This is a genomic window from Campylobacter concisus (genome assembly GCF_902460625.1).
GTDB classification, from domain to species: domain Bacteria; phylum Campylobacterota; class Campylobacteria; order Campylobacterales; family Campylobacteraceae; genus Campylobacter_A; species Campylobacter_A concisus_AD.
In genome coordinates, this window is sequence record NZ_CABPUT010000002.1 from 271,967 (window position 1) to 329,637 (window position 57,671).

The following is a 57,671-nucleotide window of genomic DNA, read 5'->3' on the forward strand; positions in this document are numbered from 1 at the left end:
ATTCATCTTTATATAAATATGTAAGATATCAATCGCAGCTGGCGTAATACCTGAAATTTCACTCGCAGCAAAGAGCGTCGGCGGAGCAAATTTCTCAAGCTTTTCGACCACTTCATTACTAAGGCCACTAACACTTCTAAAGTCAAAATTTTCAGGAATTTTTACATCCATCATATCTTTCATTTTTTCTATCTGATTTTTTTGCTCATTTATGTAGTGCTGATATTTACACTCGGTTAAAATTTGATCCACACTCGCATCATCTAAATTTGCAAATTTCTCATCAAGCTTTCTTAGTTTCTCAGCCGTAAAGCTCTTACGTGCGACAATCTTTTGAAGGCTCACATTTTGGCTTATTGGCTCTTCATCAAAACTAGCTAAAAGCTCTAAATTTTGCTTACTTGGCGTAATTTGCGTATTGTTAAGGTAAGCAAGTCCATCTTTTAAATTTTGCCTGATAGCCTCAATTTCATTAAAAGTCTCATCATCAATAAGTCCAAGCTCATGTCCATATCTGCCAAGCCTTAAAATGGCATTTTCCTCACGCAAAAGCAAGCGATACTCCGCCCTACTCGTAAACATCCTATATGGCTCTTTTGTCCCTTTTGTCACAAGATCGTCGATCAAAACACCAATATACGCCTCATCACGGCGCAAGATAAGCGGCTCTTTATTATCCAGTGAAAGAGCTGCATTTATGCCTGCCATTAGCCCTTGAGCACCGGCCTCCTCGTATCCAGTCGTGCCGTTTATCTGCCCAGCCAGATAAAGCCCTTTTACTTTTTTAGTCTCCAAACTATGTTTTAGCTGTGTTGGCTCGACGTAGTCATATTCGATAGCGTATCCATGCCTTACGATTTTTGCATTTTCAAAGCCCTTTACAGAGCGGAGCATCTGCACTTGCACTTCATAAGGCAAGCTAGTCGAAAAGCCGTTTATGTAGTACTCTGTCGCTTCAAGTGTCTGAGGCTCAATGAAAAGATGGTGTCTGTCGCGGTCGCCAAAGCGGTTTATCTTATCCTCGATACTTGGGCAATACCTTGGTCCTATACCCTCGATCTGTCCTGTAAAAAGTGGCGCTTTGTCGAAATTTGAGCGGATTATCTCATGCGTGGTTTCGTTTGTATAGGCGATGTAGCATGGCAGCTGTGTTGGTGAGAAATTTTTAGTTCTAAAGCTAAACGCAACCGGCTTTGCGTCGCCATCTTGCTTTTCTAAAATTTCAAAATTTATCGTTTTTGCGTCGATCCTTGGGCATGTCCCAGTCTTTAGCCTGCCTAAATTTAGCCCAAGCTCTCTTAGACTGCCGCTAAGATCTTTTGCACTTAGCTCGCCCACGCGGCCAGCTTCTAGCTTGTTAAATCCAACGTGGATTAGCCCGTTTAAAAATGTGCCAGTTGTAATTATTACCTTTTTTGCGTTATAAATGTTATTTAGGTGGGTTTTAACGCCGGTTACTTCGCCATTTTGGCTTAAAATTTCAGTGGCGATCTCTTGAGAAATTTCTAAATTTGGCGTATTTAAAAGCAAATTTCTCATATAAACTCTATATCTATCCATATCTATCTGAGCACGGCTACCACGCACAGCTGGGCCTTTGCTCTCATTTAGCACGCGAAACTGGATACCAACAGCATCAGTCGTAAGTCCCATCTGACCGCCAAGTGCGTCGATCTCTTTTACAAGATGTCCCTTTGCAAGGCCTCCAATGGCCGGATTACAGCTTGCAGCGCCTATTTGCTCGGCTAAGATCGTGATAAGTAAAGTTTGCTTGCCCATTCTGGCTGCTGCAAGACTTGCCTCAATGCCTGCATGCCCGCCGCCAACAACGATTATTTCATAATTCATGATAAATTTTTCCTAATTTTTTGATTGCGTGATTTTATCCAAAAGCATATAAAATTTAAATTTTTTAAAAATTTTTATTACCAAATTTAATGTAGAGTTTTTTATTAATAATATTTTAAATATTTTGCTGTTAGATTTACAAAATTTTTAAAATCACAAAGGTGTTTCTATGATGAGTTTATTAAAAGTTGCTGGCTTTTTACCCTACCTCGCGATCGCATTTTTAAATGCAAGCGTCGATCTAGCGCACAAAATCACCATACAAAATGTTCTTTTAAAAACATATGATGGCGACATACTTTTTATCTTAACAGCCGTCATAAACGCAATGATCTTGCTGCCATTTATATTTTTATTTTCGCCCTCAAGCTTTATAAATGATAAATTCTCAAAGACAAAAGTCATAAGAATTTGTGCTATTTTTGGCCTTGTCATTAGTGTCGCGGTACTTTTTAGCTATCTTGCAGGTGCTTTTGGCGTAGCTTTTGCACTCACACTCATACTAGCCGCTCAAAGTGCGATCTACTCGCCAGCAAAATACGGCATCATCAAAGCTCTAGTCGGTCCTGAGCGCCTTGGCACAGCAAATGGCATCATCCAAGCGCTCACCATCGTTGCGATACTTTTTAGCTCATTTTTATTTTCATTTATATTTGAAAATTTATACATCCAAGGCGAAAATTCAGAAGAAATTTTAAAAAGCGTCTATCCTATTGGCATCTTTTTAGTCGTATTTAGCGCACTTGAAGCGTACTTTGCTTATAAGTTACCTTGCATCGATGAAAAAGATGAAACAAGCGAAAATTTTGATATTAAAAAATATATTCGCCTTAGCTATTTAAGAGAAAATTTAAAAGAAGTAAGGTCAGATAAAAATATCTGGCTAAGCATCGCTGGGCTTAGTATATTTTGGGGAATTTCTCAGATCATCATCGCAGCTTTTCCAGCTCATTACAAAGCCGTTTTTAATGACGACAGCTCACTAGCAGTGCAAGCAATTCTAGCAGCAAGCGCCATAGGCATCGCATTTGGCTCATACGTGGCTGGCTCTATGTCAAAGCTTCACATCGAGCTTGGTATCGTGCCGATGGGTGCTATTGGTATATTTTTCTCGCTTTTATTTTTCGCATTTGGCTCAAGCATCGGCGTAGTGAGCCTTAGCTCATTTGCGTTTGGCTTTTTTGGAGGCATATTTATAGTGCCGCTAAATGCGATGATCCAGTACTTTGCCCCGCAAAAGACCACCGGCAAGATAATGGCGGCAAACAACTTCTTACAAAACGTCTCAATGCTGCTATTTTTAGCTATTGGCATAGGTTTAGTATATTTTAAAATTTCAACCACTGGGCTCTTTGTCTTTACAGCGCTTGTTTGCTTGATCGGTAGTTTTTACGCCATTTTGCAGCTTCCACATCTTTTTACAAGGCTACTTTTGTTGCCATTTTTAAAGACAAAGTACCGCTTTTTTGTAGAAGGACTTCAAAATTTACCACAAAGTGGTGGCGCTCTACTTCTTGGCAATCACATCAGTTGGATCGACTGGCTCGTGCTTCAAGCTGCAAGCCCAAGGGGCATAAGATTTGTCATGTATAGAACGATCTATAACAAATGGTATCTAAAGCAAATTTTTAAATTTTTTAAAGTGATCCCAATAGGCGCAGGGGCCAGCAAAGAGTCGATCGAGTTAGTTAGAGAGTGCCTAAAAAATGGCGAAGTGGTCGCACTTTTCCCAGAGGGTCACATCAGCTACAACGGCCAGATAAATGAATTTCAAAAGGGCTTTGAGCTTATCATCAGAGATCTAGAAGAAATTTGCATCGTGCCATTTTACCTTCGTGGCCTTTGGGGCTCGAGCTTTTCAAGAGCTAGTAAATTTTACAAAGACCTCACTTCTAAAAACGGCAGACGCGACATCATCGTCGCCTTTGGCAAGCCAATAACCACATTTATAAACGCTGCAAAGATGAAGCAAAAGGTGCTTGAGCTTAGCTTTTCATCGTGGGAGAGCTTTATCTCAAGGCAAAAACCACTAACAAGCGAATGGCTAAATAACGCAAAAGAGGATAAATTTAAAGAGTGCGTAAGCGACAGCACAGGGCTAAATTTAAGCAACTTGAAATTTATAACAGCTGTTTTAGTCTTTATCAAAATTTTCAAACGCGAGCTAAAAGATGAGAAAAATATAGGCATCTTGCTGCCTAGCTCAAGCATCGCAGCTATCGTAAATATGGCGCTTCTTGCCATGGGCAAAGTGAGCGTAAATTTAAACTACACGCTTAATGTTACCTCGCTGAATCACGCTCTAAGAAAGGCAGATATAAACACAGTCATCACCTCTAGCAAATTTCTTGAAAAACTAGCGCTTAAAGGCTTTGATCTAAAAGATGCGATGAGTGGCAAGGCTAAATTTGCAGAAGATCTCTCAGCCAGCGTCTCAAAAAAAGAGAAATTTTTAGCGCTTTTAACTGCATTTTTTGCCCCAGTTTGGCTCATCAAGCTTTGCTATTTTAAGCGTGTAAGCTTAGAGGATACGGCTACCATTTTATTTAGTAGTGGCAGCGAGGGCGAGCCAAAAGGTATCGAGCTAAGCCACAAAAATTTACTTGCAAATATTAAGCAAATAAGCGAACTTCTAAATTTCAAAAAAGATGACGTGATCTTAAACTCACTCCCTGTTTTTCACTCATTTGGGCTAACAGTCACCACACTCATGCCACTTTGCGAGGGCGTAAAAATGGTAAGCGTGCCTGACCCAACAGATGGAGCGACTATCGGCAAAATGGCCGCAAGACACAGCGCTAGCATCATCTTTGGCACCTCGACCTTCTTTAGGCTCTACACCAGAAACAAAAAGCTTCATCCACTGATGTTTCAAAGTGCCAGAATGGTCGTAGCTGGGGCTGAAAAGCTAAAACCTGAGATAAAAGACGAGTTTAGGCTCAAATTTGGCATAGAAATTTATGAAGGCTATGGCGCGACCGAAACGGCGCCAGTAGCTGCTGTAAATATGCCAAATATCCTAGAAAAAGAGAGTCTAAAAGAGCTTACATTTAATAGACCTGGCAGCGTTGGTATGCCACTACCTGGCACTATCATAAAAATAATCGACCCAGAGACGCTTGAAGAGCTAGAAACTGGCACAGACGGCCTCATCGTGATCGGCGGATCGCAGGTGATGAAGGGCTACCTAAACGACGAAGCTAAAACAAGCGAGGTCATCACGCATATAGACGGCGTAAGATACTATAAAACTGGTGATAAAGGCCACATAGATGAAAACGGCTTTGTATTTATCGTAGATAGGTATTCGAGATTTGCTAAGATTGGTGGCGAGATGATAAGCCTTGGAAGCGTCGAAGAAGAGCTTACAAAGGTGCTTGGAAACGACGTCGTCTTTAGCAGCGCAAACGTACCAGATAGCAAAAAAGGCGAAGCGATCGCACTTTTAGTAAAAAGTGGCACAGAGCCTGAGAATATCGAGCAAATTTTAAAAGAGAGCAACCTAGCTCCGATAATGATGCCAAGCTATATCTTCATCGTTGATGATATCCCAATGCTTGCAAGCGGCAAGGTTGATTTTAAGGGCGTAAAAGCTCTAGCAGTCTCACTTTTAGCGGAGTGAGGCACCGCCTCTTTTTTTGTAATAAAATAGCGCTAAAATACTACCCAGGTCGCAGTTGCGACTGACATTTGCATAAATCTTAAAAATTTTTTGCAAAGAGTTTTGTATAAAAATTTCTATTGCTTTTTAAATTTGGTGCAATTCGTGCGATTGTTTGCTAAATTCTGCCTTTACAAAATTTTACTGGCAGATCATAAAAGATGATGCTATACAAATAGTGAACAAATGGGCTATAACGTAGAAAAAGGTAACAAAGTGCTGCTAATTAAGATAAATTTTGCCCTAAATGAGCTTAGCAAGGAAGGAGCTTTAAGCGAAATTTCGCTTAAATACTTCGGTAAAGATATTTTAAATAAGGAGAATTAATGAATTTTAAGCCCATTTTTGGCTTGATCGCAGGTGCTTTTTTAGCTTTAAATTTAAATGCTTCAACTATCAAAAAAGGCGAACTTACCGTCGCAACTGAAGGTACTTACTCGCCTTACTCATTTTACGATGAAAAGGGCGAGCTAGTAGGATATGACGTAGATATTGCAAGAGCAGTAGCGCAAAAGCTAAATTTAAAAGTCGAGTTTCTAACAGCTCCTTGGGATGCGATGCTCGCGGCTTTTGATGCTGGTAAAGCCGATGTTGTATTTAATCAAGTTAGCATAAACGAAGATAGAAAGAAAAAGTATGGTATGAGCGTGCCTTACACTATGCCATATCCGGTAATTGTCGTGCATAAAGACAATAACGATATCAAAAGTTTTGCTGATCTAAAAGGCAAAAAGAGTGTGCACTCTGCGACTAGCAACTGGGCGGCGATAGCCGAGAAAAACGGTGCAACAGTGGTTGTGGCTGATGGCTTTAGCAAAGGCGTGGAGCTTATCATCTCAAAAAGAGCTGATGATACGATAAACGATAACGTTACATTTTTTGACTACATCAAACAACGCCCAAATGCGCCACTAAAAATCGCATACACAAGCAACGAGCCGATGCCAACAGCTGCAATCGTTAAAAAAGGCAACACTGAGCTACTAGAAGCGATAAACAAAGCGCTTGATGAACTAAAAGCCGAGGGCAAGATAAGCGAAATTTCGATGAAATATTTTGGAAAAGATATTTCAAAATAAAGGATCAAAATGAAATTTACAAATTTATTAAAAGTAGTAGCTGTGCTTGCAATGGCTTTAAATTTACAAGCAAAAACTATAAAAGATGGCGTGCTAACAGTAGCAACTGAAGGCACTTACGCGCCTTTTACATTTTATAATGACAAAAATGAGCTAGTAGGATACGACGTAGATATCGCAAAAGCAGTAGCACAAAAGCTAAATTTAAAAGTTGAGTTTCTAACAGCTCCTTGGGATGCGATGCTAGCAGCATTTGATGCTGGTAAGGCCGATGTTGTATTTAATCAAGTAAGCATAACTGATGAGAGAAAGAAAAAATATGCTTTTTCGGTGCCTTATACTGTAACATTTGGTGCCATCATCACTAGAAAAGATAATAACGATATAAAAAGCTTTGCTGATCTAAAAGGCAAAAGAAATGCCGACTCAGCTACGAGCAACTGGGCGAAAGTCGCCGTAAAATACGGTGCCGAGCACGTCGTAACAGATAGTTTTGCTAAAAGTATGGAGCTTCTTATATCAAGACGTGTAGATGCTGTTGTAAGAGATAACATCGTATTTTACGACTTCATAAAAGAGCGTCCAAACGCACCTGTAAAGATAGCCGCCTCGCTTGATAAGAAAGACTACACAGCAGCAGCTGTTAAAAAAGATAACGCCGAGCTTGCAGAGCAAATTTCAAATGCTTTAACTGAGCTTTCAAAAGAAGGCAAACTAGAAGCTATCTCAAAAAGCTACTTTGGCAAAGACGTCTCAAAATAAATTTATAAACCAACAAGGCAAAAATGGAAAATTTAGATAGAGTGATCGAGCTTGTTTCAAGCTCGACGCTACCGATGATCATCGCACTTTTAAAAGTGACGATCCCGCTTACATTGCTCTCGTTTTCGCTAGGGCTTGTCATCGCCATTATCACAGCAGTAGCAAGGCTTTCAAATATAAAAATTTTAAAATTTATATTTGCCACCTATGTTTGGATATTTCGCGGTACGCCACTTCTCGTGCAGCTTTTTATAGTATTTTATGGGCTTCCTAGCATTGGCGTCACGCTTGATACTTGGAGTGCTGCTACCATAGCATTTAGCCTAAACGTGGGTGCTTATGCCTCTGAGTCTGTAAGGGCTGCCATACTTTCTGTGCCAAAAGGTCAGTGGGAGGCTGCGATATCGCTTGGTATGACGCACTATCAAATTTTAAAGCGTATCATCGCGCCTCAAGCAGTAAGGATCTCGTTGCCACCGCTTTCTAACACATTTATAGGCCTTGTTAAAGACACTTCACTAGCAGCTTCTATAACGATGGTTGATATGTTTATGGTCGCTCAAAGGATCGCAGCAAGGACTTTTGAGCCACTCATCCTCTACATCCTAGCAGCGCTCATCTATCTAGTGGTTTGCACACTCTTAACCTATCTTCAATCAAGGCTTGAAAAAGCTGTTTCAAGGTATGTCTAATGGCTATAAATTTTAAAAATATAAGCAAATCTTATGGCGATCATTTGGTGCTAGAAAACATAAATACAAGCTTCAAAGAGGGGCAAACGACCGTGATAGTTGGCTCATCAGGTTGTGGCAAATCAACACTTCTTAGATGTATAAATTTACTTGAGATCCCACAAAGTGGTGTTTTAGAGATAGATGACAAGAGCGTAAATTTTAAAGAGAAGCTTAGCTCAAAAGAGCTTTTAGAAATTCGTAAAAAAACAGGCATGGTCTTTCAAAGCTTTAACCTTTTCCCACATCTAACAGCGCTTCAAAATGTCACCGAAGCTCCGATCTACGTTCAAAAAAAGGATAAAAACGAAGCAATAAAAGAGGCAAAAGAGCTTTTAGCCAAAGTGGGGCTTAGTCACAAAGAAGATACCTATCCAAACAGGCTCTCAGGCGGACAAGCACAGCGTGTGGCCATCGCTAGAGCCCTAGCTGTAAATCCATACTTTTTACTACTTGACGAGCCTACAAGCGCGCTTGATCCAGAGCTTGAGGCTGAAGTTTTAAAAGTCATCTTATCTCTTGCAAAAGAGAAAAAGTCTATGATCATTGTCACTCATAATATGAATTTTGCTAGAAAGATAGCTGATAGAATTTTGTTTTTAGATAAAGGCGTGATCGCGTTTGATGGCTTGGTAGATGAGTTTTTCAATAGCCAAAACGAAAGAATAAAAAGCTTTATCTCGGCTATGGATATATGAAAATTTTAGCTAGAAAATCTAGCTAAAATTACATTAAGCAAAGTAAGGTTTTATCTGCTCGATCCAAGCTGAAATTCTACCCTCAGTTTTGTCACTTTGGTTATCAGCATCAAGTGCTAGACCTACAAATTTTCCATTTCTAACAGCATCAGAGCCATCAAATGTATAGCCATCAGTGCTAACCTCACCAACTACCTTTGCGCCAGCTTTTACGACCTCATCATAAAGCTTTGCCATGCCGTTACAGTACTCATCAGAGTAGCTCTCGCTATCACCCATACCAAAAACAGCGACTGTTTTTCCGCTTAGATTTAATGCTTTAAAGTCAAACGCATCCCAGTCATCTTGAAGATCGCCACTACCCCAGGTTGATGTACCAAGGATGAGCTTATCAAAGCTATTTAGTTTCGCTGCGTCTACATCAGCAACGTTTAAAAGCTCATTTTCAAGGCCTAGACCCTCACTTATAAGTTTTGCTGCATCTTCAGTATTTCCCATGCTACTTCCATAAACTATACCTATCATTTTTATCCTTTTTAAAAAATTTTACTAATAATCGTATAAGGCACAAGCTTGATCAAACCTCTCGCACAACAGTGCCTAACCTCAACGTGTCGCCTAAATTCCTCATTTCTAGGAAAAACGATATAAACCATCTCGCACTCGTGATCAAGCACACCGACGGCTCTATCTATATCGTCGTTTAAATTTCTCATATCATCAAAGCTCACTTTTTTAAAGCTTGGCATGACGCTGAGCAAATTTTTACCATCTTTTTTGACCGAAATGACACCGCCATTTAGCACGACCTCTTTATCTTGATGGCGGAGGCGTATTTTATCATAAACAAATTGACAAAACATCTGTGCCGCATCGATGCAAAGCTCAAATTTGCCACTTGCGTAAAGCATTTTTATCATCTTTGCAGCTGCCATTCTTGGCTCTTTTGCTATAAATTTGATCTTTGAAAAGTCGCCTTTTAAATAAGCATTTATGATGATATTTGATGGAATACAAAAGCGATCTGCTGGCTTAAAATTTAGACATTTTTCACGAAGTAAGAAATTTATCCTAGCTTCAAAAATTTCTTTGAAATTTAGAAATTTGGCGTAAGAAAGCGGTATTTTTAGCTCACTTTCTACGCCAGAATTATAAAGTGCAATAAAAATTTTTGCACGTGAAAGCCTATCAAGCTTTGCAAAAATATTTGGAGTTATTTCGCCAATATCTGATAAAAGCCCGAATCTCATTGATTATTCTTTGCATCCAAATTCCTTATCTAGCCCAAAGACCTTGCAGTACTCGCAAAATACGCAACTAACGCTTCTTTTTGCACAAACAATTGGAATATTTCTCTTTTTTGCTTGAGTTTTAATAGTCTTCATAGTGTTGTGGTTTAAAAAACTAGTTAGCATCACCACACACTCGGTATCTTGAGGGATTGGCTTACGATTTACACGGTTTTCATTTCTAGCATCCCAGTGTTCTATCTTCTCAGCTCCCAAATCATGTAAAACTGCCTTGATAGGCGTTATCTCATCTGCACCGATAACTAAAACTGACATAATAAGCTCCTAAAATTTATTCATTTTCTGATAATGATTATAAGGAAGCTTAACTAAAATTTTTCTTAGTTATGATATTTATTATCACTTATATGTAGAAATTTGTAACGTTTTACTTAGATATTTAAACATCTAAACTCTTTTAATCTTAGATACCGCAAACAAAAATATGATAAGTCCGCTTGCGGCAAAAAAACTACCGACATTGCCGATATTTTGCTCGCCTAAATGAACTATCGTTTGATGCCCTATTAGCGCCCCTGCTCCGATGCCTATGTTATAAATAGCCGAAAATATCGCCATTGCAGCATCAGTTGCATTTAAGGCAAGATTTAGCACTTTTATTTGAAAGCTCATATTTACACCAGCTATGCCAAGCCCCCAAACAAAGGCCAAGACTAGCATTAAAACTTCATTTTTAGCAATAAAATTTAACACAAGCAAGCAACATAAAATAAGCATGATAGAAATTGCTGAAAATGCATTTGGAATAAGCTTATAAAATTTAGAGAAAAGCAGGCTTGCAACTACACCAGCAACGCCAAATATAAGCAAGAATATTGTGATAAATTTCCCATCAAAGCCACTGATATCTTTTGCAAATGGCTCAATGTAGCTATAGGTGCTAAAATGCGCGCTTATGATAATTGCCGTTAGTAAAAATATGACCATTAAAAGGCCATTTCTTGCAAGCTCTGGCAAGCTTTTAAGCGAGCCTGAGTTTTTACTTGGCAGAAGTGGCAAAATTTTATATAGCCAAGCTCCAACACCAACAGCAAAAATTCCAATCAGTCCAAAGGTCACACGCCAACCAAGTGCGTCACCTAAAATTCTTCCAAGTGGAAGACCAAGTATCATCGCTAGCGATGTACCAAGAGCTAGCAATCCAAGAGCTTGCGAGCTTTTATTTATCGGAGCTAGCCTAACAGCAAGTGAAGCAGTGATAGCCCAAAAAATGGCATGAGCAATAGCTATCATCAACCGAGCAATAATTAAAATTTTAAAATTCCAAGCAAAGGCACAAAGCGTATGAGCTACAACAAATACGATAAAAACTTTTAAAAGAAGAGATCTTCGCTCTAAATTTGCAGTTAAAAGCATAAGCGGTAAAGAGAGTATAGTGACGCTCCACGCATAAATCGTGATGATAAGACCGGTATCAGCCGTGCTCATATCAAAGTCTTTTGCAATATCACTTAAAAGTGGCACTGGGACAAACTCAGTAGTGTTAAATATAAAAGCACAAAAAGCAAGAGCTATAACCCTTAAATAGGCTACCTTATGAACACTTATCAAATTTTATCCTTAAATTTTTTCATTACGGTAATGGAATTTTATTTAAAGTTAGTAATTTAAAAGGCAAAATCCTCAGAATTTATTAATGACATAGATTAATAGTAGATTTTGGAAACTATCTCTATAATAAAAGATTTTTAAAAATCGTAAGAAAATTTAAGGCGGAAAAATGGCTAAAATAATGAAAACTATGGACGGAAACGAGGCTGCGGCGCACGCAGCTTACGCATTTACCGAGGTTGCGGGCATCTACCCGATCACTCCTAGCTCGCCGATGGCTGATTACACCGATATGTGGGCGGCTCAGGGCAAGAAAAATTTATTCGGCATGCCCGTTAAGGTAGTCGAAATGCAAAGCGAAGGCGGGGCTGCGGGCACCGTGCACGGCTCGCTGCAAGTAGGCGCGCTAACTACAACGTACACGGCTTCGCAAGGACTTTTGCTAAAAATCCCCAATATGTACAAAATCGCAGGCCAGCTACTACCCGGTGTCATCCATGTGAGCGCGCGCTCTATCGCGGCTCAGGCGCTTTCTATCTTCGGCGATCATCAGGACATTTATGCCTGTCGCCAAACGGGCTTTGCTATGCTAGCAAGCGGCTCCGTGCAAGAAGTCATGGATATCGCGGGTGTCGCGCATCTAGCGGCTATCAAGGGTCGCGTGCCGTTTTTGCACTTTTTCGACGGGTTTCGTACTAGCCACGAGATACAAAAGGTCGAGGTGCTTGACTACGCGCACTTTGATAGACTTCTTGACCGCGAGGCGCTACAAAAATTTAGAGACGAGGCGCTAAGCCCCGAAAACCCGAAAACTCGCGGTACGGCACAAAACGACGACATCTACTTCCAGACGCGCGAGCTAGCCAACCGCTACTACGACGCGGTGCCTGATATCGTGGCCGAATATCTAAAAGAAATTTCAAAAATCACGGGACGCGACTATCGTCCGTTTAATTATTACGGCGATCCGCACGCTACGCGCATTGTGGTCGCGATGGGCTCCGTTACGCAAACTCTAGAAGAGGTCGTCGATCACCTGCGCGCAAAGGGCGAAAAAGTAGGTGTACTAAAAGTGCATCTATACCGTCCGTTTAGTCTAAAATACCTCTTTGACGTGATGCCTGAGACGGTAGAAAAGATCGCCGTGCTAGACCGCACCAAAGAGCCCGGAAGCCTCGGCGAGCCGCTATATCTGGACGTCAAGGCGGCGTTTTACGGACGCAAAAATCAGCCCGTGATCGTAGGCGGTCGCTACGGTCTAAGCTCAAAAGACGTCGATCCTGCTCAGATGCTAGCCGTCTTTGAAAATTTAAATTTAGAGGGGCCCAAAAACGGCTTTACCGTTGGAATCGAGGACGACGTGACCTTCACCTCGCTAAAAGTCGGCGAGAAAATTTCGCTAAGCGACGCAAGCGTGAAAGAGTGCCTATTTTACGGTCTTGGCGCGGACGGTACCGTTGGGGCGAATAAAAACTCAATCAAAATCATCGGCGATAAAACCGAGCTTTACGCGCAGGCGTATTTTGCCTACGACAGCAAAAAATCGGGCGGCTACACGCGCTCGCATTTGCGTTTCGGTAAAAACCCTATCCGCTCGACTTACCTTGTCTCAAATCCGCACTTCGTAGCCTGCTCGGTCGCGGCGTATCTTGAAATTTACGATGTCATAGACGGTATCCGCGAGGGTGGAACATTCCTGCTAAACTCGATCTGGGACGCCGAGCAGACGGTTGCTAAACTGCCGAATAAAGTAAAGAAAATTTTGGCCGAGAAAAGAGTAAATTTCTACATCATCAACGCCACTAAGTTAGCTCGCGAGATCGGGCTAAAAAACCGCACGAACACCATCATGCAGTCGGCGTTTTTCAAGCTCGCGGACATCATTCCGTTTGCCGACGCGCAAAAATACATGAAAGAGTACGCGCACAAAGCCTACGCCAAAAAGGGCGAAGCGATCGTAGAGATGAACTACAAGGCCATCGACATGGGCGCGGACGGGCTGGTCAAGGTCGCGGTTGATCCTAGCTGGGTAAATTTGACGGATGACGCGAGCGCGGAGGAAAAATACGTCGGCGACGAATTTATAGAAAAAATCGTCAAGCCTATCAACGCCGCCAGGGGCGATAGTTTGCCCGTTTCGGCGTTTGTGGGCTTTGAGGACGGACACTTTAAATCAGGCACGACGCAATACGAAAAACGCGGCATCGGCGTAATGGTGCCAAAGTGGATCGAGGGCAACTGCATCCAGTGCAACCAGTGCGCCTTCGTCTGCCCGCACGCGGTGATCCGCCCGTTTCTCATCGATGAAAACGAGCTCGCCGCCGCTCCGCAAACGGTGCAAGATCACGTCCTAGACGCCAAAGGCAAAGAGGTAAAAGGACTAAAATACAAAATCCAGGTTAGTCCGCTAGACTGCACGGGCTGCGAGCTGTGCGCTCAAAACTGCCCGAGCAAGGAAAAATCGCTCGTCATGGTGCCTCTAGCAGAGGAGATGGAGAAAAACGAGCAGGAAAACGCGGATTATTTATTTAAAAAAGTAACCTACAAAGACGACCTGATGAGCAAAGATAGCGTCAAGGGCGTGGGATTTGCGCAGCCGTTATTTGAGTTTCACGGCGCATGCCCGGGATGCGGCGAGACGCCTTATATCGGGCTTGTGACGAGACTATTCGGCGAGCGTATGATAGTGGCAAACGCCACCGGATGTAGCTCGATCTACGGCGGTAGCGCGCCTTCGACGCCTTATACGACGAACAAAGACGGCAAGGGCGTAGCGTGGGCGAACTCGCTGTTTGAAGATAACGCGGAGTTTGGCATGGGTATGAATGTCGCGGTCGAGACGCTGCGCCACCGCATCGAGGATGTGATGCTACGCACCAAAGATACCGCGCCAAATGCCATAGCTGCGCTATACTCCGACTGGATAACGCACAAAAACGACGGCGAAAAAACGACGCAAATCGCTAAAATTTTAACGCCGATTTTGGAGCAAAATTTAAGCGTAGAGGGCGTAAAAGAAATTTTAGAGCTAAAAAGATACCTCGTCAAAAAATCCCAGTGGATCATCGGCGGCGACGGCTGGGCGTACGATATCGGCTTTGGCGGTCTTGACCACGTGCTAGCTAGCGGCGAGAACGTAAACGTGCTAGTGCTTGACACCGAGGTGTACTCAAACACCGGCGGCCAGAGCTCAAAATCAAGCCGCGCGGGCTCCATAGCGCAGTTTACCGCTAGCGGCAAGCCGATGCAGAAAAAGGATCTGGGCTATATCGCGATGACCTACGGAAATATCTTCGTAGCTCAAATCAACTCAAACGCGAGCCAAGCAAACACGATAAAAGCCATCGCCACAGCCGAGGCCTACGACGGTCCGAGTCTCGTGATCGCGTATTCGCCTTGTATCGCGCACGGTATAAAAGGCGGTATGGCCTACTCCGGCGATCAAGGTGAGCTCGCGACCAAATGCGGCTACTGGCCGACCTATGTCTACGATCCGCGCCTAATCAAAGAGGGCAAAAATCCGCTCAAAATGACCTCAAAAGAGCCTGATTGGTCGCTTTACGAGGAGTTTTTGCTAAACGAAGTTCGCTATAACTCGCTTAAAAAGACGAATCCGCAGCACGCAGACGAGCTGCTGGCTAAAAATAAGGCCGACGCGCAAAGACGCTACCGCCAGCTAAAACGCCTAAGCCTAGCCGACTTTAGCGATGAGGTCGAGTCTGGTGCGCCTGAGAGCGCTGAAGATGCCTCCGCTACTAATACCGCAGCTGAATAGGACGCGAATTTCTCTCGCCTAAATTTGACGGGCGATGGAAAATATCTGTAAATTTAGCCGCTCGTTCGGGCGGTTAAATTTGCTTCCAAATTTGAAAATATCAAATTTAACGCGACAAATTTAAAAGGCGCAAAATGAGCCAAACCCATCCTTTTCAACCGATTTTTGATAAAAACTCTAAAATTTTAATCCTCGGCTCCTTCCCTTCCGTCATTTCTCGCAAGCTCGGATTTTACTACGCAAATCCGCAAAATCGCTTCTGGCGCGTGCTGGCCGGGATTTTAAACACTCCGTTGCCAGAAGGCACGGACGAAAAGATAAATTTTCTGCTCACTCACCGCATCGCTATCTACGATGCTGCGATATCCTGCGAAATAAAGGGCTCGAGCGATGCCAAAATGACCGCCGTCTCGCCCGCAAATTTAGAGCCGATCTTTAAAACCGCAAATATCACGCAAGTCTATGCAAACGGCGGTAAGGCGCACGAAATCTGCGAAAAATACCTAAAAACTCAAATTTTAAACGCAACGGGTAAACCGCCCCTCAAACTACCCTCGACTAGCTCGGCAAACGCAAATTTTAGCTTTGAAAGGCTCGTGCAAGAGTGGACGGTCGTCGCGGAGGCGCTAAAAGATGGCTAAATTTATCTATCTAAATTTAGCTAATTTACCTGCCTATTATCACAAACGGCAAAATCTAAAATAAAGGCGCCGCCAAATTTCGCAAACATCTATTTAAGAAGCGAGCAAATTTAAAAAGGCTTGTTCGCTTTATCGCTGCAAACAGCGGCATAAACCTCTAGCTAGGTACGACTGAGTTTTTGCGCGCGGTTTTTGTGAGCGAATAAATAACCAGTAGCATAATTAAGCCATACAGCAAGTTTGCACTTTTTTGCGTTGATTGCATTATTTCGTCGTATTTTAGAGCGGCTAGAGCCTCGGCATACGATTTTTGAGGAGCTTCTTTTTTCTGAACATTTTTATTACTCATGTTGTGATCCACAAAGTTCTCTGGATTATTGAATAATTTTTCTACAAAATCATTCAATAATGCTTTATCGTCATCTAATTCATCTAAAATCGTTTTTCTATTTTCGACTATAAAATCTAGTTTATTGTCTTTTTTGGTGTTGGTGAGATTTGCATCTAGTAGCATATCGTCTAGGCCGTTTTCATTATATCTTATGGTGTATTCTTTAAATTTGCTTTCGATCGCTTGTTCTGACGTAAATATGCCTATAAAAGGCGCTATCAAAAATGGCTTAGCAAACAATATGACAATAAACAGACTATAGTAAATCAGATATGACGGGCTATATTTAGATGCAGCAATAACAATGCGGCGATATATCAATAGATATGATGTAATAAAAAGTGCAATATAGGCAATATAATTAATACTAACCAAATAGACTACAAGTGCAGATATTAAAACAAGCTCAATAAACCATATAAGTACTTTTTTCCATGATATACTGTATTTACTGGTTTCTCTACATGTAGTAAAAAGAGCCCATAAAAGTACTAATAACAATATTGAACATACCCATTCATATGAATAATCAACAAGCCAAGTTAAAATGCAATTTTTATACACATAAAGATAAAATCCATAGACCGCAATAGTTAAAACCATAAAATTTATAATTCGTAGTAAATTTGTATGGTGGTCACTGATATTTCTATATAATTTTAACGTTATCAAATCTAACAAAATCTCGATACGATTTTTGCTTTTAGGTTTGGCTTCTATTTCATCCGCAGATTTTGTTCCTTTGCTATTTTCGCCATCTTTATCAAGAGTAAATTCTAATTCTAGCTCTTTGCAGTACAGTTCTAGGCGGTGAAACAAGCTTGCGTCTAGCGCATTGCCTTTGTTGTTTAAGTTGTATTTCATAAGCCTAAAACCATCTCTAAAATCGTTTGTTCTTTTTATATTATCGATGCTTTTATCGCATTTGATTTGAGTCTCGATAAGCTCTTTAAGCTCTTCGTAAGTAAAATCTGTTTTTGCATTTACAAAATTTAAAGCGCCGTTAAAAATGATTGACGAGAAATTAACCGGCTTTTTAAAAGCGACGCTATAAAAGCAAGCGACTTTTTTAAAATCAGCCTCGTGAAAATCGGCAAAATCCTCAAAAACTCTATTATTAAAATAAGCATTATCGTGAAAAGTTGCATTGCTAAAATTGGCATCTTTTCCAAAAGTAAGATTTATGTCTGTTTTGAAGTCTGCTTCTTTTTTAAATTTGGTATTTTCAAAGATTGCCGTGCCTTTAAAGTCTGCATTTAAAAACCGTGCTTCATCGTCGAAAGTGGCAGAGCTAAAGTCTACATCTGCCTTAAAAATGGCATTTGTAAAATCTGCTTTATTATTGAATTTGAATGCTGCATTTGAAAAGTCGGCTTTATTTTCAAAAGTTGTTTCTGTTAGTATTGCTTCGCTAAATTGAGTTCCGCAAAATTGCGCCTCTCCTTTAAATTTTGATTTATCTAAATTTACTACGTAATCAAATTTGGCTTCTGCAAAAATTAAGTCACTCTCAAAACAAGCTTCTTTGAAAAGTATTTCGCAGTTAATTATACTCTTATTAAAACTTAGCTTTTGGTTAAATATGGCATTGGTAAAATTTATGTTTATTCCGTCAAACTGCCTTGCGTGCAAATTAAGCTCGCAATCAAATTCGGCACTTGAGAAATCTAGAACGCTAAATTTCCCTATATCCATAGTAAATTTTTGCTTAAAATGTGCGGCTTCAAATTTTACCTCTCCCAACTCATTTTTTGTATCTAATTTAAAAGATTTATTAAAGATACTACTTGCAAAGGATATATCTTGTCTAGAGTTTTCGGATATGAAATCGCTGTTAAACGTGCATGCATGAAAATACGCATATCCGTCTACGTAAACTTCTTTTGCAAATTCACATCCGCCAAACGTGCTGTTATTGCTGATGTTACGTAAAAATACTTCGTTTTCAAATTCGCAAGAGCTGATGTTGGGAAGGTTGGAATTTGCAATTATAACCTTCCGCTTAATTTTATTTAAATGCTCTATAGATATTGAGTTATCCATAATATCGCATTTATAAAGGACAATATTAAATTCGTCGCTTTTCAGATATTTTTCTAAATTTATATGATTATTACGGTCCGATTTTTGATCTAAATAAAAACCTTTAAAAATAAAAAAAATCTGCTCATTGTACTTGCATTTTTTAATAAAGCAATCTTCACTGTTTTGCCCCGACGCATACAAAGCATCTATATTGCCGCTAAGAATCTCAAGCTTCTGAAGCCTTTTGAGTTCTTCTGGCTCAATTTTTTCTTGTGGTGCATCAAAAATTTTATCTATATCTAAACCCATTTTTAAACTTCGCTATCATGCACATGCTAAAAATTTACGTTATGCGAAATACTATCAAAAACCAACTTGTAAATTAATTATCAATAAATAAAAACAAACAACGGATTTTAGCCTCATCTTCACCTTAAATTTAGTTTCAAATTTTAAAATTACCCAAATCAAACAAAGCAGGAAAAACCATGAAAATCCTAAAATTTCTATTTTTACTCCCGCTTCTAGCCATCGGCGCGCAGGCATTAGAGCCAAAAATTGTAATGAAGCCCGAAGCAAGCCTAAAAAACGGGCTTTACTACGTAAAAGGCAAGCTCTACGACGGCACGCTAAAGATGCTTCGATACAGCGTCGAGGACTTATATGACGTAAATGCGATAGGCATGGTCTATCCGAGGCTAAAACCTTTGCCGCCCACGCTTATACGCGAGATAGACGTGCAGGGCGGCACGGCGGTGCGATACAGGGATTATTTTGACGGCAGAGACAAACCCTCAAACGAATATCCCCTAAAAAACGGCGTCCGCGAGGGTACGGCTAAGCACTACCACGCAGATAGCGGCGCTCTGATGGGCGAGAGCGAATACAAAAATGACGTCCGCGACGGGCGCTACCGCCGCTACTACTTTGACGAAGGCGGCGCGTTAAAGCAGGAGGGCTTTTTCAAGGCGGACAAGCGAGAGGGCGTGTTTACCGACTATTACGTTAGCGGCGAGGTTAGCGCACGCAGCCCATACGTCGGCGGGCTACGAAACGGCGAGGACTTCGACTACTACAAAAGCGGCAAAATCCGCGGCAAGCGAACGTATAAGGATGACAAGCGGGAGGGCGTGGAGACGTGGTACTACGAAAGCGGCGCCGTGGAGGAGATGGGCGAGTACAAAAATAACCGCAAACAAGGCGTTTGGAAGCGATTTTACGAAAACGGCAAAACGCGCGTGGTAGAAAATTACAAAGACGGCGAAAAGGACGGCGTCGCGCGCGAATACTACAGGGGCGACAAGCTACGAGGCGAATACGAGTACAAAGACGGCCGCCAAACGGGCGCGGGGCTGGACTACTACGAGAGCGGAGCGCCGGCTGCCAAAGTGATGTTTAAAAACGGGCGCTATCACGGCCTATATGAGGAGTATCACGAAAACGGCAAACTAAAAGCTAGAGTGATGTTTGAGGACGGGCTGGAGGTCGGCGAGGCGCGCCACTACTACACAAACGGAAAGCTCGAAGCCCTGGGCGAGTTTGAGCGCGGCAGGCTCATCCGCGCCAAAAAATACGATGAATCGGGTAAGCTAATCAGCGATAAGTCTGATAAAAACGGACTGCCGAGGGAGTAAATACTAAAATAAGTTAATACTGGCATCATTTGAATATTTACCAAACCAAATATTTACGTCCTTTTTTATTTTGAATATTTTAATTAGCCTTAAATCACACTACAATAGTTGTACTTAATATTAAAATTTTATATTCATCTTTTGCATCTTAGTCATAAAAGTAGCAATCTAATCTATAGAATTAATAATATTTTTATAAATAAAAGCGAAATTTCAATATAACAAGTAGTATAATTGCAAGTATATAAATATTATTTTATATTTAAGTGTATTTTTGATTTTTGTATTCTGGTTTTTAAATATCTTAATAAGGAGCAAAAATGCATACTCTTGGTCTAATCATAGCCTTACTTACGCTTTTTGTTGTAGGCTGGGCGATTTTAAAAGGCAAATACGCCACTTTCGTGCTCTTACTCTCTGGCGTTATCATGCTTGTCTCTTCGGTCATTCTTGATACGGGAAAATTTTTACCAGAAAAGGTAAAGAGCACTGGAAATTCCTTACTGGATGTAGTTGAGTTTATCCGCTATATGCTCTCAAATAATTTTTCGCAGCTTGGACTTTTAATCATGTTAATGGTCGGTTTTGCAAGTTACATGACTCATATCGGAGCAAATCAAGCCTTTGTGGGCATCGCCACAAAAAGGTTTAAAGCCATAAAAAGTCCATATTTTATGATATTCATAGCTTTTTGCGTAGCAAAACTTATAAGCATGGTAATAACCAGTGCGGTTGGACTTGGCGTGCTTTGTCTTGCGCTTCTTGGACCAATTCTTATATCACTAGGACTAAATAAACTAAGCGTTGGTAGTATTTGTGCGATGAGTGGAGCTAGCTCAATGGTACTTCTTGGCTCATCAACAGCTGCTGCTGCAAAAGCAACTGAACTTGAGGTGCTTGATTATGTTTTTATCTATAAAATTCCAGCAGCTCTTCCAACTGCGCTCGTGATCGGCATTGCATTAGTTCTTTGGAATAGATACTTAGACAAAAAAGAAGGTTGGGTTTGTAGCGAGCATGTAGGAGAGAGCATTAGTTTTGATGATAAGGTGGATGTTCCAAAAGAGCAAGCACCTATGATCTATGCTCTTTTACCATTTTTACCGATGATTTTAGTAGTAGTTTTTTCGCCATATTGTTTAAAAACTATAAAACTAAACATATCAAGCGTCATAATCCTTTCTATGATAATTGCTATGGTATTTGAAGCATTTAGACATAAATTTAGCTTTGAAAAGCTTGGCGAAGGGCTAAAAGTATTTTTTAATGCCATGGCAAAAAGCTTAAGTGGTGTTGTTATGCTAGTTGTAGCAGCTGGTATATTTGCTGAAGGGTTTAAAGCTCTTGGTATGCTTGATGCTATTGTAAATTTGGCAAAAAGCATAGGCTTTGGAGGGCTTGGCATGTCTATACTTTTTGTATTTATAACAACTATTGTTACAATCATAGCTGGCTCAAATGGTGCAAGCTTTTATCCGCTTTTAAACATGGTGCCAAATATAGCTAAGAGCTTAAACATCAACTCTGTTATGCTCGTGCTTCCTATGCATCAAGCCTCCACAATAGCTAGACCACTTTCACCTGTCTCTGGCGTAGTGGTAGCCATTTCAGGTATGCTTCACATTAGCCCGCTTTCGCTCATTAAAAGATGTAGCGTGCCAGCTATTTTAGGTCTTATAAGCCACCATATATTTGTATTTTTACTATCATTTTAAGGAGAAAATATGAGATGGAGCTTTGATGATTCTTATGTAGATTTTGATAGCGAAATTTTTACCTCATCGTTTGAAAATCTAAAAGCACAAAATGAAAATTTAGTTAAATTTTTAAACAATAGCGAGCTTACCAAAGCTATCATCTCATACGAAGAAGCATACAAAGAAGCAGCTAGCCTACTCGCATTTTGTCGTTGTAAAAGTAGTGATAATACAAAAGATGAGCTAGCTAGTAAATTTGAGCTAAAAATAAAAGAGCAAAAAGCTAAACTTGATACGGCAAAGGAGATACTTTTTGATAAATTTGATAGCCTAAAAAGTGATGATAAAATTTTTCAAAGTACTCAATTTAAACATATAAAATTTCTATATTTAGAGCATAAAAATAGCAAGAGCAAAATACGAAAAAAGAGTGAAAGAGATTTTTTTGCCAATTTAGCGCTCATAAATTTTTTTCCACTTTTTACAAATTTTAGACATCTAAATAATTTAATAAATATCTCTGCTACCAATAAAAATGCAAAAACACAAAGCTATAATCTTGCAAAATGTATGGGTATATTAAAAGGATCAGATGATGAAATTTTACGCAAAAATGTGTTTGATGGTCTGAGCTCTCACTATGATAAATTTGCTGATCTCTACCTTGATGTCTTAAATATGCTTCATGGATTTAGACTGGCTAAATTTAAAGCAGCAAAAGTTGATTTTTTAACTCCAAGCCTTGAAGAAAATAAAATGAGCCTTGACACTTTAAACGCCATGCAAGAAGCCATTAGCAAAAGAGTGGAAAAAATAAGAGAATGCGTAAGAGTAAGAGCTAGCTTTTTAGGTGGCAAAAGTATGAGAAGTTGCGATCTTTTGGCACCTTATCCACTTAGCAAGCATCATGAAATTTCTCATGACGAGGCTATTAAAATCATCAAAAAAGCATTAAAACCACTGGGCGAAGATAATTTTATCGAGCTTATGATAGACAAACACTGGATAGAAAGCGATGTACGAGAAAATAAAGCTGGTGGAGCATTTTTTGTGAGTTTGCCAAAATTTAAGCAACCAAGAATTTTTACCACCTACATGAATACTCTTTCGCACTTAATCCAGCAAGCTCATGAGCTGGGGCATGCTTGGCACTACTATTTGATGCGTGATCTTCCGGTTTTAAGCGCAAATTTTCCAATGAGCTTAGCCGAGAGCGCGAGTACATTTAATGAGACTCTTTTACGAAATGAGCTAAAAAAAGATGACTCACTTAGAGTAGAAATTTTATGGCAGGAGCTAAAAAGTGCTGCAAATTTTTTACTTCATATAAGCGTTAGATACGAGTTTGAGACTGGTTTTATAAAGCTGCGACAAAAAGGTCAAGTCAGCAAAAAAGATGCAAATGATCTTTTAAAACAAGCTTGGGATAAATTTTACAAAGACAGCACGAGCGATGTTGAAGAATTTTTGCCATATTTTAAGCCACATTTTTATAAAACAGATAACTACATTTACAACTATCCTTATAGTGTCGGTTATCTGCTATCACAATTTTTTCTAAGTGAGTTTAAAAAAGATGAAGCAAAATTTTGCAAAATTTATAAACAATTTTTAATAGAGTGCGGCACAAAAAGCGTGGAAGAGCTAATGAAAAAACACTTTAAAAAAGATACGACAAAGTCTGAATTTTGGCTGATTGGCATAGATGAAGCGCTAAAAAATTTAGATGAGTTTAAAAAGGTAGTGACTGTATAAATTTACTAGTTATCTTAAACGTTTTATTTTTTTTCGAGAAATTTTATAAATTTTTGATGGAGCGTCTTCAAAAAAACGATCATCTACTATTTCATCAGCCGCGCTCATAGCCCAATCTTCATTAAAATTTTGCCCATTTTTGTTTGCACTGCTTGAATAAAGCCAGTCAAATTTAGCTAAAAATTTTTCGTGCTTGCACTCTTTTACGACTCTAATAGCCTTTAAATTTGGATACAAAAATGTAGCTTTTCTTGAACGGCGTATAAAATTTTTATATTTTTTTGGCACTCTAACAAGCTCATTTAAAACGCTAAATTTCGCTGTCGTGATAAGGCAAGGTTTATTCTCATCACGCATTTTGGCCTTATTTATCTCTTTATAATCTTTACTCAAAAAGCCAGCTGTCGTATCGGTTTGTGCTAGAAATATCATAATTTTTTTCTTTTTGATAGTAAAAATATACAAGAGATTATTAGAGCAAATCCTAAAAAATCCCAAAATACAAATTTTGTTCCAAGCCAAAAATAGCCAAAGAAGGCCGCACTTAGTGGCTCTATGCAGGCTAATAAACTAGCTTTTGCTGCGCCTATTAGCTTAACACCTATCATATAAAAGCTAAATGCAAAAATGGTACCAAGCGTAATAACAGCAATAAATGCCAGCCATTGATTTATCCCATTAAGCCAAGCAAAATCCCAAACTCTCATATAACAAGCAAGCACTACCCCACCCATAACCATGCCCCAGCCAAGTGTGAGAGTGACTGAATATTTCGCATTTAGCCTTGCTGGAGCAAGATTATAAACACAAACGCAAATAGCGCTAACTAAGCACCAAAACAAGGCCTTTGGCGAGATGACAAGAGATGAAATTTGAGCATGTGTGCTCAGGAAAAATACGCCAAGCATAGCTAAAAATAGAGTCAAAATTTCAAGTTTTCTTGGGACGCGTTTTTCTTTTATGCAAATGACCATTAAAATTAAAGCAGGAGCAGTGTATTGAATAACAGTCGCTACTGCGGCATTTGAAAGCTCAATGGAGTAAAAATAAGCATACTGCGTCATCATAAGCCCAAGCAGGGCATAGACTAAAAACTCACCAAGGAGTTTTATATCTTTAATCGGAGCAAAAACGACACTTGGTTCTTTAAAAGCATAAAAAATTACAATAACAATGCCAGCTAGCATCAGTCTATATGGCACTAAAAAATCAGAATTTATACCAAGTGAAAATAGATACTGCCCACAAACCCCACTAAATCCCCAAAGGATACCGCCAACTAAAGTAAGGAGTATCCCAAGATGATGAGTATTCATTAAATTTATCTATCTTTATGAAGCTGTGCATCTTTGCCATAATACGGCGAATATGGTCCATAAAGTATGCAGTTATGGCAATCTCTTGAAAATAAATAAGCATCTGCCATTACTGCTAGATCGTATGATCTATCTGAGATGGTATTTGCCACCTGTGAGATGACGGCTGAGACTAACATACCAAGTAGGCTACTTTGGCCACTGCTGCTATCTTCTGCTGCCATAGCACTGCCTTGCCAAAGAGTAGCGCCGCTTTTTATATCGATAAGCTTTGCTTCAAGGACAACCTTTGTTGAGCTTGAGATGACTGCATAGCTCGTACCATAATCTTTTATATTTATATAAAGCACACTATCAGCATGGAAAATTTTATCAAGCTTATTTAGTGGTACGGCTGCGATCTCGCTTGGCTCGGTTATACCATTTAGCTTAAAGGTATCATTTACAAGAGTCACTGGAAATACATAGTATCCTGCCTCACTTAGTGGTGCGACTGCATTTGCTAAAACTGCAGCTGGGCCTGAAATTTCTGTACTATCGTTTGTTGGCATAAGCACTAAGATAGAGTGAGGTCTTTTTTGTAAAAATTCTGAGTAGTCGTATGGCTCAGGCTCTTTTATAGAGCAACCCGTAAAAAATACTACCAAAAATATAGCGGCTATAAATTTCAGGCTATTTTTCATTATTTGCCCCCTCTTTTTGCTCTACTTTTTTTGGAGTTAAATTTTTAGAGCCTTTGATGAAATTTATATACTCCCTTGACTCTGGGAAATTCTCTACTTCTTTGTCAAAATTTGCATTTGCAGCGCCTAAATTTCCGTTATTTAAGTATAAAAGTCCAAGGTGTGCATATACGCCAGGAGCGATCTTATAGCCCTTTTGTATTGATATCTGCACCAAATTTTCTAAGCGTGAAATTTGCTCGTTTGTATCGCCCTCTTCATTTAGATAACTATATAGCGAGCTACTATATGATCCATCCCAATAATAAAGTGATCTTGGGCCGTTTGAATGACCGCAACCCGCTAAAAATAGTGCAAAAAGCGCGAGGCCGGCAAGCCTTATTTTACTTGCCATGCTCCACTTTCTATGCCATTTACTAGATTATTTACTGCTTCAATAATAGCTAGACTTAAAACCTTGCCATTTAGCGTAGAGTCGTATCCTGCTGTGCCGCCAAAGCCTATGATCTCTCTGTTTGAAAGGGTGTATTCGCCAGCGCCGCTAACCGAATAGACAACCTCGGCTGTTTTGGTATCAACGATATTTAAATTTACCTTTGAATAGGCAGTTTGTTGCTTGCCTTTGCCAAGTATGCCAAATAGCTGATGATCACCCGTAGTTTTTCGTCCAAACTCGGTCACATCACCAGTTATCACGTATCTTGCGCCTTTTAGATTTTGAGCAGTTTTACTTAGCTCACTCTCTTGTTTGATTACTTTCATATTTGATCTATCAAGCACCAAAAATCTGCCACTTTGCTGTAAATTTGTAATCAAAATGCTTTGAGCTTGGTTACCAAGCCTATCTTCACCATCGGCAAATATACCATTTTGGTAAGCTGATTGATTATTAAATCGACCTATCGAAACTGAAATTTTTTGACCATTGTAAACTGTGCCGTAGCTTGCTACTTTTGGAGTCTCAACAACCCTTGAACTCTCACTCGCACACCCAGCAAAAAGAGCTGCTGTAAGCAAAACTGCACCAATTTTAAATACATTTTTCATTTTTTATCCTTTGCGACAGAATCGCTTGTATATTACTAAATTTCTTTTTAAATAGCTTTAAATTTTATCCATGTGCCTTTTAGGTATCTAATCGTAAAAAGCACCGCCTTTACAGCCCAGTCAGCAAACATTGCAAACCAAGTACCTATCATGCCAAGATCAAATGTGAGTGCAAAGATATAGGCCAAGATGACTCTACAAGCAAACATGCAAACTAAATTTACTATCATCGGATATTTAGCATCCCCAGCTGCTCGAAAAACGGTCGGATACGTATAGGCAAGTGGCCAAATAAGGCACATAGCGATACCGTGATACCAGACGATCTGTCTTGTTAAATTTATGGCTTCGCTTGAGAGATTATAAACAAGAAGCAGTGGCTCAAGTAAAAGCAAAATTACTGCTGTGCTAAAAAGCTGCACGATGTAGATGCTTATCATTGATTTTCTTACGTAAAATTTAGCCTGAGCAAAGTTGTTTGCGCCGATGCATCTAGACACTACGACGCTTAGGCCTGTGCCTATCGCCATGCCAGGGAGTACTTGAAACATCACGATCGTCCCGCCCACGGCATTTGCAGCGATACTTGCTGTGCCAAAGAGTGAAACAAGACTCAAAACGATGATGCGACCCACATAAAACATCGAATTTTCAAAGCCATAAGGTACGCCGATATTTAAAATTTTCTTGATGATCTCGTAGTCAAATTTATAGATAAAGCTCTTTCTTATGTGAAGTTTTAGCCTTATATCAAGAAGCAAATAGACTATAACAAAGCAAGCAAGCACCTTAGCTATAAGCGTACTGATGGCGATACCTAAAATACCAGTATGAAATGTATAAATACTAATGGCAGTTAGAAGTACATTTAATAAATTTGCAGCCGCCATAATATACATAGGTAGCTTTGCGTTTGACATCGTGCGAAAGATCGCCGCAGCTGCAGCATAGACAGCCAAAAATGGCGCGGAAATAGCTGAGAAAACAAGATAGTGACTAGCATCATGCCTTACTTGCTCACCAATATCGCCAAAGACATAATCTAGGATAATATCTTTTAAAACTATGATGACCGCTGCGATAAAAAGGGCAAATATAAAACTAAACCAAACGAGCTGATTTGCTGTGACTTTGGCATTGCCACTTTGTTTATTACCAAGATACTGGCTAGCAACCACTGAGCCGCCAGTAGCGATAGCAGTAAATATGCTAATAAATAGCGCCATGACAAATTCCACAAGACTAATCGCACTTACAGCGCTTTCACTAACACTTGCTGCCATTAGCGAGTTTGCAAGCCCTAGACTATACTCTAAAAACTGCTCAACTGCAATAGGGAAAAATAGCTTCGCAAGGTCGGCATTTGAGAAAAATTTTGTATTTTGATCTTTGATTTTGTTTACCATGCTTCCCCTAAGATAAACTTAAAAATTTTAATATATTTAAGCCAAGATCTGCTTTTTGCAAATCCTGACTTAAAAATTTTAGTGTCTTGAAAGATAGTTTGTATCGTAGTTGTTGCTTAAAAAGTCTTTGTTCTCCATCATAGCGATGTGAAAATCTTTTGTTGTTTTTATACCATTTATTATGAGCTGATCAAGAGCTACTTTCATCTTATGGATCGCCCTATTTCTATCAGTATCCCAAACTACCAGTTTGCCGATCATACTATCGTAATACGGCGGTATAGAGTAGTCTTGATAGATATGGCTATCCATTCTTACATTGCGGCCACCTGGGCAGACATATTTTGTGATCTTTCCAGGACACGGCGTAAATGTATTTGGATCTTCAGCTGTTATCCTGCACTCGATCGCATGACCTTTTAGCTCGATGCTCTCTTGTGATGGTAGTGCCTCGCCTTCAGCCACTTTTATCATAAGCTCGATGATATCAAGTCCGCTTACCATTTCGCTCACCGTGTGCTCAACTTGAAGTCTTGTATTCATCTCGATGAAGTAAAAGTCCAAATTTTTATCAACCAAAAACTCAAACGTACCAGCTCCCTCGTAGCCAATCGCTTTTGCCGCTTTTATGGCTGTTTCGTGAAGTCTCTCTCTTGTCTTTTCATCAAGCAAAATAGCTGGGCTTTCTTCGATCAGCTTTTGGTGGCGACGCTGCATAGAACAGTCACGCTCGCCTATGTGAAGTACATTGCCATGGCTATCGCCAATTACTTGAACTTCGATGTGGCGTGGGTTTAGGATATATTTTTCCATATACATCGTGCCATCACCAAATGCACTCATAGCTTCGCTCTCAGCAGACCAAAACGCTTTTTCTAAATCAGCCTCTTTTTCAACCACACGCATACCGCGTCCGCCACCACCTGCAGCAGCTTTTAAAATGACTGGATAGCCTATCTTTTTGGCTAGCTCTTTTGCTGCTTTTGTGTCAGCCACAGCACCGTCTGAGCCAGGTATGACTGGTACACCAGCTCTTTGCATGACTTGCTTTGCCTTACTTTTATCACTCATCAAAGCCATCGCAGCGACACTTGGTCCTATAAATTTGATCTTGTGATGTGAGCAAATTTCAACAAAATTTTGATTTTCGCTTAAAAAGCCATATCCAGGGAAAATAGCGTCTGCTTCGCTGATCTCAGCGGCACTTATGATAGCTGGGATGTTTAGATAGCTATCACTTGAGCGCTCTTTGCCGATGCAAATGGCCACGTCGGCATATTTTACGTAAAGTGCGTCTTTATCAGCGGTTGAATAGACTACAACGGCTTCTTTACCCATCTCCTTTATCGTTCGCAAAGCACGAAGAGCGATCTCGCCTCGGTTTGCGATTAAAATTCTTTTTAATTCCATTAATTTTTCTCCACGCCAAATAACGGCAATCCAAACTCAACTGGCTGTCCGTCAGAGACTAGCATCTCAGTGATCTGGCAGTCAAACTCAGCCTCGATCTCGTTCATTATCTTCATAGCCTCGATAATACCGACTACATCGCCCTTTCTTACTCTTTGGCCTACTTTTACAAATGGGGCAGCGCCTGGGCTTGGAGCAGCATAGAAAGTACCTACCATAGGAGATTTTATGCTATCTTTTGGCGAGTTTGCAGCTGGTTTTACCTCTGAATTAACGACTACATTTACAGGTGCTGGAGCTGGTGCTTGTGCTGCTGGTTTAGCAGGCGCGCAATAATCTGAAAATTTTTCAAGCTCTACCTCAAAATCACCACTTTTTATTTTGATATGATTCATCTCCATATCATTAAAAAATTCGATAAGCTCTTTTATATCTTCTTTTTTCATAGAAATTTCTCCTAAATTTTTATATAAGCGTCTAATTGTAGCGAAAATTAGATAAAAATTTTTTTTATGAAGCAAAAACGAGAACTCAAAGTTACTCTTTTTTGCTAAGTTATTTTTCAGTAATAATTATCTTAATATCTTTAGTATCCACTAAATTTTCATCGATGATGATCTCATCTATCTTTGCTGCCCTTATCACGCCACTTTTTGGATTTTTTATACTTTTTATCGCTCCGCTTGTGCTTACATCGACACTTGAGTACTCAAACGCAAGACTCGTATCCATAAAAATGCAATCTTTTACGACCAAATTTTCCACGTAACAAAGTGCTTGCAAGCTCTTTATCGTGCAGTTTATGAGCGTCACATTTTTTGAGTTCCAAGCCAGATATTCGCCTGAGATTAGGCAGTTTTGCGCGGTCACGTTTTCGCAGTTCCAAAAAGCATCTTTTGAGATGAGTTTTGAGTTTGCAATGCGAAGGTTTTTGCAGCTATCAAAGCAGTAGTTTCCGTCTAAATTTAGCCCATCAATCTCTAAATTTTCGCTATTTGCTCCGAAATAATCGCCACTGGCAAAAACATTTTTTATCTTCACATCCGCGCATCCCCAAAGTGTTTCACTAGCATCTGAAAAATTTATATTTTCTAATGAAATTTGTGAGCTTTTTCTAAAGCTTTTTGGAGCGTTGATGAGTGCGTCTTTGAAGCTTAAATTTGTACTGTACCACATGCCAGCCCTTGCTAGAGGCTCTAAGTATCCGCCATTTAATTTAATGTCGTTTGCGTACCAAAGTGGGTATTTGTAGGCAAAAACGCACTCATTTAGCTTTAAATTTGAGCTATGCTTTAGTGGCGACTCGCCATCTTCAAAGATACAGTTTGTAAAATTTACACTTTTTGCCCCAAACATCGCACGCTCGCCAGTAAAAATTTCTGCATTTTTCTCTTGCATTTTTGTCCTTTATTAATTTTTGCTGTTAAAATTATACTAATTTTCATCTAATTTAGTCGTTTTATTAAATTTACTTTAAAGACGCAAAGCGTTATAATCGCCCAAAAAAGGAGCAAAAATGGGTTTAAAGTCAGATTCTTGGATAAGAAAAATGTCGGTTGAGAAAAATATGATAGTGCCGTTTGCTGAGGAACAAGTGGGTCGTGGCGTCGTTAGTTACGGCGTTTCTAGCTACGGCTACGATATCCGCGTTGGTGATGAGTTTAAAATTTTTACAAACATCGGCGGAACCGTAGTTGATCCTAAAAATTTTGATGAAAAGAACGTGGTCGATTTTAAGGGCGATGTCTGCATCGTGCCTCCAAATTCTTTTGCTTTAGCGCGCACGATCGAGTACTTTAACATGCCTGATAACGTGCTAGCGATCTGCCTTGGCAAAAGCACCTACGCAAGGTGCGGTATCATTGTAAACGTCACACCTTTTGAGCCTGGATTTAAGGGGCACATCACGATCGAGATATCAAATACTACGCCACTTCCTGCAAAAATTTACGCGAACGAAGGCATCGCGCAGGTGCTATTTATCGAGGGCGACGAGCCTTGCGAGGTAACCTATGCTGACAAAAATGGCAAATACCAAGCTCAAGAAGGTATCACACTACCAAGAATTTTGAAGTAATTTTTATGCCTTTGCGACCTTGCAAAGGCAAAATTTAAATACTACTTTTACAATTTCCTCTAAACATTAATTAAAATTTGACGAAATAGAAACTAGAAAGATAAAACTTTTGTAATAAATTTTAAAATTTTGGCATAACTTTTGCTTAAATTTTCAGTGTTTTAATACTATACTTAGCATATTTTTTAAGGATATTCATGTCAGATAAAAAAAAGACAATAGAAAGAAATTTAAGTGGGATAACAAACCCTATTTTTGAAAAAAACCTTCAAGCACTATTTCAACAAGATGAGGTCTTGGCTGCTAGACTTTTTGGTATGAATATACAAACTAAATACGAAATCGTTCTAGATAAAAGTGATCCAATACGCATAAATATCATCAATAAAGAATCTAATGAAACAATATATAAAGATCCGGTTGAAGAAATTAGTAAAATGCTTGATAATATAGAAAAAAAATATAAAAGATATCCAGGGCTTTTCTTTTATGGCTTAGGAACTGGTATATTTTATAAAGCTTTGGCAAAAAATAAGACTCATAAAAAAATTGTTATCATAGAACCAGAACTTGAGATCATACATCTTGTTTTAAATATTATTGATATATCAGATGAGCTTAAAGATGAACAAATTGTTCTTTTTTATTCTGATTTTGCTACATATGCTCAGTTTTACTATCTCGTGTCGCATAGCGATTTAGATATATATGCTAAAACTTATAGCTTATTAATCCACTCTAACTATTATGATAATTTTGCAGATGACTATATCAAAATAAATAAAGATATAACAAGAGCCTTTTCTCAAAATGTCGTTTCCCATGGAAATAGTATAGATGATCTTCTAATAGGCACAAAACAGCATATCGAGAATCTACCTAATATGCTTACTAACTACTGCTATACAAATTTAGTTAAAAAAAGACATGGTCTTATGGATACAGCGATCATTGTCTCTACAGGGCCAAGCCTAGATAAACAGCTAGAAACACTTAAGAAATTTGCACCTTATGTAAGCATTATAAGTGTCGATGCATCCTATCCAATACTCGCAAGAAATGGCATAAAGCCAGATTATGTAACATCAATTGAACGAATGATACCTACTTCTACATTTTTTGAAAAAAAGCACCCTGGATTTGATGATGATATAAATTTTATTGTAGCTTCAGTGACACACAGCCAAACTGTAAAAAATATATTACCTAGACGTTTAGTACTTACAATGAGGCCTCAACAAGAAGAAAAAATGTTTAGACTCAACAAATATGGATATCTTGGCGTCGGGCACAGTTGTGCAAATATGGCCTACCAGCTAGCGTATGTCTTAGGGCATAAAAATATTGTTTTTATAGGTCAAGATCTTGCTTTTGGTAAAGATGGTGCAAGTCATGCCAAAGGTCACACTATCGCTCAGCCGGACGAAAACTTATACACTACTGCATATGGTGGTGAAGGAGAAGTAAGAACAACTTATGTATGGATGCTATTTAAAAATCAATTTGAAAATGATATTGAGCAAGCTAAATTAGAAGATATAAAATCATATAACTGCACTGAAGGCGGAGCCAGAATAAATGGCGCCATAGAGAAATCATTTTTAGAAGTTATGAATGAGCTTTGCAAAGGTAAAAAAGTTAAAAATTTACCAAATATCAAAAAAGATAGCGATAAAGTAGCTAACAAAAATTTGTTAAAAGCCTATGAAGTAATACAAAACAAAATAAGAGTTCAAACACAAGCTAAAGAAAAAATAGAAAAAGTATTTTTAGAACTAACACCAAAAATTGATAATTTTATGATCTTAAGAGATAAAGGCGAAATAAACACAAAATATTTTAAAGAGCTTGTAGGAATATCAAATAAGATAGATAAGCTTAAAAACTGCATCTCTCATAAAAAATATATGAGATATATAGAAAATATTTTTGCTATCTCGACTTATTATCAAGAACTAGAGCTTGCTAAAGTATCAGTAGCACCAAGTGATACAGACGAAGAAAAAACTAATAAATTAGTTGAGTGGATAGAATTTCATAAATACTGGCTATTTTCAGCAGCTGGCGGTATAAATGCGGATATAGAAACAACAAAAGAAGCCTCAAAACCTCTTATAGAAGAGCTTAAAAAACGTGGCATCTTTCCAAAAGAAGACTAAAAATGGATATCTTAAGCTTAATAGGACGCACGAAAAATCTCTTTGAGGATGACATAAATGCACTTAATAAAGACCTAAAAGAGATAGTCTCAAGCTCAAGCTTTCTAGTGATCGGTGGAGCTGGCTCCATAGGCTCGGCCGTAACAAAAGAGATCTTCATAAGAGATCCAAAAAAACTCTATGTTGTTGATATCTCTGAAAACAATCTTGTAGAGCTAGTGCGTGACATAAGAAGTGAGTTTGGATATATAAACGGCGACTTTAAAACTTTTGCTATAGATGTTGCAAGTACCGAATTTGATGCACTTTTGGCACGAAGTGATGGATTCGACTACGTATTAAATTTATCAGCGTTAAAGCATGTTAGAAGCGAAAAAGATCCGTTTACACTTATGAGAATGCTTGAAACAAATATCTTTAACACCGATAAAACACTGGCTCAAGCTTTTGATATGAAGGCAAAAAAATACTTTTGCGTAAGCACCGACAAGGCAGCAAACCCTGTAAATTTAATGGGAGCTAGCAAGCGCATCATGGAGATGTTTGCGTTTAGGCACTCTTTAGAGATCGACGTCTCTATGGCTAGGTTTGCAAACGTGGCATTTAGCGACGGCTCGCTTCTTTTTGGTTTTCAAAAACGCATAGAAAAGTCTCAGCCCATAGTCGCTCCAAACGACGTCAGACGCTATTTTTTAACGCCAAAAGAGAGTGGTGAACTCTGCCTTTTAAGCACCATTTTTGGTGAAAATAGAGATATATTTTTCCCAAAACTGGATGAAAATTTAGACCTTATAACTTTTAGTGAGATAGCCAAGAGATACCTGCAAAATTTAGGCTACGAGCCATTTTTGTGTGAAAACGAGGAGGAGGCCAGAAAGCTTGCAAAAGTGCTTCCAAAAGATGGCTTTTACCCTTGTCTTTTTGCATCTAGCGACACGACTGGAGAGAAGGACTACGAGGAGTTTTTCGTTGACGGCGAGGAGCTTGATATGCAAAGACTTCAAAATATCGGCATAGTCAAAAATGATACAAATTTTGATAGCAAAAAGCTAGAAATTTTCAGAAACAATATCTTAAATTTAAAATCAAGCTTAACATGGAGCAAAGAGGACGTTTTGCGCGAGGTCTTCGAGCTCATACCAAATTTTATGCATAAAGAAACAGGAAAATATCTCGATGAAAAAATGTGATTTTGACGAGGTTTTGAAATTTATAAAAAGTACCTTTGGCAAGGACAAAGTCCCACTTCACGAGCCAAAATTTATAGGTAACGAGAAAAAATATCTGCTTGAGTGCATCGACTCTAGCTTTGTCTCAAGTGTCGGTAAATTTGTCGATGAGTTTGAGAGCAAGCTAGCTCAAATGGTCGGTGCTAAATTCGCAGTTGCCACGACAAATGGCACCTCTGCGCTTCACATCTGCCTAAAGTTGGCCGGCGTAGAGCAAAATGACGAAGTGATCACCCAGCCAGTTACTTTTATAGCCACTTGTAACGCCATTAGCTACCTTTTTGCAAAGCCGGTTTTTGTGGACGTTGACCTAGACACGCTTGGTATGTCGCCAGCATCACTTAGTGCGTTTTTGGAGAAAAACTGCGAGCTAAAAGAGGGCAACTGTGTAAATAAAACTAGCGGCAGGATAGTGCGCGCCTGCGTGCCTATGCACACTTTTGGACTGCCTTGCAAGATAGTTGAGATAGTTGAAATTTGCAAGCGTTGGAACATTGCTTTAGTAGAAGACTGCGCCGAGAGCCTTGGTAGCTACTATAAAGGCACTCATACGGGAAATTTTGGCAAGCTTGCAGCGATGAGCTTTAATGGCAATAAGATCGTTACAAGCGGAGGCGGCGGAGCCATCATCACAAACGACGAGGAGATAGCAAAGCACGCTAAATTTATCACCACAACAGCCAAGGTGCCACATCCTTTTGAGTATCGTCACAGCGAGATCGGCTACAACTACCGCTTACCAAATTTAAATGCAGCCCTACTTGTAGCGCAGCTTGAAAATTTGGAACTTTTTTTAAAGAGCAAACGCAAACTAGCGATGATCTATAAAGAGTATTTTTCTAAATTTGATGATGTGAAATTTATAGATGAGCCAGCGGACGCTAGGTCAAATTTTTGGCTAAATGCGGTGCTCTTTGAGAGCCATGAAAAACGAGATGAGTTTTTAAAATTTAGCAATGAAAATGGCGTTTTTACCCGTCCTATCTGGCAGCTTATGAATGAGCTTGATATGTTTAAGGACTGCCAAAGAGATGAGCTAAAAAATGCTAAATTTTTAAGCGACAGGATAGTAAATATCCCAAGTAGCGCAAGAGTTTAGCCGTGCAAGATATAGTTTTAGTAGGTGGCGGTGGGCACTGCAAAAGTGTGATAGATGTCATCGAGAGCGAGGCTAAATTTAATATAATTGGTATCATAGATACGGCAGAAAATATTGGCAAAAAGGTGCTTAGCTATGAGATTATAGGTAGCGATGATAATCTGACTGAGGTTTTTACATCATGCAAAAATGCTGTGGTGACGGTTGGGCAGATAAGAAGCAGTGAGCCTAGAAAAAGGCTGTTTGCGTTGCTAAAAGAGATAGGTTTTGGCCTTCCAGCCATTATCTCTCCGCTTGCGTATATCTCAAAGCATGCAAGTGTAGGTGAGGGAACGGTTGTGATGCATCATGCCTTGATCAACGCTGGTGCAAGTGTCGGCAAAAACTGCATCATAAATACAAAGGCGCTTGTGGAGCATGACGCAAATATAGGCGATCACTGCCATATATCAACAGCAAGCGTGGTAAATGGTGGCGTTGTCGTACAAGATGAGACATTTTTTGGCAGCAATGCAACCAGCAAAGAGTATATCGTGATAGGCGAAAATTCTATCATAGGCGGCGGAACTAGCGTGATGAGAAGCTTGGAGAAAAACGCTTTTATAAAGGCGTAAAACTAGAATTTTAAGGAAATTTGATGTCAAATAGGGTTTTTATCATAGCTGAAGCTGGGGTTAACCACAATGGTGATATAAATTTAGCCAAAAAGCTGATCGACGTGGCAGCCAAAGCTGGCGCTAATGCAGTGAAATTTCAAACCTTTAAAGTTCAAAACCTGGTTTCAAAAAATGCACAAAAGGCTAGCTACCAAAAACAAACTACCGATAAAAACGAGAGTCAGTTTGATATGATAAAAAAGCTTGAACTAGATGAGAACACACATAAAGAGCTTATAGCCTACTGCAAAGAAAAAAATATCACTTTTCTCTCAACTCCTTTTGATACTGATAGTATAAAGCTTCTTGACGAGCTGGGACTTAGTACATTCAAAATCCCAAGTGGCGAGATAACAAATTTACCATATCTTAGGCAGATAGGTGGGCTCAATAAAAAGATCATTCTCTCAACCGGAATGGCAAATTTAGGCGAGGTGGAAGCCGCGATAGAAGCACTTGTAAAAAGTGGTACAAAACGTGAAAACATAAGCCTTCTTCATGCAAATACGCAGTATCCAACGCCGATGGAGGATGTAAATTTAAAGGCGATGATAACTCTTAAAAATGCCTTTGGGCTTGAGGTCGGATATAGCGATCATACACTTGGCATCGAGGTTGATATCGCAGCGGTTGCTATGGGTGCAAAGATCATAGAAAAGCACTTTACGCTTGATAAGAGCATGCCAGGACCTGATCATAAGGCTAGCCTTGAGCCAGATGAGCTAGCGGCTATGGTTAGGGCTATTAGAAATATCGAGCTAGCGCTTGGAGACGGAATAAAGCACTTTAGTAAAAGCGAGAGTGAAAATATAAAAATAGCTAGAAAGTCGATCGTGGCAAAGTGTGATATAAAAAAGGGTGAAATTTTTAGCGAACAAAATATCTGCGTAAAACGCCCAGGAGATGGTATAAATCCTATGAGGTGGGATGAGGTGATCGGACAAATTTCACAAAAAGATTACAAGCAAGATGATCTGATATGAGAAAAATTTGTGTAGTAACAAGCACTAGAGCAGAGTATGGTCTGCTTTACTGGCTTTTAAAAGAAATAAAAGCGGATAGCGAACTAGAGCTTCAAATAATTGTCACCGGCATGCATCTAAGTCCTGAGTTTGGACTCACATACAAAGAGATCGAAAAAGAATTCAAGATAGATAAAAAGATAGAAATTTTAGGCTATTCGCACTCAAAGCTTGATATATGCACTGAGATGGCAAAGGTTTATGAGAAATTTGCCCCAGCTTTTAGCGAACTTAAGCCAGATATATTGGTACTTCTTGGAGATAGATACGAGATATTTGGCGTAGCAGGCGTGGCTAGCATCATGCAGATCCCAATAGTACACATACATGGCGGAGAAACTACTCAAGGGGCATTTGACGAGGCCTTTAGACATAGCATAACAAAGATGAGCCATATTCATTTTGCAGCTACAAGAGAGTATGCAAACCGCATAATCCAGCTAGGAGAAGAGCCTAGCAGAGTTTTTAATGTTGGTGGCCCTGGCATAGAAAATATAAAAAAGTTAAATTTACTAAACAAAGATGAGTTTGAAAAGTCTATAAAATTTAAGCTTGCTAAAAAAAATATACTAATCACATTTCATCCGGTAACGCTTGAAAATAGCAGTGCAAAAAAGCAATTTAGCGAGCTTTTAAAAGCAATAGATGAGTTAAAAGATACAAATTTTATTTTTACAAAGGCAAATAGCGATACAGATGGCGATATTATAAATAAAATGATAGATGAGTATGTGAGTAAAAATTCACAAAAAGCTGTGGCGTTTGCTTCGCTTGGGCAGCTGAGATATCTAAGTGCGATAAAATTTGTTGATATAGTCCTAGGAAATAGCTCGAGTGGCCTTTCAGAAGTCCCTAGCTTTAAAAAGGCAACCATAAACATAGGCGACAGACAAAAAGGACGCACTAAAGCTAGTAGTGTAATAGATACAAGGCCTATAAAAGATGAAATTTTAGCGGCTATTACAAAAGCATATTCGAAGGAATTTGAGCAAATTTTACAAGACACAATCAATCCATACGATGGTGGTAATTCAAGCAAAAAAATGGTTAAAATTTTAAAAGAAATCAAGCTAGATGGTATTTTGAAAAAGAAATTTTATGATATAGGTTTAAAATGAGAATAGTAAACGATATAAAGCTAAGCATAAATTCAACCATAAAAGATGCCTTGCAAACAATCAATAATGGCGGGCTCCAAATAGCTATTGTCGTGGATGAAAACGATAGTCTTGTAGGTACAGTAACAGATGGGGATATCAGGCGCGGACTACTAAATGGACTTGATCTAAACAGCAACATAAATCTTATAGTACACAAGAGCCCAAGTACTGCAAATGTTGGCGACACAAAAGAGTCAATACTAAAAATAGCCCTTGCTAAAAAGCTTCATAAAATCCCACTAATAGATGAACTTGGAAAGCTAGTTGGCATAGAAGATATCGAAGACATTATAAAACCAGCCAGTAAAACAAACAAAGTCATTTTAATGGTAGGAGGTCTTGGCACTAGGCTTAGACCACTTACGCAAGATACTCCAAAGCCTATGCTAAAAGTTGGGAACAAGCCGATCCTTCAAACGATAGTTGAGAAATTTGCAGAGTATGGTTTTGTAAATATCACTATGTGTGTAAATTTTAATGCGGACATCATAAAGGACTATTTTGGAAATGGTAAAGAATTTGGAGTAAATATTGACTACGTTTTGGAGCAAAAAAGGATGGGTACGGCAGGTGCACTAAGCCTACTTAAAGAGCGTCCAAGTGAGGCATTTTTTGTAATGAATGGCGATCTTCTTACAAATGTAAATTTCGAGCATATCTTCAACTACCACACGCTAAATAAAGCGACGGCTACAATGTGTGTAAGAGAGTATGACTACGAAGTGCCTTATGGTGTTGTAAAAATGAATGACAACAAAATAATAGAGATCGCAGAGAAGCCTGTGCAGAAATTTTTCGTAAGTGCTGGGATATATATGCTCTCGCCGGAAATTTTAGATCTAATACCAAAAAATGAGTTTTATGATATGCCAACTCTTTTTGAAAAAGCGATAAGCAAAGGAAAAAACGTCATCTCGTTTCCTATACATGAGTACTGGATCGATATAGGTCGCTTAGAAGAGTATCAAAAAGCAAATGAAGAATATGCAAAAATATTTTGATTGGATGTTTTAAATGAAAGCTCTTATCTTAGGCTATGGCTCGATTGGTAAAAGGCATTGCGAAGTACTAGAAGCTTTACCGCAGATAGATGAGATCTGCCTCATCACTAGCCAAGATGTAGTTGGAAAAACTTGTTACAAAAGTTTAGAAGAAGTCTCAAATTTAGACAAGTTTGACTACTTTGTCATAGCAACTCCCACATTTTTACACCTGCAAAATTTAAAATTTTTAGATGAGAAAGTAAAAGATAAAATAATACTTTGTGAAAAGCCTTTGTTTGAGAAATTTTACGATTTTACACCAAAAAACAACAAAATTTTTGTAGGCTACGTGCTTAGATTTCATCCACTTTTACAAAAACTAAAAGAGCTTTTGAAGAATGAAAAAATTTTTTACATAAACGCTAGTTGTGGACAGTATCTACCAAGCTGGAGAAATGGAGACTATACAAAATGCTATAGTGCTAGCAAAGAAAAAGGCGGTGGGGTTTTGCTAGATCTTAGTCATGAGTTAGACTATACCATGTGGCTGTGTGGCAAATTTAAGAGCATAAAAAGCTTTCAAGATAAAGTCTCAAATTTGCAGATAACAAGCGATGATTTATGTTTAATCTTTGGCAAAACAGATAATAATGTAGTAGCCAATATAAGCATTGATTATTTAAGCCATATGACGCATAGAAACGTGCGAGTGGAGTGCGAAGACTCCACTTATGAGCTTAATTTTATAAAAGGTACTCTCATAAAACAAGATATCAATAGGCAAATTTTTAACATGCCAAATTTGGAAAGAAATGAGATGTTTTTAGCTATGCATAAAGATGTCCTAGGTGAACAAAAATATGTTTGTGGCTTTAGCGAAGGACAAGATACTATGGGTGTAATAGATAAAATTCAAAGGCAAAATAATGAGTAATGTTTTATGTACAATATGTGCAAGAGGCGGTAGTAAGGGCGTAAAAGGGAAAAATGTACGTGAGCTTTGTGGAAAACCACTTATTGCTTACACCATAGAGCAGGCTAGAGAGTCAAATTTATTTGAACATATAGTAATTAGTACTGATAGCGATTTAATCGCGGAAACAGCAGTAAAATATGGCGCAGAAGTTTTTTTTAAAAGAGATGCTGCTATGGCCAGCGATACAGCTGGAAAGCTTGATGTGATAAAAGATGCTTTTTTAAAAAGTGAACAACATTATGCACAAAGATTTGATTATGAGATTGATCTTGATGCAACAGCTCCACTTCGTGATGTAAGCGATATCATAAACGCTTACAATCAGTTTCTACACGATGAAAATGACAATCTAATAACCGCAATGCCAAGTAGAAGAAGCCCATACTTTAACTTGGTTGAAATTTATCCTGACGGGCATGTGGGACTTGCAAAAACTTTAGCAAAAGCCATTGTAAGACGACAAGATGCACCAAAGACTTATGATATGAACGCTTCTATCTATATCTGGAAACGTGAAGTCCTGCTAAATAACTATACATTGTTTTTACCAAAAACTGGGCTTTATGTGATGAGTGAAGACAGATCAATTGATATAGATTGTGAGCTGGATTTTAAATTTGTAGAGTTTTTAATGAAGGAAAAAAATGCTAACAGATAAAGTCATAGTGGTAACCGGAGGGGCTGGTAGGATAGGAAGTGCTTTTATAAGAGCTATCGTTAATCAAAATGGCATTGGTGTGATAGCAGAGGTAGATACAAAAAGAGCAAATTTACTAAAAGACGAGATATTGAGCTCAAATAAAGATGCAAGGATCGAAGTTTTACAAATTGATATCAGTGACGTAAATTCTGTTAATGAAGCCATAAATTTCTTACACTCAAAATATGGCCACGTAGATGCACTGGTAAATAACGCCTATCCAAAAAACAAAAATTACGGTAAGAAATTTTTTGAGATAGATATGAATGATTTCAATGTCTTCTTAAATTTACACCTTGGTGGATACTTTAATATCTCACAAAATTTTATAAAATTCTTTTTAGAGCAAGGTTACGGCAATATCATAAATATCTCATCTATACAAGGTATCGGAGCGCCTGCTTTTGAGACTTACGAGGGAACAAATATGCACTCTCCTGTCGAATATACAGTAGTAAAACATGGCCTTCTTGGCATGACAAAATACATGGCAAAGATGTTTAAAAAAGACAATATCCGCGTAAACGCTATAAGTCCTGGAGGAATTTTAGATGGGCAGCCTGAGCCATTTTTAAGCCAATATAAAAAAAGATGTGGCATGAAAGGAATGCTCAATGCAAATGATATTTGCGGTGCTTTGATTTATTTACTAAGCGATGTATCAAAATATGTAAATGGACAAAATATTGTAGTTGACGATGGATTTAGTTTATAATTTAAAGCCTTAGTTTATTGCTAAGGCTTTAAGCATCAAATTTAGCATGAGTATTTTAAAATCTTATATACAAAAAGTTTAAGATATTTTATTGATTGCAAAAGTATAAAACCCCAAAGCTAAGCTTTGGGGCGTGGGTTTGCGTATTGTAAAAGCATTAACACTCTTAAGGCTTTGTACTGCAACAAAGCCTCTATTTAAAACCTTAATTAACTACTGTAGTAGCTTCATTACGTTTTCGAGGAAACTTCACTCAGCTCCTACTATTGTAGAAGCTTCATTACGTTTTGTTGTACGCTGTTTGCTTGACTCATAGCATAAGCACCTGATTGAGCTAGGATGTTATGTTTTGAGAAGTTAGCAGACTCGCTAGCAAAATCAACATCTCTAATTTGAGATTCTGCTGATTTTACGTTAACTTGAGTTACAGTGATGTTATTAACTGTAGCTTGAAGTTGGTTTTGAACTGAACCAAGGTCTGAACGAACTTGATCAAGTGTTTTTTGAGCTGACTCAGCGATACTCATAACAGCCATCGCGCCGCGAAGTGTCATAACACCAGCAGATTGGGCTACTGATAAAGATGCACTCATTCTTTGGAATCCCATAGCTGTTGCTAGGTTTTTATCTATTTGTCCCCTGATATCTCTTAGAGATACTGATTGCTGAGCACCACCACCAGCAGAGAATGCTATTGATAATTTAGTATCACCGCCTCCTACTAGTTTAATATCTCTACCATCAAGACGAACTAGGTTTAATCTACCCACAAAGCCAGCTGTCAAAGATGTACCAGCGGCTGCTTTGCCTTTACCGCCAAGGCCTAATGAAATGTTTTTACCACCTGCAACTATAGCACGACCATCACGGCTTGTTAGTACCATTTTACCAGTTTCAGCATCAACAGAAGCTTCAACGCCGGTTTGGTCTTTTACAGAGTTGATAGCATTTACAAGTGCGCCGTTTGAGTCATTTGCTTTAACTTCCAAGTCGCCAATTTTAACGCCATTGATTGTTAAAGACTGAATTAAACCACCAGCAATAGCAGCACTAGCCTTCCAAGTAACATCAGCTGTAGCTCTAACACCAGTTTTATCAGCAACTTTGTTGATATTCTCAGCTAGAGCACCAAGACCTTTACCGATACCTGTTGAGATAGTAGCACCTGTAACGCCGACATCATTTACACCATCAACGTTTAAGAATTTAAGGTTTACTGCGCCCATACCTGTAAGTAGTTTTGAGCTCTCAAAACGTGTAAGGCCTATCTTATCAGACGTAGTCGCACCAATACTTGCTTTAACAGTTTGGTTTGAGTAAGCACCTATTTGGAACTCTTTATTAGAGAATGTTCCGTTTAGTAATTGCTGACCGTTAAATGAAGTAGTGTTACCGATATTGTCAAGCTCTTCCATTAGACGAACGATATCAGCTTGCAATGCTTGGCGTGATTGAGTTGTTTGGCCGTCTTGAGCTGATTGAGTAGCTTTTGTCTTGATAGTATCAAGAATTTTTAGCTGCTCGTCCATAGCTTTATCGGCAACTTGAATGATACCAATAGCATCATTACCGTTTGCAATAGCTTGACCTAAAGCTGAAGCTTGACTTCTTAAGCTATCTGCAATAGATAGACCTGAAGCATCGTCTGCAGCTGTTTGAATCCTAAGACCTGAGCTAAGTTTGTTAAGTGACTTAGATAGGTCAGTGTTGTTGCTAACTGCGTTAGCGTGTGTGTTAAGTGCGTTTACGTTTGTGTTAATACGAAAACTCATTGTAAATCCTTTTAATTTTTAGTTACGACTTCTTGTCGCACAAAAACTATATCGTGAAATTTTTTAAAAACTTTATAGGCATGAATGAAAAAATTTTTAAAATAATGAAGACGGATTTGATTTTTACACCTTGATACTTTGAAAATTATTTTTGCTACAATTACGCCAAAAAAAATTAAAGGCTATATATAAATGAAAAGCTTAATCATCGTGGAATCTCCCGCAAAAGCAAAGACTATCAAAAATTTTCTAGATAAAAGCTACAACGTCATCGCCTCAAAAGGTCACATCAGAGACCTGCCAAAAACAAGCTTTGGCATCAAGATAGAGGATGATAAATTTACCCCAGAGTACCGCATCAGCAGTGATCACTCCGCTATTGTAAAAGAGATAAAAGAGCTCGCCAAAAGTGCTGATGAAATTTACCTCGCGACCGATGAGGATAGAGAGGGTGAGGCGATCGCATTTCACATCGCAAACGCTATCGGCAAGGAGCCAACTAGCCTACCTCGTATCGTCTTTCACGAGATCACCAAAAGTGCCATACAAAATGCTCTAAAAAGCCCAAGACGCGTCGATATGAATAGCGTCAATGCCCAGCAAACAAGGCGCTTACTTGACCGCATAGTTGGCTATAAGTTAAGTCCGCTTTTAAATTTAAAGATACAAAAAGGACTAAGCGCTGGCCGTGTGCAAAGTGCAGCTCTAAAAATAATAGTCGACCGCGAGCGTGAGATACAGGCATTTAAACCGGTTGAATATTACACGATTGATACATTTTTCAAAAAAGATTTAGACGCTGAGCTAGTTAAATTTGAAAACCAAAAGATCGAAAAGCTCACTATCCAAAACCCAGATCGCGCAAAATACATCATTGAAAATTTACAAAATGAGAAATTTAGCGTCCGTGAGATCGAGAGCAAGGATAGAAAGATCCAGCCAAGCCCGCCATTTATGACCTCAACCCTTCAGCAAAGTGCGAGCAACCGCCTTGGCTTTAGCCCTAAAAAGACGATGATGATCGCGCAAAGCCTCTATGAGGGTGTGCAAACAAACGAGGGTTTCATGGGTGCGATCACATATATGAGAACAGATAGCTTAAATTTAGCCAAAGAGGCCGTCGCAGCCGCTAGAGAGCATATATTGCAAAACTACGGCAAAGAGTATCTGCCAGCCAAAGCGATAAGCTACACGACAAGCTCAAAAGGCGCGCAAGAAGCCCACGAAGCGATCCGCCCTACAAATTTAAACTTCACGCCACAAATAGCGGCTAAATTTTTAGAAAAAGACGCGCTCAAACTCTACACGCTCATCTACAATAGATTTTTAGCCTGCCAAATGAGCGCATGTGTGAGCCAAACGCAAAATGTCTACGTCGCAAGTGAAAAAGGCGAGTTTAAGATAAGTGGCAGAAAGGTCCTATTTGATGGCTTTTACAAGGTTTATGGCGAGCTTGATAAGGATAAAATTTTGCCAAATTTAAAAAAGGGTGACGAGATGAGCTTGCAAAGCATAAAAAGCACGCAAAATTTCACCGAGCCACCAGCCAGGTACTCAGAAGCTGGACTTGTTAAAAAGCTTGAAAGTCTAGGCATCGGCCGCCCAAGTACCTACGCACCGACTATCACGCTGCTAACCTCAAGAGACTACGTGAGAGTCGAGAAAAAGCAGCTCATACCAAACGAGATCGCATTTAGTATGATAGGCGTTTTGGAGGAGCACTTTAGCAATATAGTTGATAGCGAATTTACCTCACATCTTGAAGAAAAGCTCGATGAAATCGCACTTGACAAGGCTGACTGGCAAAAGGTGCTAAGTGACTTTTACTATCCATTTATGGAAAAAATTAGTGCTGGCAAAACTGGCATAAAAAGCCTAAAAACAGCCACTCCGATCGGAGAAAAATGCCCAGAGTGTGGAAGCGAGCTAGTGCTTAGAAAGGGCAGATATGGCGAGTTTATCGCTTGTTCAAATTTCCCAAAATGCAAATACTCAAGAAATGTCACAAAAGATAATGAAAAGAGCGCAGAGGCAGGCGCTACTACTGCGGCAGCTAAACCAAAACGTGAGCTTAAAAAGCTTGATGTGCCATGTCCAAAATGTGGCGGTGAGATCGTCGAGAGATTTAGCAGGCGTGGTAAATTTTATGGTTGCGCCAACTATCCAAAATGTGACTTCATCTCAAGCTACGAGCCAGTTGAGCAAAAATGCAACGAATGTGGCGGCGATATGATCAAAAAAGAGCTTAAAAAAGGCACATTTATAGAGTGCACAAAGTGCAAGAAAAAGACGCTTATTTCTGAAAACTAAAAATTTCTAGCCAAATTTGAGCCCTTAAGCCTAAATTTGGCTTATAAATTTGGACTTTAAATGCCTGATACCACCGCTAAGCTTAGCCAGCATAAAGGGTAAAACCTCGTCATCAACTACACTTAGTCAGATGTAGCTTTACACAGTAGTACAAAACCTTCAAATAAAAAAAGAGCCGTACTTGATGAGCGGTGTGAATTTTTTTAAGAAGCGAACAAAACGTTTTTGAAGAGCTTAGCTTTTGCACGAAAATACCTTAAAAGCTCTTTGATACGGTGTGTTGCCAAAGAATTTTAAAAAGCCTTCATATCAAATGAGACTCGCATGAGAACTTTGACGCGCCAGCAAGCCTTTCTAGTCTAAAGAGCCTTTTTGTAGGCTCTGGAGCTAGCGTAAAAAGCATAGCGCTAATCGCAAAACTTTCTGGACTCAAAAGCCTTGCCGTGGAAAATTTTCAAAAGATAAATTACTATTATACGCTTTCAAATTTATAAAATTTAAAGAGTCTTGAGATCAGCAAAAACGGACTTTCGCCTAGATTTATCCGCATCGAAGTCTATAGTTTTTACGCCAGATGCCTAGGCTAACCAGCCTTGTGATATTAACGACTAGGATAAAAAGCAAGGACTACTCGTCTATCTTATCTATAAAGTCCTTCACTCATCTTAGCTTGCCGCCACAGCATGCACTTCTAACGTGCGAAGGGTTTAGAGGATTTAAATGAGGATAAAGGGGCGACAGCTCTTTGCTTCGCTAGCTCGCAGCTGCAAGCAGACCGTAACTCAAGCCCCCTTGTCCCCTTTGAATAAAAATAAATTTATACATTTCATCAAACTATTTTTGTAAATTCATAAACCGCCCTACTTAAATTTTAAACCTATCAAAGCTATAATACGCCCCAAAAAAGGATGAAAAATGAAAACAATTATGCTCTGTGCGATATGCTCAGTCACTCAAGGAAACTGCGCCGAGGACTGCGCTTACTGCACACAAAGTGCCAAAGTTGGTGCCGATATCTCAAAATTTAAAGAAAAAAGCGTGCAGCAGGTGGTGGGCGAGGCCAAAATGGCTTGTAAAAATCACGCTCTTGGCTTTTGTTTAGTTACAAGCGGTGCTAGGCTGAATGACAAAAAGACCGACTATATCGCATCTTTAGCAAGAGCCGTGAGCAAAGAAGTGCCAAATTTGATGCTCATCGCATGTAACGGCATGGCGACTTACGAGCAGCTTAGCGAGCTTAAAAAGGCTGGCGTTTTTAGTTACAACCACAACCTTGAAACAAGCCGAGAATTTTTCCCAAAAATTTGTAAAACACACACTTGGGACGAGAGATATCAGACAAATTTAGATGCAAAAAGAGCTGGGCTCATGCTTTGTACTGGTGGTATTTACGGCGTTGGCGAGAGTGAGGCTGACAGGGTGAGCTTTAGAGCTAGTTTAAAAGAGCTTGAGCCGTTTTCGTCACCAATAAATTTTTTCATTAAAAATGAAGCATTGAGTCTTGATCTGCCTCCTCTTAGTGCGGATGAAGCCCTAAAAATAGTGCGTGAGACCAAAAGAGATCTACCAGAAACTAGAGTCATGATAGCTGGCGGTAGGGAGAAAATTTTAGGCGATAGACAATACGAGATCTTTGAAAATGGCGCCGATGCGATCGTGATAGGTGACTACCTCACCGCAAAAGGCGAGAAAGCTAACAAGGATATCGAGGAGCTTACAAAGCGCGGTTTTAGCTTCGCTAGTATCTGTCACTAATGCTTGCAAATTTGCTTTTCGCAGGGTTTGGAGGCTTTATCGGGGCTGGATGCAGGTTTTTAGCTGGCGAGCTGCTAAAATTTAGCCACTTTCCGCTAGCCACGCTTGGCGTAAATGTGCTTGGTAGCTTTATTATCGGCGTTTTGTTTTGTCTAAATTTAAGCCAAAGTGCAAGAGTATTTTTGGTTGTTGGCATACTTGGCGGATTTACAACATTTTCAAGCTTTAGCCTTGATAGTGTGAAATTTTTACTAGAAGGCGAGCTGGTAAAAGGCTTTTTAAATATCTTTTTAAACCTTGTCCTTTGCCTGCTTGCAAGCTATCTTGGAATTTTGCTTGGCAAGAGTTTATGAGAGTTTGCAAATTTAATAGAGTTTAAATTTTGCTAGATTTTCTTAATCGCATGCAGTGCTTTAGCACCATTGCATGCACTTTGAACGTGCGAGGGGATTGGGGGATTTAAAAAGGGGGATAAGGGGACGGCTTCGTAACTCAAGTCCCCCTTGTCTCCCTTTTGAATAAAAGAACCTAAAATAAAGAAAGTCTGTATTTTTAAAAATAGAATTTTACTATCGCAAAAATTTTAAAATTCTATTCACTCGCAAGAATTGACTACTGATTTTAGGTCTCGCAAAGCTTGCCACTAAAATCAGAGCCGAAATTACTCGTTCATGAAATTTTAAAATTTACTTGACGCTTATCTGACTTGATAAATAAAAATTTGTCGTAGTTTTTAATCGCATGCAGTGCAAAATACCACCACATCCACCTTTCTACCTAGCTTCTACCTTTGGCATCTGAAGCATAAAATTTCTAGCTTCACTTAAAAGTACAGGCTTAAGCCCATCTACCAGAGTTTTTGGATCATAAATTCTCTCATATGAAAGCATTAAGACTCCATCTTTTCTAAGTAAAAAGTGGATTATTTCTATATTTTTACTGCTAGTTTCATCTTTTATGAGAGATAAAATTTGATCATTTTCTTCGCTATAAAGCACCTCTTTAGCCTCTTTTATCTTTCTTTTTAGCTCAGCAAGCATACTTTCACTTTTTATATTTTTATCAAATTTCACTCTAAAGCCTACAAAATGCTCATCAAAATTTTCATTTTTTAAAAAGTAAAAACTCTCATTTTTAACCACTTGCTTTTTATAAAAAACGCTTCCATCAAATTTAAAACTTTGAACCAAACTTAGCTCATCTGCAAAGCTAAAAATTCCAAAAAACATCAAGACAAAAAATAGAAATTTACGCATAAATTTGCACTCCAAATTTTTAAAAATTTGTCGCCATTTTGCCTAAAAATCGCTTAGCTTAATCAAAAAATAACAAAGCTTTTTATACAATCAAACATTTTTAATTTAAGGATCTTTTTGCAATTACATCAAGCTAGCGAGCTTAGCATTCTTGTCGTTTTGGCATTTATCGTCTTTGCTTCGCCTTATATTTCTAAAATTTTACGTATTCCTGTCGCTCCTGCTGAGATAATACTTGGAGCACTAGCTAGCTACATCGGGCTTGTCGGCGAAAATGAGATGTTTAAGCTAATTAGCGAAGTTGGTTTTTTCTTTTTGATGTTTCTAGCTGGCATGGAGATCGATCTTAGAATGCTTATAAACATTGACCGTAAAATTTTACGCCTGGGGCTTATCTATCTTACCCTCATCTACTCGCTAGCAACTGCACTTACGTTTAGTTTTGATCTTAGTTTGCTCTATATTATCATTATCCCGATAATGGCCGTTGGTATGATATTTACGCTATTTAAAGAGTATGGTAGAGATGTGAAATGGCTAAATTTAAGCATGCTTATTGCAACTATTGGCGAGCTTATAAGCATTACACTTTTGACATTTATAGCAGCCTATTTGCAGTTTGGAGCTAGTATAAATTTATGGCTAACGATTGGCTATTTGATCTTATTTTTAGCCATCAGCGTACTTAGCTTTAAAATTTTAGATGTGCTTTTTTGGTGGTATCCGGGGCTTAAAGTGATCCTTATGCCACACTACGATAAGGACGAAAAAGATATTAGGCTAAGCATTGCTGTATTTTTTTCGATGATTGCACTTATGCTTTATTTAAATTTAGAAGTTGCCTTTGGCGCGTTTATCGCAGGTATGTTTATAGCGACATTTTTTGATCATAAAAAAGACTTACCACACAAGCTTTCAAGCTTTGGATTTGGATTTTTGGTGCCGATATTTTTTATACACATAGGCTCAACCTTCAAGCTCTCAAGCCTAAGCTCAAATGAAGTGATAAAAGATGCTATTTTTATATTTTGTGCGATGCTTGCCACAAGGCTTTTTTCAAGTGTGTTATTTGTAGGAAAATTAGGATTTAAGGGGATATTTTTGTTTTCTCTCTCACAATCCATGCCACTAACGCTTCTAGTAGCAGTTGCTACTATCGCACACAGATCAGGTGAGATAAGTGATTATTCTTACTCATCTTTTATCCTAGCAAGCCTAGCTCAAGCTATAATAGGGACAATAATTATAAAATTTCTAATGCAATCAAGAAGTAAGGAGTAAAAATGTCATCAAATACAGCTACGCTAACTGATAACAGAACCGGCAAGAGTTACGAGTTTCCTATACTAAAAGGCACTATGGGACCTGATGTGATAGACATCTCGACATTTTTTAGTGATACTGGAATGTTTACTTTTGACAGAGGTTATACTTCAACTGCGATGTGTCGCTCAGCGATAACTTATATAGACGGCTTAAAAGGCGAGCTAATGTATAGAGGTTACGATATCGCGTATTTGGCTGAAAATAAGACATTTTTAGACGTGGCATATTTACTCTTAAACAAAGAGCTTCCAACAAATGATCAGTATATAAATTTTAAAACTGAGCTTAAAAAAAGAAGCTTTATACATGAAGGCATGATGAAGCTATTTGACGCATTTCCAGACAAAGCTCACCCTATGGCGATCTTGCAAGCAGCGGTCTCAGCGCTAAGTGCCTTTTACTCAGATCATCTAAATATGGATAAACCTGAAGAGTATCACGAGATGGCTATGCGTATAATCGCTAAAATTCCAACGATCGCGGCCTTTAGCTACCGCTACTCACGCGGACTTCCTATTATATATCCAAATTTAGATCGTGGCTTTACTGAAAATTTCCTCTACATGATGAGAGGCTATCCATATGAGCATGTCGATCTTAAGCCTATCGAGATCAAGGCACTTGACACGGTCTTTATGCTGCACGCAGATCACGAGCAAAACGCTTCAACAACGACTGTTAGAACCGTTGGCTCAACGCACGCTCACCCATACGCATGTATAAGTGCTGGTATTGGAGCACTTTGGGGCTGGGCTCACGGTGGCGCAAACGAGGGTGTCATACGCCAGCTTGAAGAGATAGGCTCGGTCGCAAACGTCGATAAATACATCGCTAGAGCAAAGGATAAAAACGATCCATTTAGGCTAATGGGCTTTGGCCACAGAGTCTATAAAAATTTTGACCCTCGTGCAAAAGTGCTCAAAAAAATGAGAGATCAGCTTATGGATGAGATAGGCATTAACTCAGAGCTCATCAAGATCGCAAATCGCATCGAAGAGATCGCACTAAATGATGGCTACTTTGTAAGCAGAAATTTATATCCAAACGTTGATTTTCACTCAGGGCTCATCCTAAAGGCGCTTGGCATACCAAATAATATGTTTGCCGTCATTTTCGTCATTGGCAGGACTCCAGGCTGGATCAGCCAGTGGATCGAGCTAAAAGAGCAAGATATGATAAAGATCGTCCGCCCAAGACAGCTTTATGTTGGAGAGACAAACAGAACACCAAAATGAGCGAGCTTCTAAATTTAGCTAAAAAAGCAGCCGTTAATGCTGGAGCGCAAATAATGAAATTTTACTCTGCAGATAATACGGCTCTTAAAGTCTGCCTAAAAGATGACAGCTCGCCACTAACTAGCGCTGATCTAGCCGCAAATGAAGCGATAATAAAAATTCTAAGCAAAAGTGGGATAAAAATTTGCTCTGAAGAGAGCATCCTGCAAGAAAGCGATAAAGACGAGTTTTGGCTCGTAGATCCTCTTGATGGCACGAAAGAATTTCTAGCTAGAAACGGCGAATTTTGCGTTTGCATAGCGCTTATAAAGAAAGCTAGACCGGTGCTTGGCGTGGTATTTATCCCGGTTAGTAGAGAGCTTTTTTATGCTGATGAAAATGGCGCTTTTAAAGAAATTTTGGACGCCAAAGGTGAGAGCATAACAAAAATAGATCTAAACGCAAAGAGTGAAAAATTCCAAAATTATGTTTTTTTAAGTAGGCGAGGTGATTCACAGGTAGCTGAGCTTATTAAGCAAAATTTAAATCTTAAACAAATTTCTCTTGGCTCAGCCATAAAATTTTGCCGTTTGGTTGAATTTGGTGGAGTTTATTTGAGATTTGCTCCAAGCTATCTTTGGGACAATGCAGCAGGAGATGCGCTCGTAAATTTTTGTGGTGGAAAAGTATTTGACGCTAATAGTAGCAAAGAGATGAGCTATGAGTTTGCTGATTTAAAAAGTCCATTTTTCATAGCTCTCTCAAAAAATACACTAAATCTAAAAGATAAAATCACACAACTATATAAGCAAAGTAAAATTTAAAGCTACTTGCTATCCGTTTTTGCTTACTAAATTTCTTCTAGTAGATAAAACGTACTAGCCATTTTTGCTGTGCCTAGCACATAGTTCATTATATTTGCGGCAACCTTATCTTTTTTAAGTACTTTCCCGTCTATATCTAATATATTCTCGTTACTTTCTTTGATAAATTTCAAAGCCTTTGCTGCTACTTCTTCTAAACTATTTTTACCATCAAGCAGTAAAAGTATGTAATAATCGACAGTATTAAATTTTCCTAAAATGCTAAATTTATTAGCAAAAGCAACATCAGCGTTATTTTTATGATTTAAAAAATACTTTACGTAGTTTGTTAAATTTACACTAAGTCTTGAGTAGCCGGGTTTATACTCGATATTTTTTTGCTCATCTTTTACGATCATTGCATCGGACGAATTTGTTAAAATTCTTACAAAAGCACTATAAGCCATGAGTTTATCTTCTGGCAAAATTTCTAAAATCTGAGAAAGGTTTATGCTGGCTGGATACATCTTATAAAAGACCTCGCAAAGCCATGATATATCTTGTGGCATAGCGCCATAACTATCTTGCCACTGGTTATCTTTCTTTATAAAATCTGCCACAACGTGAATTTTATTGATATCGCTTGGGCCTATTTGTTTATTGGCTATGCTCTCATAAGTTTTGCTATGGACTACTAGGCTTTGTCTAAAGACTTTGTTGCTAATCATATCCATGAATTGCTCTAGATCGATCCTGTCTTTAAATTTATTGTTTTTGTATTCATCTACTACGGCTGTGCCAACATCTGGGGTAAAAATATCATCAAGCGTATATTCACAAAGATAAGTAAGCTCATTTTTGGCAAGCATGGCATTAAAATCTTTGAAATAAAATGGATCATTTATATCTTCTAAAAACTCATGAGCTATGTAAAAGTCATCTTTTGCAAGTATCTCATCTATCCAAAACAACAGCATTCTTGTAGGCATTTTATTTTCATAAGTTATATTATCTTTACTAAGCAAATATTCTTTATAGACTAAAAGTGCTTCTTTAGCTGCTTTTAGCCTCTCTTGCATGCCCTCTTTATCTTTTGCGGCAAGTAGCATTATGTCTCTTGCGATATCTTTTACTTTCCAGCCAGGATAAACATTATAAGAGATAAATGCCACGCCATTTGTACTTAAATTCTCTCTTACGACTTTTAATATAGCTTCTTTTACAAAGTCAGGCACCCAGCTAAAAACACCATGAGCAATGATATAGTCAAATTTCTCATCACTTTTAAATTCGCAAATATCACCGTGTATAAGCTCTAAATTTGTAAGCCCCATCTCTTTAACGATCTCTTGCCCGCGCCTTATCTGCTCGCCACTAAGATCTATGCCAATTACTTTTGCATTTTTGTTATTTACTGCAAATGGGATCAAATTTCCACCAAAGCTACATCCTATCTCTAAAACTCTTGCATTTTCGCATGGCGGTGGAGTTATGCCAAGAAGTGTCGCACAAGCTTCAAGCCTATATGGCGATGATTGGGCAAAGGCTATTGATTTATAAGTTAGTTCGTCATAAGACTTTTCGATTTTGCTATTTTGACTCATTTTAGCTCCTAGTAGTCTTTTTCTTTGAGTTTTTCTAGCATATTTTTAGCATCATTCTCAGGATCATCCACTATATATGCGCGCCTTATCTTGCCATCTTTTATGATGAGCGTTTGTCTAAAGTAAAATTTATGGCCATTTGATGCAGAAAAAACTGGTAGTTCAAGTGCTCTCTCAAGCATAAACTCACTATCATTTAAGAACATAACTCCAGCTGAAGTTTCTTCTTGAAATTTCTTTTGAGCTGCTATATCTTGGGAGCCAACAGCCACTATCATGAAGCCAAGATCGTTAAAGTCTTTTAAAAATTTCTTGTAGTTTATCGCTTGTTTGGTGCAGCCCTTCATGCCCGCAGTATTTTGCAATTGCTCGCTTAAAAGACCAAAGTCCTCGCCTATCTTTGGATAGATGAAAATAACGCAGTCGTGTGTCCTTGCAAAGGCAGAAAAATCAAATTCCTTACCGTCTAAGGTATTTAAATATATACTTGTAGGCACTTTTATCATACTTCATCCTTTAAAATTTTTTACTATTATATCTTTATAAGCTTTGCCTTAAGCTTTTTTAGAATTTAAAAGATAAACTACGAAAAGGACAAAAAAGCTAATTATTAACATCAAAAGTGCATAGATATGAGCCTTGGTGTAATCAAGCATTTCAACTGCTTCAAATATCGCAATGCTAGCGACCTTGCTCTCTCCAGCTACGCTACCGCCTATCATTAAGACAACGCCAAACTCACCCATGGTGTGAGCAAAGCTAACGACAGTAGCTGTTAATAAATTTGATCTTATACTTGGCAAAATCACCCTAAAAATAGTCGTGAGCTTATTTTTACCAAGGCTATAACTTGCTTCAAAAAGGCTCTTTTTTAGGCTATTTAGCCCAGCGTAAATCGGCCCAAACATAAATGGCAATGAATAGATACAACTTGCCACAACAAGGCCTGTGAAGTTAAAAACAAGCCTAACTCCAAAAATTTCTTCAATAAATTTACCAAAGGTCGAATAAGGTGAAAGAAAAATGAGTAGATAAAAGCCAAGAACACTTGGTGGCAAGACCAAGGGTAGTGATATTATCGACTCTAAAAACGACTTACCAAAAAATTTCTTTTGAGACATAAAATAGGCAAGTGTGATGCAGACAAAAAATAAAATAAAAGTTGTTATAAAAGATAATTTTAGTGATAACCAAAATGGCTCGTAATCGATATTTTTTAACTCGTCTATCATGCTTTTTCCAAATTTACACTAAATGCTTTTGTGCTAACTACCACCATATCGCCTGCTTTTAGATTCATTGCTTCGCTACTACTTAGCACCACTTCACAAATTTGGCGGTTTATTAATACATTTGCCACGTAAATAGCATCACGTTTTTTTATCTCTAAAATTTTAGCGTTAAAGGCAAATTTCTGTGATCCTGCACTCTTTAAAAATATCTCACTTGCACTACCTGATCTTGAAATTTTACCGTTTTCAAGGACAAAAACTTTATTGCAAAGCTTATAAATTTCAGCAATATCATGGCTTACTAAAATAATGCTCATCTTAAACTCATCATGAAGTGCTAGTAAATAGTCTTGAAGTTTCTCACGCATGGCATTATCAAGCGCACTTAACGGCTCATCAAGTAGTAAAATTTCAGGCTTTCTCATAACCGCACGAGCCAAAGCAACACGTTGCTTTTGACCGCCAGAAAGAGTGCTAATTTTTGCATTTTTTAGGCTGGTTAGACCACAGATATCAAGAAGTTTATTCGCTAGAGCTAGATCATTTTTTGCAAAGAGTAAATTTTTAAAGACATTCATATTTTCAAAAAGTGCGTAGTCTTGAAATAAAAAGCCGATATTTCGCTTTTGTGGAGCCAAATTTGTCTTTTCATCAAAGAAAATTTTATCTCCAACCTTTATAAAGCCACTTTGTGGTGCTTCAAAACCAGCGATCAAGCGTAAAATAGTAGTCTTTCCGCCACCGCTTGCTCCATAAAGTGCGACAAAATCACCACTTTCAAAGCTAAGGTCTACCTCAAGTAAAAATTTTCCGCCACCGCCATTTAGCTCTTTTTTACAAGAAATTTCTATCATTTTTGTGTACTTATGTGAATGCTTGTAGATTTTATATAGGCAAAAACACTATCATTTTTACTCAAATTTAGCGCTTTTAAAGCGTGATTTGAAATGATAGCTTCGAAGTGGATTTGATCGCACTTTAGACCAACAATACTTAAAACTTCACCAAAATTTATGGCTTGTACTACACATTTTAATTCATTCTCAAGCGAGCTGGCGTCAAGTTTGTTTTTTGCCAAGACAACATCTGAGCTTTTAAAACCTAAGCTAATCTCATCATCTAAGGCGAATTTGCTAGCCTCATTCAAGACTAGCATAAATAAATTTGCCTCTAAATTTAGACCCTTTAGCTCAAATAAGTTAACGTCATCTTTAGTTAAAATTCCAACGATCTTTGCTCTTATCATTTAGCTGGAACGTTGTAACCAAATTTCTTGAAAATTTCTCTTGATTTATCACCTAAGATAAAATCATAAAATGCTTTTGCATCATCATTTTTTTCAGCATATTTTAGAAGAACTATGCCTTGATCGATCGGAGTGTATAGCTCTTGCGGAACAAATATATAATTAACGCCCTCTTTGTATTTTGACATTTTCTCATCAAAAAGTGCACTAGCAGCGATAAAACCAACATCTGAAGCGCTCAAAGCTTGAGAAAGTGTCTCAGAAATTTTTTGAGCATAGACGATGTTTTTCTCTACTTCGTCATAAAGTTTTGCATTTTTAAGAGCCTCGATACTAGCCTTGCCGTAAGGCGCTGTTTCTGGATTTGCTATTGAGATCGCTTTTAAGCCACGAACCACTTCGATGCCCTTTTTAAAATCCACATCTCTTATAGAAAAGATCGCCAAAGCGCCTTGTGCATAAACTTTTGGAGCAGCCACTGCAAAGCCTGTGTCATAGGCCTTTTGCGCAAAGCCCATATCAGCAGCCATGAAGATATCAGCTGGAGCCGAGTTTTGTATCTGCGTGACAAGGCCACCGCTTGCGCCAAGAGTTAGATTGATCTTAGCGTCTGGATGAAGCTTGTTAAACTCTTTTATAAGCTCTGGAAATGCGTATGTTGTATTTGCCGCAGCATATACATTTACTTCAGCGCCAAATGCGTTTATGGCAAGCAGAGCTACTGCGCATAGAAATTTAAAAACCTTTTTCATTTATACTCCTATTATGATTTGAGATGATTTTACTATGGCTAAAAGCGTGTCACCAACGCCTATTTGCATATCCATCGCGCTATCTTTTGTGATGATGGCAGTTAGGGTCTGCTCATCACTTAGTTTTAAAGTGATTTCAGCATTTACAGCACCTATCTTTGCTTCGATCACTTCGCCTTTTAATTGATTTTTTGTGCTTATTTTT

General features: G+C 38.7%; 51 protein-coding genes and 1 pseudogene (1 of these 52 cut by a window edge). 28 read left to right on the forward strand and 24 right to left on the reverse strand.

The features are described 5' to 3' along the window. Positions 1-1,848: tRNA uridine-5-carboxymethylaminomethyl(34) synthesis enzyme MnmG (mnmG, locus tag F3G69_RS01740; protein WP_149714273.1), on the reverse strand; the 1,848-nt coding region annotated here is incomplete at its 3' end. A 169-nt stretch (positions 1,849-2,017) separates the two neighbouring features. Here mnmG and F3G69_RS01745 point away from each other — a divergent pair. From F3G69_RS01745 to F3G69_RS01770, 6 genes are all read left to right on the forward strand, one after another. Continuing rightward, a complete protein-coding gene (locus tag F3G69_RS01745; protein ID WP_149714227.1) occupies positions 2,018-5,470 on the forward strand; it encodes an acyl-[ACP]--phospholipid O-acyltransferase in 3,453 nt (1,150 codons plus the stop codon). 225 nt (positions 5,471-5,695) lie between these two features. Continuing rightward, positions 5,696-5,836, forward strand: a complete 141-nt coding sequence (locus tag F3G69_RS01750) for a hypothetical protein (protein WP_199906714.1) — start codon at positions 5,696-5,698, stop codon at positions 5,834-5,836. Then, positions 5,836-6,588: an amino acid ABC transporter substrate-binding protein gene (locus F3G69_RS01755; protein WP_103576606.1), complete on the forward strand. Its 753-nt coding sequence runs from the start codon at positions 5,836-5,838 to the stop codon at positions 6,586-6,588. Before F3G69_RS01750 ends, F3G69_RS01755 begins: the two co-directional genes overlap by 1 nt. Before the next feature lie 9 nt (positions 6,589-6,597). Continuing rightward, positions 6,598-7,350 carry an amino acid ABC transporter substrate-binding protein gene (locus F3G69_RS01760; protein ID WP_149714228.1) on the forward strand — a complete coding sequence of 251 codons (753 nt, stop codon included), beginning with the start codon at positions 6,598-6,600 and terminating at the stop codon, positions 7,348-7,350. Positions 7,351-7,373: 23 nt separating this feature from the next. After that, entirely contained in the window at positions 7,374-8,042 is a 669-nt protein-coding gene (locus F3G69_RS01765; protein ID WP_103635919.1) for an amino acid ABC transporter permease, read from the forward strand. After that, positions 8,042-8,779, forward strand: coding sequence for an amino acid ABC transporter ATP-binding protein (locus F3G69_RS01770; protein WP_149714229.1), 738 nt, complete (start codon positions 8,042-8,044; stop codon positions 8,777-8,779). Before F3G69_RS01765 ends, F3G69_RS01770 begins: the two co-directional genes overlap by 1 nt. A 33-nt stretch (positions 8,780-8,812) precedes the next feature. Here the strand turns inward: F3G69_RS01770 and fldA are convergent, their stop codons facing one another. The 4 genes from fldA to F3G69_RS01790 all read right to left on the reverse strand — a co-directional run bounded on the left by fldA (position 8,813) and on the right by F3G69_RS01790 (position 11,640). Further along, on the reverse strand, positions 8,813-9,304 hold the full coding sequence (gene fldA / locus F3G69_RS01775) for a flavodoxin FldA (protein WP_087579226.1): 492 nt from the start codon (positions 9,302-9,304) through the stop codon (positions 8,813-8,815). 11 nt (positions 9,305-9,315) lie between these two features. Then, positions 9,316-10,029 (reverse strand): UDP-N-acetylmuramate--alanine ligase, encoded by a 714-nt coding sequence (locus tag F3G69_RS01780; protein ID WP_149714230.1) that lies wholly within the window; start codon positions 10,027-10,029, stop codon positions 9,316-9,318. 3 nt (positions 10,030-10,032) lie between these two features. After that, positions 10,033-10,344 (reverse strand): DUF2325 domain-containing protein, encoded by a 312-nt coding sequence (locus tag F3G69_RS01785; RefSeq protein WP_002939277.1) that lies wholly within the window; start codon positions 10,342-10,344, stop codon positions 10,033-10,035. A 132-nt stretch (positions 10,345-10,476) separates the two neighbouring features. Then, positions 10,477-11,640 carry a sugar transporter gene (locus F3G69_RS01790; protein ID WP_149714231.1) on the reverse strand — a complete coding sequence of 388 codons (1,164 nt, stop codon included), beginning with the start codon at positions 11,638-11,640 and terminating at the stop codon, positions 10,477-10,479. Positions 11,641-11,809: 169 nt separating this feature from the next. Here F3G69_RS01790 and nifJ point away from each other — a divergent pair, with 169 nt between their 5' ends. Together nifJ and F3G69_RS01800 are read left to right on the forward strand one after the other, a co-directional pair. Further along, the gene (gene nifJ / locus F3G69_RS01795; protein ID WP_149714232.1) at positions 11,810-15,415 is read left to right on the forward strand and encodes a pyruvate:ferredoxin (flavodoxin) oxidoreductase; all 3,606 of its coding nucleotides are present in this window, start codon (positions 11,810-11,812) and stop codon (positions 15,413-15,415) included. A 134-nt stretch (positions 15,416-15,549) separates the two neighbouring features. Then, the gene (locus tag F3G69_RS01800; protein ID WP_103599909.1) at positions 15,550-16,056 is read left to right on the forward strand and encodes a DNA-deoxyinosine glycosylase; all 507 of its coding nucleotides are present in this window, start codon (positions 15,550-15,552) and stop codon (positions 16,054-16,056) included. Between the two features lie 157 nt (positions 16,057-16,213). Here the strand turns inward: F3G69_RS01800 and F3G69_RS01805 are convergent, their stop codons facing one another. After that, entirely contained in the window at positions 16,214-18,781 is a 2,568-nt protein-coding gene (locus F3G69_RS01805; RefSeq protein WP_149714233.1) for a pentapeptide repeat-containing protein, read from the reverse strand. Between the two features lie 179 nt (positions 18,782-18,960). Between F3G69_RS01805 and F3G69_RS01810 the strand changes: the two genes are divergently transcribed. The 3 genes from F3G69_RS01810 (at position 18,961) to F3G69_RS01820 (ending at position 23,558) form a co-directional block, all read left to right on the forward strand. Beyond that, positions 18,961-20,106 carry a toxin-antitoxin system YwqK family antitoxin gene (locus F3G69_RS01810; protein ID WP_149714234.1) on the forward strand — a complete coding sequence of 382 codons (1,146 nt, stop codon included), beginning with the start codon at positions 18,961-18,963 and terminating at the stop codon, positions 20,104-20,106. Positions 20,107-20,426: 320 nt separating this feature from the next. Continuing rightward, on the forward strand, positions 20,427-21,821 hold the full coding sequence (gene dcuC / locus F3G69_RS01815) for a C4-dicarboxylate transporter DcuC (RefSeq protein WP_087577857.1): 1,395 nt from the start codon (positions 20,427-20,429) through the stop codon (positions 21,819-21,821). A 9-nt stretch (positions 21,822-21,830) separates the two neighbouring features. Continuing rightward, a complete protein-coding gene (locus F3G69_RS01820) occupies positions 21,831-23,558 on the forward strand; it encodes a gluzincin family metallopeptidase (RefSeq protein ID WP_149714235.1) in 1,728 nt (575 codons plus the stop codon). 9 nt (positions 23,559-23,567) lie between these two features. On the opposite strand, the gene F3G69_RS01825 is transcribed toward F3G69_RS01820, so the two are convergent. The 9 genes from F3G69_RS01825 to F3G69_RS01865 form a co-directional block, all read right to left on the reverse strand. Further along, positions 23,568-23,990 (reverse strand): Sua5 YciO YrdC YwlC family protein, encoded by a 423-nt coding sequence (locus F3G69_RS01825; RefSeq protein ID WP_149714236.1) that lies wholly within the window; start codon positions 23,988-23,990, stop codon positions 23,568-23,570. Further along, positions 23,987-24,874, reverse strand: coding sequence for a DMT family transporter (locus F3G69_RS01830; RefSeq protein ID WP_149714237.1), 888 nt, complete (start codon positions 24,872-24,874; stop codon positions 23,987-23,989). Before F3G69_RS01830 ends, F3G69_RS01825 begins: the two co-directional genes overlap by 4 nt. A gap of 5 nt (positions 24,875-24,879) precedes the next feature. Next, the gene (locus tag F3G69_RS01835) at positions 24,880-25,557 is read right to left on the reverse strand and encodes a DUF799 domain-containing protein (RefSeq protein ID WP_149714238.1); all 678 of its coding nucleotides are present in this window, start codon (positions 25,555-25,557) and stop codon (positions 24,880-24,882) included. Further along, positions 25,547-25,951: a DUF4810 domain-containing protein gene (locus F3G69_RS01840; RefSeq protein WP_149714239.1), complete on the reverse strand. Its 405-nt coding sequence runs from the start codon at positions 25,949-25,951 to the stop codon at positions 25,547-25,549. Before F3G69_RS01840 ends, F3G69_RS01835 begins: the two co-directional genes overlap by 11 nt. Next, positions 25,936-26,604, reverse strand: coding sequence for a CsgG/HfaB family protein (locus tag F3G69_RS01845; protein WP_149714240.1), 669 nt, complete (start codon positions 26,602-26,604; stop codon positions 25,936-25,938). Before F3G69_RS01845 ends, F3G69_RS01840 begins: the two co-directional genes overlap by 16 nt. 47 nt (positions 26,605-26,651) lie before the next feature. Beyond that, positions 26,652-28,010 carry an MATE family efflux transporter gene (locus tag F3G69_RS01850; RefSeq protein ID WP_149714241.1) on the reverse strand — a complete coding sequence of 453 codons (1,359 nt, stop codon included), beginning with the start codon at positions 28,008-28,010 and terminating at the stop codon, positions 26,652-26,654. 78 nt (positions 28,011-28,088) lie between these two features. Further along, a complete protein-coding gene (locus tag F3G69_RS01855) occupies positions 28,089-29,420 on the reverse strand; it encodes an acetyl-CoA carboxylase biotin carboxylase subunit (RefSeq protein WP_072595397.1) in 1,332 nt (443 codons plus the stop codon). Further along, positions 29,420-29,866, reverse strand: coding sequence for an acetyl-CoA carboxylase biotin carboxyl carrier protein (gene accB, locus F3G69_RS01860; RefSeq protein ID WP_084041901.1), 447 nt, complete (start codon positions 29,864-29,866; stop codon positions 29,420-29,422). Before accB ends, F3G69_RS01855 begins: the two co-directional genes overlap by 1 nt. Positions 29,867-29,975: 109 nt before the next feature. Then, positions 29,976-30,818, reverse strand: coding sequence for a DUF3737 family protein (locus F3G69_RS01865; protein ID WP_149714242.1), 843 nt, complete (start codon positions 30,816-30,818; stop codon positions 29,976-29,978). Positions 30,819-30,936: 118 nt separating this feature from the next. Between F3G69_RS01865 and dcd the strand changes: the two genes are divergently transcribed. The 11 genes from dcd (at position 30,937) to F3G69_RS01920 (ending at position 42,196) form a co-directional block, all read left to right on the forward strand. Next, positions 30,937-31,497: a dCTP deaminase gene (gene dcd, locus F3G69_RS01870; protein ID WP_021091674.1), complete on the forward strand. Its 561-nt coding sequence runs from the start codon at positions 30,937-30,939 to the stop codon at positions 31,495-31,497. Positions 31,498-31,694: 197 nt separating this feature from the next. After that, positions 31,695-33,656: a motility associated factor glycosyltransferase family protein gene (locus F3G69_RS01875; protein WP_149714243.1), complete on the forward strand. Its 1,962-nt coding sequence runs from the start codon at positions 31,695-31,697 to the stop codon at positions 33,654-33,656. Between the two features lie 2 nt (positions 33,657-33,658). Next, positions 33,659-34,846, forward strand: a complete 1,188-nt coding sequence (locus tag F3G69_RS01880) for a UDP-N-acetylglucosamine 4,6-dehydratase (RefSeq protein WP_149714244.1) — start codon at positions 33,659-33,661, stop codon at positions 34,844-34,846. Further along, positions 34,833-35,984, forward strand: a complete 1,152-nt coding sequence (locus F3G69_RS01885; protein ID WP_103599895.1) for a LegC family aminotransferase — start codon at positions 34,833-34,835, stop codon at positions 35,982-35,984. Before F3G69_RS01880 ends, F3G69_RS01885 begins: the two co-directional genes overlap by 14 nt. A 2-nt stretch (positions 35,985-35,986) precedes the next feature. Further along, positions 35,987-36,598: a NeuD/PglB/VioB family sugar acetyltransferase gene (locus F3G69_RS01890; RefSeq protein ID WP_103599894.1), complete on the forward strand. Its 612-nt coding sequence runs from the start codon at positions 35,987-35,989 to the stop codon at positions 36,596-36,598. Between the two features lie 23 nt (positions 36,599-36,621). Next, positions 36,622-37,623: an N-acetylneuraminate synthase gene (gene neuB / locus F3G69_RS01895; protein WP_149714245.1), complete on the forward strand. Its 1,002-nt coding sequence runs from the start codon at positions 36,622-36,624 to the stop codon at positions 37,621-37,623. Further along, a complete protein-coding gene (gene neuC, locus F3G69_RS01900; protein WP_149714246.1) occupies positions 37,620-38,780 on the forward strand; it encodes a UDP-N-acetylglucosamine 2-epimerase in 1,161 nt (386 codons plus the stop codon). Before neuB ends, neuC begins: the two co-directional genes overlap by 4 nt. Continuing rightward, on the forward strand, positions 38,777-39,823 hold the full coding sequence (locus tag F3G69_RS01905; protein ID WP_103640841.1) for a nucleotidyltransferase family protein: 1,047 nt from the start codon (positions 38,777-38,779) through the stop codon (positions 39,821-39,823). Before neuC ends, F3G69_RS01905 begins: the two co-directional genes overlap by 4 nt. Positions 39,824-39,836: 13 nt before the next feature. Further along, complete coding sequence (locus tag F3G69_RS01910; RefSeq protein WP_149714247.1) at positions 39,837-40,739, forward strand: Gfo/Idh/MocA family protein; 903 nt, start codon at positions 39,837-39,839, stop codon at positions 40,737-40,739. Then, positions 40,732-41,439 (forward strand): acylneuraminate cytidylyltransferase family protein, encoded by a 708-nt coding sequence (locus tag F3G69_RS01915; protein WP_107793255.1) that lies wholly within the window; start codon positions 40,732-40,734, stop codon positions 41,437-41,439. Before F3G69_RS01910 ends, F3G69_RS01915 begins: the two co-directional genes overlap by 8 nt. Continuing rightward, the gene (locus F3G69_RS01920) at positions 41,426-42,196 is read left to right on the forward strand and encodes an oxidoreductase (RefSeq protein ID WP_107793254.1); all 771 of its coding nucleotides are present in this window, start codon (positions 41,426-41,428) and stop codon (positions 42,194-42,196) included. Before F3G69_RS01915 ends, F3G69_RS01920 begins: the two co-directional genes overlap by 14 nt. 263 nt (positions 42,197-42,459) lie before the next feature. Here F3G69_RS01920 and F3G69_RS01925 read toward each other — a convergent pair whose 3' ends face one another. Continuing rightward, complete coding sequence (locus F3G69_RS01925; RefSeq protein WP_107793253.1) at positions 42,460-43,968, reverse strand: flagellin B; 1,509 nt, start codon at positions 43,966-43,968, stop codon at positions 42,460-42,462. Between the two features lie 192 nt (positions 43,969-44,160). Here F3G69_RS01925 and topA point away from each other — a divergent pair, with 192 nt between their 5' ends. The 3 genes from topA to crcB all read left to right on the forward strand — a co-directional run bounded on the left by topA (position 44,161) and on the right by crcB (position 48,386). After that, positions 44,161-46,278 carry a type I DNA topoisomerase gene (gene topA, locus F3G69_RS01930; RefSeq protein WP_103599886.1) on the forward strand — a complete coding sequence of 706 codons (2,118 nt, stop codon included), beginning with the start codon at positions 44,161-44,163 and terminating at the stop codon, positions 46,276-46,278. Positions 46,279-47,193: 915 nt separating this feature from the next. Then, complete coding sequence (locus F3G69_RS01940; RefSeq protein ID WP_103599885.1) at positions 47,194-48,033, forward strand: biotin synthase; 840 nt, start codon at positions 47,194-47,196, stop codon at positions 48,031-48,033. Continuing rightward, positions 48,033-48,386: a fluoride efflux transporter CrcB gene (crcB, locus tag F3G69_RS01945; protein ID WP_103559834.1), complete on the forward strand. Its 354-nt coding sequence runs from the start codon at positions 48,033-48,035 to the stop codon at positions 48,384-48,386. The genes F3G69_RS01940 and crcB overlap by 1 nt, the downstream gene beginning before the upstream one ends. Before the next feature lie 420 nt (positions 48,387-48,806). Here crcB and F3G69_RS01950 read toward each other — a convergent pair whose 3' ends face one another. Beyond that, positions 48,807-49,289, reverse strand: a complete 483-nt coding sequence (locus F3G69_RS01950) for a hypothetical protein (RefSeq protein ID WP_103599884.1) — start codon at positions 49,287-49,289, stop codon at positions 48,807-48,809. A 117-nt stretch (positions 49,290-49,406) separates the two neighbouring features. Here F3G69_RS01950 and F3G69_RS01955 point away from each other — a divergent pair, with 117 nt between their 5' ends. The 3 genes from F3G69_RS01955 to F3G69_RS01965 are packed head-to-tail and all read left to right on the forward strand — an operon-like array spanning position 49,407 to position 52,653. After that, entirely contained in the window at positions 49,407-50,570 is a 1,164-nt protein-coding gene (locus F3G69_RS01955) for a cation:proton antiporter (RefSeq protein WP_103599883.1), read from the forward strand. A 2-nt stretch (positions 50,571-50,572) separates the two neighbouring features. Beyond that, complete coding sequence (locus tag F3G69_RS01960; protein ID WP_103599882.1) at positions 50,573-51,850, forward strand: citrate synthase; 1,278 nt, start codon at positions 50,573-50,575, stop codon at positions 51,848-51,850. Further along, positions 51,847-52,653, forward strand: coding sequence for a 3'(2'),5'-bisphosphate nucleotidase CysQ family protein (locus F3G69_RS01965; RefSeq protein ID WP_149714248.1), 807 nt, complete (start codon positions 51,847-51,849; stop codon positions 52,651-52,653). Before F3G69_RS01960 ends, F3G69_RS01965 begins: the two co-directional genes overlap by 4 nt. A 26-nt stretch (positions 52,654-52,679) precedes the next feature. Here F3G69_RS01965 and F3G69_RS01970 read toward each other — a convergent pair whose 3' ends face one another. The 7 genes and pseudogenes from F3G69_RS01970 to F3G69_RS09590 all read right to left on the reverse strand — a co-directional run. After that, a complete protein-coding gene (locus F3G69_RS01970; protein ID WP_149714249.1) occupies positions 52,680-54,236 on the reverse strand; it encodes a class I SAM-dependent methyltransferase in 1,557 nt (518 codons plus the stop codon). 8 nt (positions 54,237-54,244) lie between these two features. Continuing rightward, a complete protein-coding gene (locus tag F3G69_RS01975) occupies positions 54,245-54,742 on the reverse strand; it encodes a redoxin family protein (protein WP_103599880.1) in 498 nt (165 codons plus the stop codon). Positions 54,743-54,790: 48 nt separating this feature from the next. Then, the gene (gene modB / locus F3G69_RS01980; protein WP_103599879.1) at positions 54,791-55,468 is read right to left on the reverse strand and encodes a molybdate ABC transporter permease subunit; all 678 of its coding nucleotides are present in this window, start codon (positions 55,466-55,468) and stop codon (positions 54,791-54,793) included. After that, positions 55,465-56,322 (reverse strand): sulfate/molybdate ABC transporter ATP-binding protein, encoded by an 858-nt coding sequence (locus tag F3G69_RS01985; RefSeq protein WP_103599878.1) that lies wholly within the window; start codon positions 56,320-56,322, stop codon positions 55,465-55,467. Before F3G69_RS01985 ends, modB begins: the two co-directional genes overlap by 4 nt. Further along, the gene (locus F3G69_RS01990) at positions 56,319-56,714 is read right to left on the reverse strand and encodes a TOBE domain-containing protein (RefSeq protein ID WP_084109625.1); all 396 of its coding nucleotides are present in this window, start codon (positions 56,712-56,714) and stop codon (positions 56,319-56,321) included. Before F3G69_RS01990 ends, F3G69_RS01985 begins: the two co-directional genes overlap by 4 nt. After that, on the reverse strand, positions 56,711-57,466 hold the full coding sequence (gene modA / locus F3G69_RS01995; RefSeq protein ID WP_103599877.1) for a molybdate ABC transporter substrate-binding protein: 756 nt from the start codon (positions 57,464-57,466) through the stop codon (positions 56,711-56,713). The genes F3G69_RS01990 and modA overlap by 4 nt, the downstream gene beginning before the upstream one ends. After that, positions 57,467-57,671: pseudogene (locus tag F3G69_RS09590) on the reverse strand (TOBE domain-containing protein); it runs 577 nt beyond the window's last position.

Bases quoted from the DNA above. Each gene is read 5' to 3' on its own strand.
- F3G69_RS01745 (WP_149714227.1), top strand. From the start codon at position 2,018: ATGATGAGTTTATTAAAAGTTGCTGGCTTTTTACCCTACCTCGCGATC.
- F3G69_RS01750 (WP_199906714.1), top strand. From the start codon at position 5,696: ATGGGCTATAACGTAGAAAAAGGTAACAAAGTGCTGCTAATTAAGATA.
- F3G69_RS01755 (WP_103576606.1), top strand. From the start codon at position 5,836: ATGAATTTTAAGCCCATTTTTGGCTTGATCGCAGGTGCTTTTTTAGCT.
- F3G69_RS01760 (WP_149714228.1), top strand. From the start codon at position 6,598: ATGAAATTTACAAATTTATTAAAAGTAGTAGCTGTGCTTGCAATGGCT.
- F3G69_RS01765 (WP_103635919.1), top strand. From the start codon at position 7,374: ATGGAAAATTTAGATAGAGTGATCGAGCTTGTTTCAAGCTCGACGCTA.
- F3G69_RS01770 (WP_149714229.1), top strand. From the start codon at position 8,042: ATGGCTATAAATTTTAAAAATATAAGCAAATCTTATGGCGATCATTTG.
- fldA (WP_087579226.1), bottom strand. From the start codon at position 9,304: ATGATAGGTATAGTTTATGGAAGTAGCATGGGAAATACTGAAGATGCA.
- F3G69_RS01780 (WP_149714230.1), bottom strand. From the start codon at position 10,029: ATGAGATTCGGGCTTTTATCAGATATTGGCGAAATAACTCCAAATATT.
- F3G69_RS01785 (WP_002939277.1), bottom strand. From the start codon at position 10,344: ATGTCAGTTTTAGTTATCGGTGCAGATGAGATAACGCCTATCAAGGCA.
- nifJ (WP_149714232.1), top strand. From the start codon at position 11,810: ATGGCTAAAATAATGAAAACTATGGACGGAAACGAGGCTGCGGCGCAC.
- F3G69_RS01800 (WP_103599909.1), top strand. From the start codon at position 15,550: ATGAGCCAAACCCATCCTTTTCAACCGATTTTTGATAAAAACTCTAAA.
- F3G69_RS01805 (WP_149714233.1), bottom strand. From the start codon at position 18,781: ATGGGTTTAGATATAGATAAAATTTTTGATGCACCACAAGAAAAAATT.
- F3G69_RS01810 (WP_149714234.1), top strand. From the start codon at position 18,961: ATGAAAATCCTAAAATTTCTATTTTTACTCCCGCTTCTAGCCATCGGC.
- dcuC (WP_087577857.1), top strand. From the start codon at position 20,427: ATGCATACTCTTGGTCTAATCATAGCCTTACTTACGCTTTTTGTTGTA.
- F3G69_RS01820 (WP_149714235.1), top strand. From the start codon at position 21,831: ATGAGATGGAGCTTTGATGATTCTTATGTAGATTTTGATAGCGAAATT.
- F3G69_RS01825 (WP_149714236.1), bottom strand. From the start codon at position 23,990: ATGATATTTCTAGCACAAACCGATACGACAGCTGGCTTTTTGAGTAAA.
- F3G69_RS01830 (WP_149714237.1), bottom strand. From the start codon at position 24,874: ATGAATACTCATCATCTTGGGATACTCCTTACTTTAGTTGGCGGTATC.
- F3G69_RS01835 (WP_149714238.1), bottom strand. From the start codon at position 25,557: ATGAAAAATAGCCTGAAATTTATAGCCGCTATATTTTTGGTAGTATTT.
- F3G69_RS01840 (WP_149714239.1), bottom strand. From the start codon at position 25,951: ATGGCAAGTAAAATAAGGCTTGCCGGCCTCGCGCTTTTTGCACTATTT.
- F3G69_RS01845 (WP_149714240.1), bottom strand. From the start codon at position 26,604: ATGAAAAATGTATTTAAAATTGGTGCAGTTTTGCTTACAGCAGCTCTT.
- F3G69_RS01850 (WP_149714241.1), bottom strand. From the start codon at position 28,010: ATGGTAAACAAAATCAAAGATCAAAATACAAAATTTTTCTCAAATGCC.
- F3G69_RS01855 (WP_072595397.1), bottom strand. From the start codon at position 29,420: ATGGAATTAAAAAGAATTTTAATCGCAAACCGAGGCGAGATCGCTCTT.
- accB (WP_084041901.1), bottom strand. From the start codon at position 29,866: ATGAAAAAAGAAGATATAAAAGAGCTTATCGAATTTTTTAATGATATG.
- F3G69_RS01865 (WP_149714242.1), bottom strand. From the start codon at position 30,818: ATGCAAGAGAAAAATGCAGAAATTTTTACTGGCGAGCGTGCGATGTTT.
- dcd (WP_021091674.1), top strand. From the start codon at position 30,937: ATGGGTTTAAAGTCAGATTCTTGGATAAGAAAAATGTCGGTTGAGAAA.
- F3G69_RS01875 (WP_149714243.1), top strand. From the start codon at position 31,695: ATGTCAGATAAAAAAAAGACAATAGAAAGAAATTTAAGTGGGATAACA.
- F3G69_RS01880 (WP_149714244.1), top strand. From the start codon at position 33,659: ATGGATATCTTAAGCTTAATAGGACGCACGAAAAATCTCTTTGAGGAT.
- F3G69_RS01885 (WP_103599895.1), top strand. From the start codon at position 34,833: ATGAAAAAATGTGATTTTGACGAGGTTTTGAAATTTATAAAAAGTACC.
- neuB (WP_149714245.1), top strand. From the start codon at position 36,622: ATGTCAAATAGGGTTTTTATCATAGCTGAAGCTGGGGTTAACCACAAT.
- neuC (WP_149714246.1), top strand. From the start codon at position 37,620: ATGAGAAAAATTTGTGTAGTAACAAGCACTAGAGCAGAGTATGGTCTG.
- F3G69_RS01905 (WP_103640841.1), top strand. From the start codon at position 38,777: ATGAGAATAGTAAACGATATAAAGCTAAGCATAAATTCAACCATAAAA.
- F3G69_RS01910 (WP_149714247.1), top strand. From the start codon at position 39,837: ATGAAAGCTCTTATCTTAGGCTATGGCTCGATTGGTAAAAGGCATTGC.
- F3G69_RS01915 (WP_107793255.1), top strand. From the start codon at position 40,732: ATGAGTAATGTTTTATGTACAATATGTGCAAGAGGCGGTAGTAAGGGC.
- F3G69_RS01920 (WP_107793254.1), top strand. From the start codon at position 41,426: ATGCTAACAGATAAAGTCATAGTGGTAACCGGAGGGGCTGGTAGGATA.
- F3G69_RS01925 (WP_107793253.1), bottom strand. From the start codon at position 43,968: ATGAGTTTTCGTATTAACACAAACGTAAACGCACTTAACACACACGCT.
- topA (WP_103599886.1), top strand. From the start codon at position 44,161: ATGAAAAGCTTAATCATCGTGGAATCTCCCGCAAAAGCAAAGACTATC.
- F3G69_RS01940 (WP_103599885.1), top strand. From the start codon at position 47,194: ATGAAAACAATTATGCTCTGTGCGATATGCTCAGTCACTCAAGGAAAC.
- crcB (WP_103559834.1), top strand. From the start codon at position 48,033: ATGCTTGCAAATTTGCTTTTCGCAGGGTTTGGAGGCTTTATCGGGGCT.
- F3G69_RS01950 (WP_103599884.1), bottom strand. From the start codon at position 49,289: ATGCGTAAATTTCTATTTTTTGTCTTGATGTTTTTTGGAATTTTTAGC.
- F3G69_RS01960 (WP_103599882.1), top strand. From the start codon at position 50,573: ATGTCATCAAATACAGCTACGCTAACTGATAACAGAACCGGCAAGAGT.
- F3G69_RS01965 (WP_149714248.1), top strand. From the start codon at position 51,847: ATGAGCGAGCTTCTAAATTTAGCTAAAAAAGCAGCCGTTAATGCTGGA.
- F3G69_RS01970 (WP_149714249.1), bottom strand. From the start codon at position 54,236: ATGAGTCAAAATAGCAAAATCGAAAAGTCTTATGACGAACTAACTTAT.
- F3G69_RS01975 (WP_103599880.1), bottom strand. From the start codon at position 54,742: ATGATAAAAGTGCCTACAAGTATATATTTAAATACCTTAGACGGTAAG.
- modB (WP_103599879.1), bottom strand. From the start codon at position 55,468: ATGATAGACGAGTTAAAAAATATCGATTACGAGCCATTTTGGTTATCA.
- F3G69_RS01985 (WP_103599878.1), bottom strand. From the start codon at position 56,322: ATGATAGAAATTTCTTGTAAAAAAGAGCTAAATGGCGGTGGCGGAAAA.
- F3G69_RS01990 (WP_084109625.1), bottom strand. From the start codon at position 56,714: ATGATAAGAGCAAAGATCGTTGGAATTTTAACTAAAGATGACGTTAAC.
- modA (WP_103599877.1), bottom strand. From the start codon at position 57,466: ATGAAAAAGGTTTTTAAATTTCTATGCGCAGTAGCTCTGCTTGCCATA.